This window comes from Marinifilum sp. D737, from assembly GCF_026672275.1.
GTDB lineage: Bacteria > Bacteroidota > Bacteroidia > Bacteroidales > Marinifilaceae > Marinifilum.
Map to the genome: position 1 here is coordinate 1 of NZ_JANQCD010000025.1, position 57,671 is coordinate 57,671.

Here is a 57,671-nt window from a genome sequence, read left to right on the forward strand (position 1 = left end):
GAAATTTGTTTTGTCAGCATCAATACGAACTGTTGCAGGTTCATCTACTAGAACAGATAAATCAACATGTACATCATCTGTCGAAGTAGCACAATCTTTATACTCTTCTTTAAAACTAATCTGACATCTATAATCTCCTTCGTCATCCTGTTGTGGATTCAAGAAAATTAATTCATGTGTTTTGGTTCCTGCAAGTTCACCCGAAACATCTTCTATGTCAATATAATTTCCAGCTGCATCTTTTTTAGACCAGGAATAATTATACCAACTTGTGTCTCCATTCGAAACATCGATATTTTTTTCTGTTCCCTGACAGAACTGGTACGTTTTTCCATTATTTGAATAGCTATAATTCGGTATTACTTTTGCAACAAATACAGCAGTAGCATCAACCGAAGGACCAAACGAAATACTATCGATAGCAAATGTAGACTGAACTCCAGAAGGATTTTTATTAACTAATTTAATCACTCCTATCTCATCCGTAGACTTAGGACGCCATACCGAAGTTACAGATTGCCATGCATTAGGATCGTTCATTGTAAAATTATCCTCAACAAGTTGATCATTTACAAAAACCTCTAAAGTTTGAGGATTATTATATTTTGGATCACTCACATTATAAACACTACGACCATAAACTCTTAAAATATATGTATATCCCTCAACAACATCTATGGGAATTGTTTCCAAAATTGTATCTCCAGCATTTTTAGAAATCGCCATAAACATATAATCATTATGAAGATCATTAAATTTAGGGGATTGAAATTTTGGATTTGCTTGTGTAGTTTCAAATACACGACAATATTCTCCAGGATTATTCAATTGGGCATAATCACCTTTCCCTGCATAGATATAATTTGAAATAGGTTCTTCACTAAAATCTCCATTTGTAAGCTGATCTAAAGATGGATCTCTATATGATCCAACAACATAATATGATGTTTCTTCATCTGGAACATCTACAACTATTGATCTTGTATTTGAAAAAGGTTTACTATTGATATCATTAACATACCATTCGAAGAAATCTGCAGAACCTTGTGCTGTTATTGTTATTTTTTCTTCATCAAAACTTTCACATAATACTCCTAAATCTGTTTCAACATCTACATCCAAATCGGGTATAATCTTCGAAATTGCTTTAGTAAAACCTGAATAGTAACCTGCTGCACCTACCCAATCTGATTCAACAATCCAAGCTACATTTATTGCTTTATTCGCAAAAAAGCGATAGTGCCCATTTAGATTTTCATTAAACTTATACATTTCCCACTCTTTGGAAGTTCCAATAGGTATTGCTTTAGAATGATCAAGAGTTACTGCTTGCCCTCCATTTCTTGAATATCGCACTACGGCGTTATGCTGAGTTAATATCGTTATGACTCCGTTAACATTTCTTGTATCATCTGCAAGCAAATGTGCTTTGGGCACTGTAACTTCTCGTATACCACTAGTTGACAATGGAGGTATAAAATTCATACCTACAGTCGGTCCTATTGTACTTCTACTGCCCGACAATGTTTGATATACGTAAATATCTTTATTAGAAGTAACATAAGCATAAATACCATTCTTATACGGGTCGTTTATAACATGATAATCACCTTTATCTAAAGTAGCTACTAAAATATCATTCACACGAACTTCAGTATTATCATCTGTAGCTACAACAATAGGACGTTCTGTAGTATTATTCCCCTGTCCCTTCATCAAAACATACTTCTTACCAAGTCTTTCAATTGGAACGATTTGATCAATACCCATATCTTGTCCATCCCTTGGTCCTGATGTCCATGATCCAGTATTTACAACAATTGGCTTAGTAGAATTAACAGAAGTACCATTCATTCCATTCCTTTCAAACCAGTTTAGATTATAAAATTCCCAAAAATCATGATCAACAGCAATTACATAACTCTCTCCTTTATCTAAATTAACAGATATCGTCTCATCAGATGAAATTGGTCTTAACTTAACTTGATCTCCTTCTAAAATTGTATAATACCTACAGTTTATATTACCAAAAGTTATATCAGTATTATCCTCGGTAGCCATAACAGATATAAAATGACTCCTCCTATGTGTTGAATTATTTCTATCTGTATAAACATGACCGGTATAAAACTCGGTTCCATAGGCATAAGTACCTTTAGTAGTTAATGATCCCCCTTGCGCATAAGTTGAATGACGGATATTGACAAAAAACGGGGCATCATTTGAGTAAAAACGATATCCCTGATCGGTTAATTTTTTATTCAATTCATTTACACCAATAACATTGTAAGGAAAGTCGTAGCTAGTTGGAGGCGTATAAGGTTTAGATATCGTACCTGAATTATTACCATTCGGAGTCTTAAATAAAAATTCGCCAGGCGTATCATTTGTAACACTAATTGTTTTTATAAACTTCTTACCTTGATATACTTCAACAGTAATAGCATCAGAATTGGTAGACAATATTGCTTTATGTATTCCGATATCCTGAGTACTACTTGATCCATTATAAAACGGTGGCACATAATGCTCATAATCATACTGAGCAAATCCGGACAAAGGAATTGCCAATAGCATGAAAATTGAAATTGACTTTAATACTTTTTGAAAACGAGTAAAAATCCTATCATTTCTCATATCTAAAGGTTCAAGGTTATAGTGGTTAAGTTTAAAAGATCTATTTGCAAATATCTCAAATCACATCTTTCTATTATTTCGCATTAATCAACAATGTTATTTCAGCAAGTTAGAGTTAAAGCATTCAATACACCCATTAAATTATTGCATGGACACTTTAAATTACTCCACAAATACACCTTTTAAACTGATGTAAGAGTTTATTTGTTACACATTTGTATAAATATTTAGTAAAGTTAATAAAAATTAAACAAGGGGTCAAACTTAAAAAAAAACGGTCTCTCCAAGGAGAGACCGTTAGGCCTTATAAATATTGGGCTTGTAATTATTTCATGATGGCTTCTACCTCTTCAACTGAAATAGGAATTCTTTTACCAATTAATCTATTTCCATTTTCTGTTACAAGAACATCGTCTTCTAAGCGAATGCCACCAAAATCACGATACTCATTCACTTTATCGTAATTAATGAATTCTGTATGTAAACCTTCGTTTTGGAACTTATCAATCAAAGCAGGAATAAAGTAGATGCCTGGTTCATTTGTCAAAACAAATCCTGGTTTTAATTCCTTACCCAAGCGTAAATAAGCTGTTCCGAACTGATCTATTCTTTGAACATCATCATCATAACCTACATAGTTTTCACCAAAATCTTCCATATCATGAACATCTAAACCCATCATATGTCCTAAACCATGTGGCATAAATAAAGCATGAGCACCAGCCTTTACCGCTTCATCCACATCACCTTTCATCAATCCAAGTTTTTTCAATCCAGTTGCCAAAACCTTGCAAACCTCAAGATGAATGCTTTGATAGGTAACCCCTGGACGAATCAATTCATTTCCTTTGTTGATTCCTTCCAATACGATTTCATAAATCTCTCTTTGCTTTTGGCTAAACTTGCCACCTACAGGAAATGTTCTGGTATTATCCGAAGCGTAATGAGTATCTGTTTCAGCTCCACTATCAACCAATAACAAATCACCTGTTTTTAAAAGATTTCCATGTTCATGATTGTGAAGTGTTTCACCTCTTTTAGAAACAATAGCCGGGAATGACAACAAACCTCCTGCTCGTAATGCGATCGCCTCACATTCGCCGGCAATTTCTCTTTCATAAACACCATCTTTTGCCATTTTCATAGCTGTAGTGTGAATTTCGTAACCAATTGCAGCTGCTCTTTCTAATTCTTTAATCTCGTATTCATCCTTAATTTCACGTAAAGCAACAACAGCTTTAATAAATTCCACTGAGGCATTCTCCTTAATAGCATCAAGAGGTGTTCCTAACATTTCGTGGATTAATATTTTATTCTCTGCTCGATAAACAGGTAAAAAGTGAATTTTACGACCTTCTTCCACTGCTTTTGCAACAAAAGTTTTTAATTCGGCAAATGGAGCTGTATTCTCTAAACCAAACTCTGCAGCCTGATCCACAACACTTGGCTGAGGCCCCATCCAAATGATATCATCAATATCTACATCATTACCAAAAACATAGTCTTTGTTGTTATCTATATCGAAAACACCTGCAAAACCTGGATGATCTATACCAAAAAAATATAAAAATGTACTATCCTGACGATAATGGTAAATATTACCAGCATAGTTCATTGGAGCGTCTGGATTACCAAGAACAATCGCAATTCCATCTTTCATTGATGCACGCAATTTCTCGCGTCTGTTTATATAAACTTCTTTTGGAAACATGTTAATAGTATTTAAATTTTAAGATTTTGTAAGATACAAAAATAGCTTGCTTTTAAATTCTTTTTTATGTCATTTATCAGTTTAATCCATAAAAAAAGGCCTCCAAAACGGAAGCCTTTAAATTTTGATATCAGTTTATTATAACTTTATTTCTCTATCTACGGTTTGATCTAAAGAAATTAGAGTTTCCGTTTTGGATACTCCATCAATATTTTGAAGCGTATTTATTAACACATCCATAAGGTGTTGGTTATCTCTACACAACATCTTTACCAAAAATGTATAATTACCTGTAGTAAAATGACATTCCACAATTTCTGGTATTGCCTCAATGCTATCAACAACCATTTTATATTGATGCGCATGATCTAAAATTATACCTACAAATGCACAAACTTCGTAGCCTAAAGCTCGAGGTTTCACAATAAAACGCGATCCATCAATAATGCCAGCGTCTTCAAGTTTTTTTACACGCTGATGAATTGCTGCTCCCGAAATTCCACATTCTCTGGCAATTTCCAGAAAAGGTATACGTGCGTTTTTGATCAAATAAGACAATATCTTCTGATCTACTTCATCAATTTGAATCTTCATGTTCTAACAATTAGGGTCAATCTAAATGGCTTATAATCATTATCCATTAGATGAATTCTATACAATTAACTTGCAAGCATCTTACAAATCATTACAATAATAGCAAAATTAATAATAATTTATAACCATATAAAATCTATTCACCTTTGATTACAAATTTAGAATGATTAAACTCTACATGATTTTAAATCAAGAGCATCAAAATTTGACAACAGGTAATTTCCAATAGAATGTTTAAAAACCAATTCAACTCACCAATAAAAAGTTATTTTTGCCAAAAACTAGGGTAATAAGATTGATCTTAAGATTTTAAACATGAGAAAACTAAAACCTGTAATGTTCGTTGGAACAGGATCTGATGTAGGAAAAAGTATTGTAAATACCGGATTCTGTAGAATTCTAAAACAAGATGGATACAATCCGGCTCCATACAAAGCACAAAACATGTCATTAAACTCTTATGCTACACCCGAAGGGTTTGAAATAGGAAGAGCTCAGGCGGTTCAGGCAGAAGCATGTGGCATCGATTGTCATACTGATATGAACCCCATTCTTTTAAAACCAACAAATGACAAAAGTTCTCAGGTAGTTTTAAACGGAAAGCCTGTTGGCACACAAAGTGCATATGATTATTTCATGGGAAATAATAAATCTGCTTTGTTTGAGGAGGCCAAATCTGCATTTCATCGATTAGAAAAAAGGTTCAATCCAATAGTTTTGGAAGGAGCAGGAAGTATTTCGGAATTGAACCTTAAATCCAGAGACATTACCAATATGAAAATGGCAATGGAGACTGATTCGGTTACTTACCTTATTGCTGACATTGACAAAGGTGGTGTTTTTGCCAGTGTTTACGGCAGCATTGCTCTTTTGGATGAAAATGAACGAAATCAAATCAAAGGAATTCTTATCAACAAGTTTCGTGGAGACATCAAGCTTTTTGAAGAAGGAAAAAAAATAATTGAGGACCTTACAGGCAAACCTGTAATTGGAGTCCTTCCCTACTTTAGAGATATCCATATCGAAGAAGAAGATTCTGTAAGTTTAGAAAAGAAGTTTAACAATGCACAAGAAGGAAAAATCAATTGTGCAGTTATCCTACTTCCCAGAATGGCGAACTTTACCGATTTTTCAGTGCTTGAACATGATCCCAGAGTGCATTTGTACTATACCAATAATATTCAAGAAATTGAGAATGCTGACATTGTTATTATTCCTGGAAGCAAAAACACAATTTCTGATTTACAAGAGTTAAAAAACAATGGTGTAGCCAAATCCATAATTAATGCGCGCAAAAATGGCAAAAAAGTAATTGGCATTTGCGGGGGATACCAAATGATGGGAAGTATAATCTCTGATCCTAAAGGCATCGAAGGTAATATCAAACAAATTAGTGGACTTGGATTATTGCCAATTGAAACAGTAATTACAGAAGAAAAATTAACTGAGCAATGTGAATTTGTATTTAAAAATTATACAGATATCTGTGAAGGTTATGAGATTCACATGGGACAGAGCAAATCACTAGTTCAAGGTAATAGTTTGAATAGATTATCGAACGGCAAACGAGAAGGATATATTTTAGATGATAATTGTTGGGGCTCTTACATTCACGGAATTTTAGACAATCCCATTGTTATCAATGATTTATTATCAGGTTTTGAAGCGATTTCCGATGATGAATTCAATTATAAAAAGTTCAAAGAAGAACAGTACGATAAATTAGCCGATGTAATTCGCGAGAGTGTTGACATGAAGCTATTTTACCAACATTTATCGCAAGAGTAAAATATGGAAGTAAATAACAGATATATAATTACCGGTGGCCCAGGCTCTGGTAAATCAAGTCTTTTAAACGCATTAATTGATAAAGAATATAAAGGCTTTGAAGAGATATCACGTATTGTTATTCGGGAACAACACGAAATAAATGGTGATAAACTTCCGTGGAAAAACCTTTCTGCTTTTGCTGAAATCTGTTTTGAAAGAATGAGTAAACAATTGAGAGATTGTAACTCAACAAATTATTGTTTTTACGACAGAGGTATTCCTGATATCATTGCATATGTGCGTCGCGGTGGTCTGAAAGTTCCAGAAAAATACTATGAAAAAAGCAATCAGTACAATCCAGTTGTATTTATTGCTCCACCTTGGCAAGAGATATTTATAAACGACGCCGAACGCCCTGAATCCTTTGATGATTCAATGGAAATCTATCAATTTTTAAAAGAAACCTACAATGAACTTGGCTTTCAAACTATTGAACTACCGAAAGTTTCCATTAAAGAACGAGTAAAATTTATTGAAAATCACTTATCAGCTTGCAAAGACTGAGTTACCCCTTCGATTACAGCCTTAGCCAATAACTCTCCAAACAAAACATGTTTGCCGCAATAAACAACTTCGGGACCATCTCCACAAGCAATTGCTGCTGAGTCGGTTCCTGTGCCTGTTGCTATATTATTAGAAACCCGGCTTTTAATGTTCAAATCTTGCATACACGCAGCTTTGGCTTCCGCAACCATCATCAAGCATTCGACCATAGCTGCATCCGATAAACTAGCATTAGTTAGGATTAATATATTAATGGTACCTACCTTCTCACACTCCTCATTCATGAACTTGTAATCAGCTGGATCACCAGCTCTTCTTGCATTTGAAACCCCCGCAGTTACCAATACATCAATCCAAACTCCCTGTTCTTCAATGTGAACTTTGCGAAAAGTTTTCATTATAGCAGCAGTCATCATACCAACACAAACACCCTCCCATGAATTTGTTTCAACCATCCTGGCAAGGCTTACTTGTGGCTTTTCAAATTCAGTTCTCTCACCATTAAAATTTGCATCCACCTTTGTATTCAGAAAATGCTTTGCATTTTGAAATCCTCCATTTAAAATTGCAGAACTAAGTATTTTAGTCGGCGTATCAAATTCTACATGAAGAAATTGATGGTTATGCTCTATATTGTATTTCATCCTTAATCTAATTTCAGTCGTTGCGAAAAAGCAAATTCAACCGCTTGCTCATACTTCTTTATTCCTGCCGATTTCTTAATTGCTTTGAAAACTTTTTTATCATTTTCGAAATGCGACGAAAAATACTCCCAAAATGGCTTCATTTTTTGCATGATTTGAGAATCTCCTTGCAAATACGAAGCGTACAATTTAAAAATATCATTATGGATATTTTTAAGTTGATTTCTTCTCTCATCAGAATCAGGCAAGGCAATTCCTTTTATTTTGTGTGGCAACCAATAATCTTTCAGCAAACCACGCCCTATCATTACATGTTGCAAGTTTGGAAATAAGCTTTTAATCTTATCAAAATCCTCTTTACAACAAATATCTCCATTGTACCCAAGGTAAGTTTCATACTTCTCATACAAATCATTAAACCGATTTAAGTTTACCTTGCCTTTATAAAGTTGTTTTCCGATTCTTGGATGAAGTATTACTTCTGAAACATGATAGTCTTTTAGGATGGGAAGTATTGAATCAACTTCAGAATCATCGATTAAGCCCAATCGCAACTTTACCGATAACTCTAATTTATTATGAAATGCCGTTTTTAAAATTTCTTTTACTTTATCAGGATTTGGCAACAATCCCGATCCTTTTCCTTTTTTTGTTACCATTGGATATGGACATCCCATATTCCAATTCATTTTGCTATAAGCTAATTCTGAAAAGTACGCCTCAAAAAAACTTAACTCTTCGGAACTCCCACATAAAAACTGTGGAATCAAATCAGTACACCTATCTTTGTAGGGTTCAACCTCTCTTTTATGGGCAGTCTTTAGGATACCATCATTCTGTAAAACGAGAAAAGGAGTATAGAACTCATCTATACCCCCAATATTCTTTTGATAGGCTTGTCTAAAAACCCAATCGGTATATCCTTGTAAAGGAGCGAGCGAAATTTTCATAAAACCTCTTTATCGTCCAAAACTTAATACGCCCAACAACTGTTTGCGCTGTCGATAATAGCTTAATCCCTCATCGGTTGCAATACTTTTTACAAACTCATCGATCATAGTATCGTATATCGTTCCAAATTTAAAACGCTCAGGCGGATACAAGTCTGGATTATGCATATCCTCTAATCGAGAAAGATACATACGTCCAACCATTTCATCGCTTAAATCACTTCGATACATTCCTTGTGCAATTCCCTTTTGGATATTGATCTGAATTTTATCAAAAATAAACTCCATTCTATCTTCCATATGCTTTGCATAAATTTCAGGAAAATATTGTTCAAGTTCCATTGTAATTGAAGGTGTAACATGCTCAAACTTATCATTAATCTCCTGACTAACAATAAATAAAATATCAATAGCATTCTGGCCTTCAAAGTTGTACTCAAGAAAAATTGCTTCAAAACTTTTTCTCTCATACTCCAAAATTTTCTCTACCAATTCTTCTTTAGAATCAACAAATTTTGAGATATCCTCATGTGTTACACCGAAATCCTTAATTTTTTCAAACGAAAAATCCTTTAAACCGTTCTTCAACAGAAAAGTTCTTACTTTTTCTATAACCTGTACAAACTCCTTATCCATATACTCTTATCCCTATAAATTCTTCAAAATTGCACCAACACAGTTCCTCAACTCAATATAGCCATAAAATTAAGAAAATTCGCATGGTATATCTAATACAACTTGTAAATGATTTAATTTTTCGAACAATATTTTAACAGAACTATAATGACTATCATTCCAATACAGTATAAATAAGTTCCACTTGTTATTCATCAATTAACAGCTTTTCGTTGACAAAATGAGTTTATTCGTAAAAATCAAACTTACAATATGGTTGGATTTAAAAACAAATGGTATCTTTAATGCAGAATGGATACTTTTAATACATAGGGTGATTGAAAGTTCTTTTTCATAAGTAAATTTAAGTAGTAGTTTTTGGGCGGCTAGTCACCGCCCATTTTTTTGCTCTAAAATAAGATATTTCACATTATTTCAATTACTTAATGAAATAATGAGACTTTGCATTTAATAAATTAAAAAAGCTGCAAGTAATCATCTTGCAGCTTTTTATTTATTTTTTATCCAATTCGTTTTCAATTGCTTTTTTCATGGCTTCAAACTCTTCCGGGTTAAATAGTCTTGTTAGAAAAATAATTCTTCCATCCCTATCGATAATTACATTTCGAGTCACTCCACTTTTACGGTTTGCATATTTAGCAAAAATATTAGCTCCATCATCTAAACCAATTGGATATGTAATTCCTGTTGCTTTGATTAATTTATTCGCTTTTTCAAGCGGTTCATCTCTGTCGATTCCAAACAAAGCAAAATCCTTATCCTTATGTGCCTTCCAAATATCATTTTCAATATGCGGCATCTCTTTTCGGCAAACCCCACACCAACTAGCAGTAAATTGTAGCATCACCACTTTGCCTCTATAATCTGATAATTTAATTGTAGAGCCATTTGTTAATTTCATTTCAAAATCCGGAGCCACATCTCCCACTTTTACGATATATCCTCGGCTATCTCTTTCTTGTGAAAAAGATGTAAAAACAAATACCCCCAACAAAAGTGTTAGTAAATTAATTCTCTTCATTCTATTCAAATCTAATCTATTAGTAATAGGCAGTAAACCTATTTAATTTCAACACAATTTCAAATTTTTTAACGAAATTGAACAATGTTTGGCATAGTTCATGCCAAATTGCATATGAACTAAAAAGTAAAAAAATGAAAAATATCAAATTAATTGTTTTAATAATTTTCTTATTGGCCACTGCCAACAGTTTTGCTCAGATTAGTGGAAAAACTAAAAGACAACAAAAGAAGGAAATTAAAAGACAAGAAATAGAGCAATTGGTAAGCAATCAAAAATTTACATTCATTCCACGATCGCTTACAACAAGTTCTGGTTTCACCAAAGATTTAAACTTTTCGTATGAATTGGAATTAAATCAGGATTCTACAAAAGCTTACCTTCCCTTTTGGGGTAAAGCCTATATTGCAAAAATTAATGATGAAGGAGGCATTCTATTTGAAACAACAGCGGATGATTTAGAAATAAAAAATCTGAATAAAAAAGGCTATGAGGTAAGATTTAAAGCCAAAGGAAAAGAAGATACCTATCAAATAAAAATGGAAATTTCGAAACAAGGCTATACAAGCTTATTCATTACTTCTAATAATAAAAGTCACATCTCTTACTATGGTTACATAGAAACAATTGAAGAGAAATAACTATTGCTTTTTTGAAAATAAACTAAACAGTTTATTTTTCACCTCATTCTTTTGAGAAGTTAAATACATACTTACAGCTTTACGCATCAGCTTATCTTTTACAAGAAATTTTCTTAAGAGATAAGCTGATCCGGCATATGGTAATGCAGCTATTAATATATCCAAAGCCTTTACTTTTCCTCGTAAATTATAAGTGATATACACCAATTTTGCCAAAAAATTTCCCAATAAAAAAAGAATGGGTGGTGTCAATACTTTATAATCCACAACTCCATGAAAAATTGCATATGCAATAATTCCTGGAAACAATACCGAATCTATTATTCCAGCTACAATTGCCCAACCGGCAAGAACCGAACTTACATAAAGAATACCCGAGAATCCATTGTTGGTAATGGTTTTAACCAGGTAATCCTTTTCTGAATCTTCAAAATCTTGCGACCGCCTCACATAGATACAAAAAGTACTTTTTGCACATGAACATTTTTCATCGTAGCTTAATGAACCATTCATTTTAGTTCATCCTATTTTTAAAAAATTCTCTATACAATTGAGGAAAATTGGCTCTATAAATTAGAATCATACTAAGTACTAAAGCAGCGATAGCCATTGCAAACAATTGTCCGTTATCCGAAATCCCATCAACAACTACCTCAATTCCCAAAGGTGTAAAAAGATGAAAACCTATAGCTCCTGCCATTAAGCCAGCAGTAATTAAGGATGCAATTTTCCAATAGTTAGGCAAAAAGAAAAGAACACCGGTAATCAATTCAATTGCTCCAATTCCATATCTTCCCCAAGGCTCCATCCCAATGGTCGAAAAAATATGTATAGCTTGTGGATGACCAGAAAATTTAAAATGTAAAGTCTGAATTAAAATTATAGCTGTTACGATTCGTAACAACATCTCAACGGTTCTATATTTCCTTTTCTCTTTCATGATTTACAACTTAAATTCAACCTAAAACTACAAAAACGAATGAATTCTTTAAAATATACCTGAACTACAATTGCAAGATAAAACAATCATTTTTGCCATATTGTGATTCAGATTACAATCTCAGCAATTTCACAAAACCTTCTTACAGCCCGAGAAGACTACTTACTTTTGCGAAGGGCGGCTTACTTTTCAGAAGGTAGACGTACAGACCAGAAAGAATGGCTTCTTTACTTACTTTATACAAGGACAACCTTACAGGCTCTCAGCAAAACATCCCCTTATCTAATGGCAAGTTTAAACTATCAATTTTTAATAATGGTCTAAAATGTAAGTATATTTGAATTTTAAAACTAAACCTAAAAGATGAATTTTAATAAGCTAAGAAAGGCATTTCTATTTCTGCTTACCGGAAGTGTTTTTGCATGTAGTACTCCTGAAAAAGAGCTTCAAAAAGCCGAATCGGTTATTTCTACCGAAAGAATGGTAGAATACATTAAGGAATTGGGATCTGATGAGTACCAAGGGAGAAAACCATTCTCAGAAGGAGAAACAAAATCAATAAATTACATTGCCAATCTTTATAAAAAAATGGGATTGGAACCTATAGATGGAGATTCTTATTTTCAAGAAGTTCCTTTGGTTGAGGTTACTGTTGATATAACAGAGGACATAAAATTACAATCTCCCAAAGGCAAATCAGAATTAAAATACCGAGATGATTTCGTAATATTCTCCAGAAGATTGCAAGATGATATTGAGTTAAAAAACTCTGAAATGGTTTTTGCCGGTTATGGAATTGTTGCTCCTGAATATGATTGGAATGATTACAAAAATTTGGATGTAAAAGGAAAAACTGTAGTTGTAATGGTGAATGATCCTGGATTTGGCTCTACAGACAAGAGCTTCTTTAAAGGAAACGAAATGACCTACTACGGACGCTGGACCTACAAATACGAAGAAGCTGCAAGACAAGGTGCAGCTGGATTATTAATTATTCACCAAACAAAACCTGCCGGATATCCCTGGTCTGTAGTTTTAAACTCAGCTTCGGTTCCTAAATTATATCAGCAAGCAAAAGACAATTATCAATCGCGCTGTGCTGCCGAAGGTTGGTTAACCTGGGATACCGCTGAAGCTTTATTCAACTCTTGTGGTAAAAATTTAACTGAAGAGTTGAAAAAGGCTAAAAAGTCAAACTATAAAGGTTTTGATTTCAACACCAAATTATCGATTAAATTTCACAACAAAGCTCGTTTCGACAAAACCAACAATGTGCTTGGCGTTTTAAAAGGAACCGATTTGGCAGATGAATACATTTTTTATTCTGCACATTGGGATCATTTGGGAATTGGCCCTAAAATGAATGGAGATTCAATATACAATGGCGCTGTAGACAATGGCACTTCACTTGCCTGGATGTTTGAAATAGCAGAAGCTTTTAAGGCAATGCCTCAAAAGCCAAGAAGATCTATTGTATTTTTTGCTCCTTCGGCTGAAGAATCAGGATTAAATGGATCAGGCTATTATGCCGATCATCCAATTTTCCCTTTAAAGAAAACTGTTGCCAATATCAATAATGACTTGATGTTGCCTTATGGTAAAATGAAAGATGTAATGATTACAGGTTATGGCCAATCTGAACTGGAAGACTATGTAGTTGAAGCTGCTAAAATTCAAAATCGCTATATACTTCCTGATCCAAATGCACAATCAGGAATGTATTACCGTTCAGATCACTTTAGCTTTGCGCGCGTTGGAGTTCCTTCATTATTTGTTAGAGGCAATAATGATCACTGGGACAAAGGAAAAGAATTCATGTCGGAAAAAGAACAATACTGGTTGGCAAATCACTATCACAAGCCATTTGACGAATATGAAGATTGGTGGAATTTAGAAGGAGTTGTAGATGATGCCAAACTATTGTTTAGAGTGGGCTGGAAATTGGCTAACGAAGATCATTTTCCCAATTGGAAGGAAGGTTCAGAGTTCAAAGCAATTAGAGAAAGTTACATGAGCAAGTAAAATAAAAAAAAGAATGATTTCCGAATCATTCTTTTTTTTATTTAGCAACATATGAAACTGTTTTGTAAGCTTCATTAAAATTTATAACTTTAATAGTATATACTATTAATCAAACAGCCAATGAGTCAGCCAAATACAAACAATCCAGCTGAATTACAAAAAGAGATTGAAAGATTACGTAAACAAATTGATTCTCTAAACAATATAGAATGTGATTTCTTCGGCAATTATCATCATCTTTTATCTAATGATAAAATCGTGGCTTTCTACTGGTCATTCAGCAAAAATCAAATTCATTGGTCCGATTGTGCAGAAACCGTATTTGGCTTAAAAACCACAACTTTTGGAAATACAAAAGAAAGCTTTCTGCATTGTATTAAACATGAGGATACTGCAAGCTTTGTAGACAAACTCTCCGAATGCTTCAGTAATAAATCAATAAATTGTGAATCAACCTTTAGGCTTTCCGAAAAAAACCACTCAACGGTTTGGATAAAAGCCTCTTGCAGAATTAATTACAATCTAAAAGGAGATCCAATAGAACTTAGAGGTATTTTAAAAGACATTACCCCCATAAAAGAAACCGAAGAAGAAAGACATCTTAATAACCTAAGATATCAAACATTATTTAATTACTCTCCTGTGCCTTTATGGGAAGAAGAATTCTCTGAGCTTTATCAATATCTAGATGAATTAAAACAAAATGGCATAACAAACTTTAAAGATTATTTTAATGAACATCCCGAATCTCTTGCCTTATGTTCGCAGAAAGTTAAGGTAACAGACGTAAACCTGGCAACATTAAAACTACATGATGCCGGATCAAAAGAAGAACTACTAGGAAATTTAGACAAAATTTTCACTTCAAGATCCTACGAGGTCTTTAAAGATGAAATTATTGCTCTTGCAAATGGTCAAAAAGAATTTGAAACCGAAGGTGAAATTAAAACCCTAAGTGGTGTTGCCAAGCAAATTTACCTTAAACTATCAGTAGACTATAACTCTCTGGATCGTGCAAAGGCCATGCTTGCCACAATAGATATCACCGACAGAAAAAAGGCAGATGCAGCACTTGCTGAAAGTGAAAGAAAATTCCGAACATCATTTGAAGCTTCAGATGTTGGAATGGCAATTGTAGGTGAGGACAAAAAATTCCGATCAGTAAATTCTGCATTCTGCAAAATGATGGAATCGACTCCTGAGGATCTTAAAAAAAATAATTTTATAGATATTACTCATCCGGAAGATATAGAGACGAGTAAACAACGCTATCAGCGCTGCAAACAAACCAAAGAAGCATTTACGATTGAGAAAAGATATCTTACCCATAATGGAATTTTAAAATGGGGACTAACCAGCGTTAGTCCGATTTTTGATTCCAAGAGTAAATTTCTTTATACAATAGTTCATGTCCAGGATATTACTGATCGAAAACATTCTGAAGAAGAACTTTTAAAAAGTAATAAAGAGTACGAAGTTTTAGCAGAAGAATATAAAAATCAAAACGAAGAACTAATTAAAGCAATTCAAATTGCTGAAAGAAGCGATCGTTTAAAATCGGAATTTCTACAAAACCTATCGCATGAAATTCGCACACCAATGAATGCAATACTTGGGTTTACAGATTTCCTTGAGTTGGAGAGCATTACTCCAACAAAACGAAAACAATACCTCAACATTATTAAGAACAGTGGATTCCAACTTTTAAGAATAATTGATGATATTCTGGAAATTTCGGCACTCGAAACAAAACATGTTCAATTAAACGAAAGCGAATTCAATCTTAACAATCTACTAACTGAACTATTCACTATTTTTCAGCCTCAGGCAAAAAAGCAAAATCTATCTTTATATCTGCACAAAGATTTAGTAGACGAAAACAGCTTAATCCGTTCTGATGAAGTCAAATTAAGGAAAGTCCTAGTTAACCTTATTGAAAATTCACTCAAGTATACCAACTCAGGCTCAATTGAGATTGGATACCACATTAATGAAAATATAGTAGAGTTATATGTGAAAGACACAGGTATTGGAATAGATACAACAAGACATACGCAAATATTTGAAAGGTTTTCTCAAGCTGAAGGTGAAATTAGCAACAAGCAAGGTGGTTTAGGACTGGGGCTTTCTATTGTAAAAGAAAACGTAAAGTTACTTCATGGTGAAATTAAACTAATTTCTAAAGTTAATAAAGGAAGTAAATTCATTATCGAACTGAAAAACTGTATTATTCCAAATCAAGAAAACAACACAAAACCATACAAAAAGAGTAACAATTGCAATATTTTGGTTGTTGAAGATGAAGAAATAAATTACCTATATTTTGAATCTTTAATGGAGGAAATTGCTCCTGAATGTCGTTTAGAACATGCAAAAAATGGACTTGAAGCAATCGAACTGTTCAAGCAGAAAGAGTTTAAGCTTGTTTTTATGGATATAAAGATGCCTGAAATGAATGGCTACGAAGCAAGTAAGGAAATTATAAAAATCAATCCTGAGCAGAAAATTATTGCACAAACAGCCTATTCGACAAGCGAAGATAAAATAAAAGCCAAACTGGCAGGCTGCAATGATTTTATTTCCAAGCCGATTAGTATGAAAACAATGCAGAAATTACTGGCAAAACACCTAATTTATTAAGTAAAATAATTGGCTCACTTGGTTTCTATTCAAATGAGCCAATATCTATTATCTATAGGTAAATCCTTTTAAACTAGCCAAACCTCCAAGCGAGGTTTCCTTGTAAGACAATGACAAATCCAAACCTGTTTTCATCATGGTTTCAGTTACCTGATCAAAACTAATCCTATGTCTTCCATCGGATAATAATGCGTAAGTATTGTGATTTAAAGCACGAGCTGCAGCAAATACGTTACGCTCGATACATGGAATTTGAACCAAGCCCAATACAGGATCACAAGTCAATCCCAAATGATGCTCCAAGCCCATTTCTGCTGAATACTCAATCTGGTAAATGGTTCCACCATGCAACTGAGTTGCCGCTCCCGAAGCCATTGCACAAGCTACACCAACCTCACCTTGACATCCTACTTCTGCACCAGAAATTGACGCATTGAATTTTACGATATTTCCAATTAATCCTGCCGTAGCTAAAGCTTTCAAAATATCCTTTTTCTTAAACTTGTAGAATTTTTTGTGATAATATAGAATTGCCGGCAAGACTCCACACGCTCCACATGTTGGCGCTGTTACAATAGTACCTCCTCCTGCATTCTCTTCTGATACCGCCAATGCATATGAATAAAGCATCGAACGCTTTCGCATTGGCCCACTATAGGTCTTTGCTTTTAAATGATACAAATGAGATTTACGAGGTAATTTTAAACCTCCTGGAAGTTCCCCTTCATTGTTCATACCTTTTTTAATGGCATTTCTCATGGCAGTCCAAACCTCATCCAAAAAACCCCAAATTTCTTCTCCCTCTCTTAACAAAACGTATTCCCAAAGTTGCTTTTCATTCTCTTTACACCACTCAAGAATAGCATCCATAGTAGTTAAATCGTAAATTGACTGTGAGGAATGTTCTGTTTTATCATCAACAATGGCACCGCCTCCAATACTATAAGCAGTCCATTCTTCTACAAGTTCCCCTGATTTATTAAAGGACTTTAACCTTAGTGCATTTGGATGTTTTTCCAGAAATTCTTTGGGTTTCCATATTAAATCAAGCTCTTTGCTCTTAAAAACCTCTTCGATAGCAACACCTGTAAGGTGTCCTTTCCCCGTTGCAGCAAGACTTCCAAATAGAGTTACCTCAAACTTATCATGACCAGAGTTTCTTTGCAGAAACTCTTCTGCTGCTTTTCTAGGTCCCATTGTATGGCTACTAGAAGGACCACAGCCAATTCTATATAATTCTTTAATCGATTCCATTTCTGTTGTTGTTTAGTTGCGCACAAATTTAATAAATGCAACGAAAGGAATTACAATTTTGGCAGGCATAAAAAAAGAGAAGTTCATAAATGAACTTCTCTTCTCAGTCGGGGTGGCAGGATTCGAACCTGCGACCTCCTGCTCCCAAAGCAGGCGCGATAACCGGGCTACGCTACACCCCGAAAATTCGGTATTTTTTTCAATAAATAGAGAAGTTTTTAACTCCTCAAGTTTTTCAGTCGGGGTGGCAGGATTCGAACCTGCGACCTCCTGCTCCCAAAGCAGGCGCGATAACCGGGCTACGCTACACCCCGAAAAACTGGGTACTCTTTTCGATAAAAAAAGAGAAGCTTTTAAACTCCTCTGAAAATTTTCGGTCGGGGTGGCAGGATTCGAACCTGCGACCTCCTGCTCCCAAAGCAGGCGCGATAACCGGGCTACGCTACACCCCGAAAACTTAGCGGAGAGAGGGGGATTCGAACCCCCGGTACCGATTGCTCAGTACGCCAGTTTAGCAAACTGGTGGTTTCAGCCACTCACCCACCTCTCCTGATTGCGGAAGCAAAAGTATGTAAAAATTTCTGATGTGCAAAATATTTTTTTCGCAATAATTCAAAGAATGCTCCAGCCCTGATTATAGTAAATTATAAATCAATGAGATTAGATTTTATTTTTTTTTGAAATATTTTTAAAAAAAGCCGAAAAGGAAACAATCCCTTTCGGCTTTTACTCAAAATTCAATGAATTTTATTTCTTCTTCCCTTTATCTTTAGGGTTTGCAATATTCTCTCTCATGCTTGTATCAGCTTCGATATTCTTCATACGATAGTAATCCATAATACCAAGCTGTCCATTTCTGAAAGCTTCAGCCATTGCTCTTGGTACCTCAGCTTCCGCCTCGATTACTTTAGCACGCATTTCCTGAGCCAATGCTTTATTTTCTTGTTCAGAAGCTACAGCCATTGCTCTACGTTCCTCTGCTTTTGCTTGTGCAATTTTCAAATCTGCTTCGGCCTGATCGGTTTGAAGAACTGCACCAATATTTTTACCTATATCAATATCTGCGATATCAATCGATAAAATTTCAAAAGCCGTTCCAGCATCTAGGCCTTTCTCTAATACAACTCTTGAAATAAAATCAGGATTCTCCAATACAGTTTTATGCGATTCACTGGATCCAATAGATGATACAATACCTTCACCTACACGAGCAAGAACCGTTTCCTCTCCTGCACCCCCAACCAATTGGCGAATGTTTGCACGAACAGTAACTCTTGCCTTTGCTATTAGCTGAATACCATCTTTAGAAACAGCTGTAACTGGAGGTGTATTAATTACCTTAGGAATTACACTCATTTGAACTGCTTCGTAAACATCACGACCAGCCAAATCAATAGCGGTAGCCATTTTAAAGCCAAGTTCAATATTTGCCTTAGAAGCCGACACCAATGCATGGGTAACCTGAGACACATGACCACCAGCTAAATAATGCGCTTCAAGTTCGTTTCGGTTAAGATCTAAACCAGCTTTTGTACTTTCAATCAATGCACTAACAATAACCTTTGGTGGAACCTTACGCCAACGCATAAAGATTAATTGAACCAGGGAAATTCTAACTCCTGATAACAGGGCAGAAAACCATAATGCAACTGGAATAAAGACGAAGAGAATATAAACTCCAACTCCTACAGCAGCAAATATTAAAACTATTGTACCAATTCCTTCCATTTGTATCTTTTTATATAGGTTTTACAATTACAATTTTATCCATTACGTCAATAACTACTACTTTGCTTTTTTCATCAATATAAGCACCTGTAGATTTTGCTTCGACAACTGTTTTATTAATTTTTATTTTTCCCATAGGTGCAAGTCGAGATAAACAGATTCCTTTATCACCTACATGTATTTTCTCTTCCTCTAGCTTTTCTACTTTTGAATCTATCTCTGCTTTCAGCATTATTTTATTCCATGTATTAGACTTTAAAGCCAACACCAAAGATATTCCACAGAAAATAATAGCAGCCAACACCGTTAAATGCCCAATGGTATTTCCATAATGATCATATGCCAAGTAAATCCCTCCACCAATCATTAATACACCACCTATTGCGGCCAATGTAATTCCTGGAATCACCAAAAATTCTAGTAACAAAAGAAGAACTCCTAATAGAATAAGTAATACAATAATTAAAGCTGTCATTAAATTCCAAATCTAAAATTATACAATTGTGACCTTTAATCCCTTCTTCGCCAAACCTTCTCTCATTGGTCTAATAACACTCATTTTTCCTTTTTTCACATCACACTTGCCTTTGTAATGCGTAATATATGCACACTGTTCTGCCTGTTCAGGATCATGATTGCAGATATCAACAAGTGCATCTACAACAAAATCGAAGGTGTGATAATCATCGTTATGCAAAAGCAAAGTGTTACGATTAATGATATCATCCAAAACCTCATTTTCCGCCCCCAAATATCCTTCATCGTAATTACTCATATCGTCATTTTTTATTGTCGAAGAATTTCCAATGCTTGTTGAATGGTAATTTTATCGCTTCCGGAATAAGCTACTGTAAATGCATCGCTTAATCCAGCTTCTCTAAGTTCCATTTTCAATTTACTAACTTTGCTATAAGAATCAAAGCTTCCAACCGTACAAATTGTATATCCTCTGTAATCATTGGCATATTCAATCTTATATTTCGAAAATGCTTTAAGTTTATCCTTCACATCTTGCGGAACCTCTTCCGCAAAAGCCCCCACCTGAACTTTGAATACAACTTCTCCACCATTAACCTTTACTGTCTTAGGTTTTTCAATTGGTTTTGATGTTGATTTTGCCACTACGGTAGGCTGATAATTTTGATCGGTTATTTTTATTGCCTGTGCAAGATTTGCTTTCCTACCATCCTTGTACGCAACTACAAATGCATTAGGGAACAACTGTCTGATTTCAGGAATAGCTGTTTTTGCAGAAGCAAATGTTGGATAATTTCCAACCATGTATTTATACAACTTGCCATTACCTGCCAATTCTTCCTTAACCGGATTTAAACCTTCAAAAAACTTAAGATCTCTTCTGCTTGAAAACACTCCCACTTGTAAATGATAAACATATCCTGCTATCACATTCTCCGATTTTTTTGGAAGCTCCTCCGAAGTCATTACCAAATGCTCACTCTTGTCTGATTGTGCAATAACATCCGTTTCTATAGTTCCAACAATATGCTTATTCAAATAATCCGATTCAATAGTCCTTGCCTGCATCATTTTTTGCTTGGCTTGATTTCCCAACTCGTACGATTTTTCTTCCAGGTTCGAAATCTGTTTGCTCAATCCGGCTTTTGTAGCTTCATTAGCATCTGCCAACTTTGTTCTCAAGTTTTCCGTTACACTATAAAGGCTATCCGAATTGAATTTATCATTTTTCGATTGCATGAAAATATTCTTTGCCTCATTCGATTTAAACTCCGTTAAGTAATGGTAGGTTAATTCTTCACTAATTTGAAAGTTAAAGTAAGGCAAATTAGCACTGGTAAATTTAGTTGTATACTTTATTTCAGAGGAAGCCATTTCAGCTGCAGGTTTTTCTGGCATAACATTTCCTCCTTTTTTTAGCACCGCCAATTCAGGCAGTGATTCCGCATTCATTACCACTTTTTGCTCTGGATATTCCGACATCTTAATTTTATAAATCGTCACATCCGTTTTCCCATTCTCACGGCTCGAAGCAAAGCAAGCAAACTCATCGTTTACATCCATTGCAAAAAAGAAATCATTAGAGGTTGAATTGATAGGAAAACCTAAACTCTCAGGTTCAGTCCAGGTATCGGTTATTTCGTTATATACCGATTTAAAAATATCAAATCCCCCCATACTTGCATGACCTTGAGAACAGAAGTATAATGTTCTGCCATCACCTGCCATATAAGGGTAAATTTCATCTAAACCTGTGTTCAAAGCAGTTAGTGCTTCCCATTCGCCCCAACCACCATTTTTTAAACGCTTGGCACGATACAAATCCCTGCCATTTTTCTTGTTTTTTCCATAGCTAGAGAAATATATGTATTGACCTTTATTTGCCAAACATGCCACATCCACATCTCCAGTTCCATCATATCTTGATTTGATACTCTTTGTTTTCTTTGACAATCTATCATCAAAACCATCAATTGTATAATAGCGGAAAAACTCTTGCTTATTAACTACTTTTTTATCTCGAACATCAATCACATAATATGAATTCACTAATGGCAAACCATTCTGGCACATCACGATCAATTGATCAATACCTGTAGATTTTTTCTTGTAATATTCCTGGAACTTTCTGTAGTAACGAATTGCCGAATTGAATTGATAATTCATATGAAAAGCACGCCCCAAATAATATGGGACTGATGCATTTACATTCTTGGTTGAAGCTATTTTAAGATGTTTAATTGCTTCAGAAACATTTTTATTCAGTTCCACCTGGCAAACTCCAAGGTAATAATTGTATTCCGGATCTTGAGGATATACATTCATGAGCTCCTGATACAAAGGCATTGCACTTTTGTAGTTCTCATCATCAAAAAAAGTAAAGGCTTCCTCTTCAATTTGCTGTTCGGTTTTTCCTCCGCTAAAGCTTTGGGCAAATGATATTTGGGCAATAAACAGAGCGATTAAAAGCAACGTGCTGCGTAATCTCATAGTTTTGTTCATAGAATTAATTTCTTGCTAAAAGATAATCCGAAATATTAATTATTTTATTTAAAGCCTGTCCATATCCCCTTCTCATAAACTCCCCTAAAACAAGGCCTACAATTATAAAAATATTAATATAGTAAATATTTATAACAAAGATAATATATAAAGTGTAAGTACGAAATAGCCAGAGAAAGATTGAATTAACAAAATATCAGAGCTTAATCTAAAAAAAAGATCCTTGATTTAATCCATTTCAGACACAATTTTTTTTAACTTCATGGGTTGATAACTTTAGTCGAATTAATTCGTTCGGATATTCGGATTAAGGTATATTTGTAATTCAAATTTCTGAAAAATGACACATTTAAAAGAAGGAGATAAAGCACCCGATTTCAAGGGATTAAACCAAGAAGAAAAAGAATTAAGCTTAACTGATTTTAAAGGCAAAAAACTAATTCTTTACTTCTATCCTAAAGATAATACACCTGGATGTACCGCGGAATCGTGTAATTTAAACGAAAATTACGATGCCCTTACAAATTTAGGTTTCGAAGTTGTTGGTGTTAGCCCCGACAAAATTGCATCGCATCAAAAATTCATTGCAAAACACAATTTGGCATTCAATTTAATTGCTGATACCGAAAAAGAAATTCTGGAAGCATATGGTGCCTGGGGAATGAAAAAATTATACGGAAGAGAATACATGGGAGTAATTAGAACTACTTTCGTGATTTCTGAAGAAGGTGTAATCGAAAAAATCTTTAAGAAAGTAAAGACCAAAGACCACACCAATCAGATTCTTTCTGAAATGGAATTAAAATAGCAATCAGCGAACAACTATCAGCAGTCAGCAAGAATGTAGGGGAAATTTCTCAGACTTAATGGCTGAAAGCTGAAAGCCGAGTGCTGAATGCTTTAAGGAAAAAATATTAAAAACACATATTATGAGCAAAGACATTGCAGAAATTAACAAGGAAAAGCTGAAAGCCCTTCAGTTAACCATGGAAAAAATAGACAAGACCTATGGAAAAGGTGCTATCATGAAAATGGGTGAAACAGAAATTGAAGATATTCCTTCAATTTCTTCCGGTTCACTTTCATTAAATATGGCATTGGGAGTTGGTGGATATCCTAAAGGTAGAATTATCGAAATATATGGTCCTGAATCTTCAGGTAAAACCACTTTGGCCATTCACGCAATTGCTGAATCGCAAAAAGCTGGGGGTATTTGTGCGATTATCGATGCAGAGCATGCTTTCGATCGTTTCTATGCTGAAAAATTAGGTGTAGATACTGAAAATCTATTGATCTCTCAGCCAGACAATGGTGAGCAGGCATTAGAAATTGCTGATCAATTGATCCGCTCATCGGCTATTGATTTGGTAGTTGTTGACTCGGTAGCTGCATTGACTCCAAAAGCAGAGATTGAAGGTGAAATGGGTGATTCAAAAATGGGTCTTCAGGCTCGTTTGATGTCGCAAGCATTGCGTAAGCTAACTGCGAACATCAACAAAACGAATACTACTTGTATTTTCATCAACCAGTTGCGTGAGAAGATTGGTGTAATGTTTGGTAATCCTGAAACAACAACCGGTGGTAACGCATTAAAATTCTATGCATCGGTTCGTTTGGATATTCGTAGAATTGGTCAGATTAAGGATGGCGACGAAGTAAACGGTAACCACACTCGTGTTAAGGTGATCAAGAACAAAGTTGCACCTCCATTCCGTAAGGCTGAATTCGATATCATGTACGGAGAAGGTATTTCTAAAACTGGTGAAATCATCGACTTGGGTGTTGACTACAACATCATTAAAAAGTCGGGTTCTTGGTTCTCGTATGGTGATACCAAACTAGGTCAAGGTCGCGAGGCTGTTAAAAACTTAATCAACGACAACCCAGAATTGGCTGAAGAATTGGAAAACAAGATTATTGATGCCATCAACAATCCGGCAGAATAAATTCTGATACCTATTATATAAGGAAAGGCTCTCGCAATGCGGGGGCCTTTTTTTTATGGACGAAGATTTTTACGATTGGATATGATTAGACTACACAAGCCAATCCCCTCAGAGACGCATGCCATGCATCTCTACTGTTTTATAAATTGATAATTCTTAATTGATAATTGTTCATTCTTCCTTACATTTACGGTGCTGAAAATTATACAAACAACAAATATCTACAATCATGACAAACAAGTACTTTTTGTTAGGATTGGCTTTTGTAGCAGGATTAACTTCTTGTGAGCAAAAAGCTAAAGAATCAAAAAACGATTCATCCTACAAAACTCCTGAAACCAAATTGGCTTCAGACGTTATGACTCCGGAGGTTTTATGGTCTTTCGGACGATTGGGTGGAGAAAGCATCTCGCCTGACGAAAAAACAGTTCTTTACGGAGTAACTTACTTCAACAAAGAAGAAGACAAATCGTACCGTGATTTATACACAGTGCCAGTAGCTGGTGGTGCGGCAACTCAAATTACCAACACAGCTGCCAAAGAGTGGGGCGAGCGTTGGACCAAAGATGGTAAAATTGCTTTCCTTTCTGCAGAAAGCGGAGCTGTTCAGGTATGGGAAATGAATGCCGATGGAACAGATCGCAAACAGTTAACCAATGTTGAAGGTGGAATTAACGATTTTAAATTCTCGCCAGACGAATTAAAAATTGTTTACTCGAAAGAGGTTAAGCTAAGAAAAGATGTACACGACAAGCATCCTGATTTGAAAAAAACCAACGGTAGAGTAATTACCGATGAGTTTTATCGCCATTGGGATCATTGGGTAGAAACTTACACTCACCTTTTTGTTGCCGATTTTAATCGCGCAAGCATGCTAAAAGGTGGTAAAGATATTATGGAAGGTGAACATTGGGAAGCTCCTGTGCGCCCTTGGGGTGGAATGGAACAGGTAGGCTGGACCGTTGATGGCAAAAACATTGCTTACTCTTCTCGCAAAAAATTTGGGGTAGAATATTCACTTTCTACAAACACCGATATCTATTTCTACAATGTAGAGTCGGGCGAAACCAAAAACATGACCAAAGGCATGATGGGTTACGATCAGAACATCGCATTCTCGCCTGACGGAAAGTACATGGCTTGGGAAAGCATGGAGCGCGATGGATACGAAGCCGATCAGATTCGTTTGTTCCTAATGGATCTTACCACTGGTGAGAAAAAATACATGACCAAAGGTTTCGATCAGAACGTGGGTCACCTTGCATGGACAAAAGACAGCAAGTCGATTTATTTCATTTCCGACTGGCATGCTACCGACGAGATTTACCGCATGGATATTGCCGACGGAAAGATTCACAAAATCACCGAAGGTGTTCACAACTACCAAACTGTTCATCCGCTTGGCGACAAATTGATTGCCAAGCGTGTATCGATGAGCAAGCCTGCAGAAATTTACAATGTTGATGCCAAAACTGGCGAAGCAAAAGAGATTTCATTCGTAAACAAGCACATTTTGGATCAGTTAACCCTTGCTACTGTTGAAAAACGTTGGGTAAAAACTACCGATAACAAGCAGATGTTGGTATGGGTAATCAAACCTCCACATTTCGACGAGAACAAAAAGTATCCTGCAGTTCTTTATTGCCAGGGTGGTCCGCAAGGAACAGTTTCTCAGTTCTGGAGCTACCGTTGGAATTTCCAAATGATGTCGGCTAATGGTTATGTGATTGTTGCTCCTAACCGCAGAGGCTTACCAGGTTTTGGTCAGGAATGGAACGAGCAGATTTCGGGTGATTACGGTGGACAGAATATGAAGGATTACCTATCGGCAATCGATAATGTAAAAGCTGAAAAGTATGTTGATGAAGATCGTTTGGCTTGCGTTGGTGCATCCTACGGTGGATTCTCAACTTTCTGGATGGCTGGTCACCACAACAAGCGCTTTAAGGCATTTATTGCACACGACGGAATGTTCAACCTTGAGGCTCAGTATTTGGAAACTGAAGAAATGTGGTTTGTAAACTGGGATCTTGGCGGTGCATACTGGGACAAAAAGAACAAGATTGCTCAGCGTTCATACGCGAACTCTCCACACAAATTTGTTGACAAGTGGGATACGCCAATCATGGTAATTCATGGTGAGAAAGACTACCGTATTGTAGCTTCTCAAGGCATGCAGGCATTTAATGCAGCTCGCCTAAGAGGCATTCCTGCAAAATATCTTTACTTCCCTGAAGAAAATCACTGGGTATTGGGTTGCCAAAACGGAATTTTATGGCAGCGCGAATTCGCTAGCTGGTTAGATCAATGGTTGAAAAAATAGATCTTAGAAATAAGATAACAGATAGAATCCCTGCCAATTTTGGTGGGGATTTTTTATCCTAATCTGTCAAGGGGTGACTTATTTGCATTGCGCTTATAGTCACCCCTTGATTTTTTGTATGAAATTAGGGCAGTGATTAATTTTTATTGAGAACCTCACTTGAAGTGAGAATCTCAACAGTTCTATCCTTCTATTCTCATCATTATAAAATCCGATCTAAATAGCTCCACTTATAGAAGATCAAATCTATTAGAAGGTAAATAAATATCACTCCAAACACCATTTTCCAATCTGCAATGACAAATTGATTCTCCTTTTCTCTTTTATAATTCTCGGCTTTTTGCGCCAAACCATATATTAACAACCCTAATGGAATCAACGCAAAATAAAGAAGGTACCCATAAGTTTTGCCAGACCTAAATAATTCTAACAAAACAATATTAATAGGATAAAACAACAGCATTAAGCCTGTAATCTTTTTCAAATAGAATTGTTTTTTTCCATCCATTATGGAATTTACACCAGCCCTTAAAAAAAACAGTCCCAAAATCAACTGTGAAACCAATGTTGTCATTGGAAACATTATATAGAATAACATCCCTGTGAAGTGATATGCATAAATTAAATTGATTGTATCATAAACCAAAAAACCACCTATCAAAACAAATATCCAATCAATAATTATTTCGGATGCACTTTTTCTTTTTATAATTTTCAAGAATACTTTCAAGTTCATATCGCAATAAATTACACCTCTTTCGCTTCCTCTCTCCTCTTCGCCCACATATTTCTGCGAGCTCTTATTTTCCTATTAATTTCTTTCAAATCGTTTTCTGCAATTCGTGCCAGTTTACCGTAATTATCAGGATCAAGTTTACGAAGAGTAAATAAGAAAGGAAGAATTTCCTCATTTAAGAAACGATGTACCTTTTGGGCCTGAGCCGTAGTCTGTATTCTTTCTTTTCGTTTTACTTTCTCATTCATACTTAAACTACGAGTTGTCATTAGCTGATTAAGCAAATCTCTTAAGCCAAGTAGAAACACTTTAAGACCATCTAAATTTTCTACTTCAGCTTTCAACTCACCTACCAATGTTACTTCCATTAGCTTTTGTAAACCCCATACTTTTTCTTCAATACTCAACTTGTGAGAATTAACACCAATGGCAACAATTTGCTTCCAAACTCTCTTTGCATCTTTTCTTTTAAACTCATCGGGGTGATGCAAATGCGATTTCACCAAATACTTTAAGCCCACAAACAAACTTGCAATTTGTTTATTCAACTCTCTTATGTCCCCTGTAAAAGTACCTTTTCGGGATTTCCCAAAAGAATCCCTAAGCATAATGCTTTGCTCATCTAATTCTTCAAGTCTGTTAAGAAATTGCTCTTCTGCATCTATTTCCTCTCCTTTCCAAAAGTCAACAATTGTTCTGGCAATCTCTCTTACTTCTGTTGCTTTGGCGTGAGCCAATAACTGCTGATTTTTATTCATCTTCTCTTGTAAATTATTATCAATCTTTAAGATAAAATATTTTTTACAATTAATTATCAGTTAAACGTTTTGATTTATTCATTTTTATATTTTGTTATTTACTATTCCCTTTCGAATTTTTAATTTACCCTTTGTATTATTTAGATTTCCTTATCGTTTATTTATTTTTTACAAGTATTGCCAGGCTTTTAAGCATTAAAACTCACTTTTCCTGACCAATCAGTTAAAAATCCCTAAGTTTGCAGAAAATTTTTAATCACCTATGAAGAAGTTCTTCCTATCAACCACTGTATTGGCAATATTTGCCTGCCTTTTATGGGCAACTCCCTTTACCGCAATTAAAATTGGATTGAAATACACCACTCCATTGCAATTTGCAGGTTTGCGTTTCTTTATATCAGGCTTGTTAATACTGCCTTTTATTAAAGATTTAAAGTTTAAAATTCTGGAGTCGAAAAGGCGATGGAAGTTTGTACTTTGGGTAGCATTATTGCAAACCACCTTTCTTTACGGATTGTTCTACATGGGAATTAGCTACGTACCCGGCGCATTGGGAGCCATGTTAATTGGAGCTCAACCACTTTTCGCAGCCATTATGGCCCACCTGATGTTGAGCAACGACAAAATGAGCTGGAAAAAGATTTTTGCCATCCTATTGGGGATGACAGGAGTTTGCATTATCAGTTTGGGACGATCGGATTTTGTTTTTTCTACCACCATTCCTTTGGGTGTGGGAATTCTGATTCTAAATAATATTGTAGGTAGTACGGGCAATGTAATTGTATCGCGCGATGCCAAGGATATGCCTCCACGTGTACTGGCCTCCTTCTCAATGATTATTGGAGGAATAGGATTGATTTTGGCTTCTATTCCTATCGAAAATCCTTCGTGGAATTTTAAGCTGCCTGGCGAATATTGGATTTCACTTGGCTGGCTGGCCATGGTATCGGCCTTTGCCATTACCATTTGGTTTGGATTGCTTCAGCGCCCAAACGTAAAAGTATCGAACCTAAACACCTGGAAATTTATCATTCCAATATTTGGTGCATTCCTAAGCTGGATGATTTTACCCGATGAAAATCCGGATACCGTTTCGATTATCGGGATGATGGTGATTGCCTGCAGCTTGCTTTTTGTGAATTATTTAAATCGAAAATCCATTTAATAATGCTGTAATTAAAATAAGACGTAGCAATGCTACGTCTCTGCCTGTATTTTTTATTAAGCTTATTCTTTTGACAGATTTACCAAATCCAGTTTTTGCACAAGTTTTCCTATGGTTAAACCTTGTATGATAATAGAAAACAGTGCGACTGAATACATGAGAAACACGAACAAATCGCCAAAATGATCGGTTGGTATGGACAATGCCAGAGCAATTCCCAGAGCACCTCTTAGTCCGCCCCAGGTGAGTATCAAAATCGTTTTTCTATTTACCTTTTTGTTTGAATGCTTAATTAGCTGAAACGGTACTAAAACCGCAATATATCTTGCCACCAATACAATTACAATCGTAATAATTGCCAAAGGAATATTTACAGCTTCCGGCTTTATGAGAGTAACAAAGAAGCCCAACAATACAAACAGAACCCCATTCAATATCTCATCCAAAACATCCCAGAAGGTTACCAATTGATTCAAATTCTCTTTGGAATATTCCTTGCTGTGAATCTTCTTGCCAAGATATAATCCGCCTGCAACCATAGCCAATGCAGGTGATACATGAATATTTTCAGCCAGTGCGTATCCTCCGGAAGCCATTGAGATGGTCAGCATCAAATGGGTTTTTGCATTATTTTCCGTTCGCTTTAAAATTTCAAATCCTACAAATGCAATGAGCAAACCAAAGCCTATTCCTCCCACTGCCTCGCGCAGAAATAAAAGCACTACCTCATCGATACCAACATTCTGATACCCTCGGTTAATAACCTGCAATATGACTACAAAAAGCACCATGCCAACACCATCGTTAAAAAGAGATTCTCCCTCAATATTCATTTGCAAATCCTTTCGAACGCTGTAATTTTTAAGAATACTTAGAACTGCTATGGGGTCGGTTGGAGAAATTAAGGCGCCGAATAAAAGAGAATAGATGAATGGAATATTTATGGACAGCATTTGTGCCGCAAAATAAGTTAAGGTTCCCACCAAAAAGGTAGAAATAATGGTTCCGAAAATGGCAAACACAAATACGGCCTTACGCTGCCTTTGTAACTCTTGAATGTTGATGTGCATTGCCCCGGCAAACAGCAAAAAACTCAAAATAATCTCCAGCAAAAACTCCCGAAAATGAATATCCCTCTCAAATGTTGGAATGTATTGATATAAACCAGGAGCAAATTCTTTAACAGATAAAATAATGACTGACATCATCAGGGCAAGAATCATCATACCTATTGTTGAACTAAGCTTTAAATATTTGGTATTAATCAGACTAAAAATAGCTGAAAAAACCAAAACTACGATAAACGAATCAAACATCTTGTTTAATTTAATTAGAAATTATAATTCTTTTAACTACACGAGAATTAATCCTATCATCAATAGCGCAAACACTTCAACATCACACAAATACTTACATCAAGAACACAAAAGTATCATACCACACATTCACTAAACCTTTTCTTTCAGAATCCGGGAGATATCAAAAGAAACTTACATTAGCTCACTGCTGCTACAATACGTATTAGATCATCAATCTTTTGCTTACATAATAGGAGTTGCTCCTTAAAATGAAAAGATCATATTCAATCTTCAAATTAAAAAACAGTTCATTCTGGTTTAAGGAAAATCAAGAAGGAAGTTGTAGCGTTAGGGCGCTTTTTTTCTTAAGAGTGAAGCATGACATCAGCTTAAGCATTTCTCAATTTTGTCATGACTCATTCAGTAAATTAAATTACTTGAATCTCGATTTCTAATTGGGTGGCGAAATTATAAAAAACATATCTATGAACAAAAGATATGTCCAAAAATGATTTTCCAAAACGCAATACCCCTGCCCATCTCCCCTAAGTTGAATCGATAGTTTGGTTTTTCAAATCCCCTTTTAAAAGGAGATAAAGGGAGGAATAAATAAAAAAAGACGTAGCACTGCTACGTCTCTACAATATCAATCATAAACGCTTTCGCATTTTCGTAATTCGTAAATTCCAAATTCGCAATTAATTCTATTTTCTCTTCTTCTCTCTGCGAACCAGTTTAATGCTCTCAAAGTAGTTCATCATCCTGCGCAACACATCGGCCCAAAGCGCAAAGAACAACAGTACTGTGCCCAACCATACCACTGCAAGATTGAACCAATAAGTATCGATATAGAAGTTTCCAATTCGCTTTACTGCTGAATAGAAATGTGAACGACCAAGCTTACTATCGGGCGACATAAATATTGGATCTTTCTTTTGAATCAGTTGATAATCTACCTCAATCATCTTGTTTACTTCGTTCCTGTTTAAAACCAAATCAGCTAAAGCCTGATTGTAATAGTTCTGTTTGAACTCATATACTCCATCGCGTCCCAAAGAATCAACCAATCGCGAATACTCAAAGTCTTTCTTATATCCTGATTCACTACTCATTCCAAGATAGTACAATTCAACCTGATCTAAAAAGCTCTTGGTTTGTTCCACTACATTCAAATTAAAATCTTTAAGATTTAACTGGTTTACTTCAGGGAAAACTGCCAATCCTGAATTATCAGCCAATTGCTTAATTTCATTGCGTAGCATTTTAAAGTGAGCTTGAGTTTCTGTTGTATCCTTTTCAAATTCCACACTTCGCTCACAATCCAAAAGAACCGATTCCAGTTTAGGAATCAGAAATGAACTATTAAATGAAGCATCGCTAATGCCTTTTTCATGATCGAAGAAGTGCTTTTCGAATTCGTTATCCTTAAACTGAGTAACCGCAAGTGCCTCGTAGGTCCAACGTGTAGTCATCATATCTCCCACAATTGGCACATATACTTTGTCGGTAACACCATAATGAAGATCATCAAACTTAATCATTGCTCCACCAAGCAAAAGCTGTGGAACCAATATCAGCGGAATCAAAATGTAAATGGTAATTACCGAATTTAATCCTGCAGATATATTTAAACCCACCAAATTCGAAAAACATGCAGTAGTAAACAAGACCAGCCAATAGGCAAAAGTCATTCCTTCAATTTCCAGAATGAAATTCCCAAGCAGAACAAAGGAGATAGACTGAATGGCCGATAACACAAACAAAAACATGATTTTGGATGTGAGGTAACTGATTCTACACAAGTTCAGGAACTTTTCGCGCTGCAATATTTTCTTATCCCTAATAATTTCTTCGGCACTTACCGTGAGTCCTAAAAACATAGAAACCACAACAGCCATAAACAAGAACACAGGAAAGTTTTTGTTCTCGCCAAACACATAAGCCCCATTTGCAGTGTATTTGGTAAAGTAACCAAGAATAACCGCGAGCAAAGGCGCTTCAAACAAATTGATGATCAAGTATTGTTTATTGGTCAGCTTCGACAAAACATTTCTGATCCAGAATATGGAAAATTGTTTCACCTTTCCCGGAATCTTAAAATCACTTTGTGGCAACTTCTTCTCTGCCCTTAATGGCAAATGATTTGATTCTATATTGTCCTGATATTTTTCGTACCACTTCTCAGGAGAAATCCTTCTGTCTCTTGTTGGCTTTCCTTGATCATCGATCAATTTGGTCTCAACAATTTGTAAAATCTGATCAGGATTTACATTCCCACAGGTTACACACTCACTTTCTGATGCATTTACCTGCGAATTCTGAGTCTTAAAATAAACAATGGCATCAATAGGATTCCCATTGTAAATTGGATAACCACCTTTATCCAGAATCCATAGTTTATCAAACATCTTAAAGATATCCGAGGATGGTTGATGAATATTGGCAATTACCAATTTCCCCTTTAAAGTCTGCTGCTTTAGCAGTTTCATTACCATTTCCGAATCGGTAGAGGAAAGCCCTGATGTAGGCTCATCAACCAAAAGAATAGCAGGTTCGCGCATTAACTCCAAACCAATATTCAGGCGTTTACGCTGTCCTCCACTAATGAATTTGTTTAGCGGATTTCCTACTTTCAAATCCCTGGCTTCATACAAAGCCAAATCCTGAAGCATCTTTAAAACTGTTTTCAGGATTTGAATCTCACTAAAATCTTTAAAACAAAGCTTGGCGTTATAATAAAGGTTTTGGAACACGGTCAGTTCTTCAATCAACAAATCATCCTGAGGAACAAAACCAATTAAACCTTGTATGGCAAGCTTATTTCGGTGGATATCAAAGTCGTTAACTCTAATTTCACCATTACTAAGTGTAAGATTTCCATTAAGAACATTCAACAAAGTTGATTTTCCAACTCCACTACCTCCCATTATCCCAATCAACTGTCCACTTTCTTCAGACAAGTTAAATTTCTGGATTCCGTTATTCGAATTTCTAAATTTGAACTCAATGTCCTTGGCAGAAAAAATGATTTTCTCTTGCGATTCTTCCTTCAAAAACTTCGCAGCAATATCTGAGTAGTATATCGATTGAATGTTTGGTCCTTTTATAATTGAACCATTCCCCAATTGGTAGGTTTTTTCGGAAATAATCTTGTTCCCTTCCAGGTAAAGATTCAGCTCTCCTTCATATTTAAACACCAGCAAGTTCACACTTTCGATGTACATTACGATAATTCGTCCATACAAATTTTCGCAGTACATGTGCTTGGTTTCGTTTTCACTTTTCTTGGCTTCCTTTTTCATGAACCATGACAAATTCTCCGACCATTCGGTAACTTTATTATCGATAATCAGGAATTTGCTTTTATCAAAATCATCAACCGTATCGCCCCAAACAAAGGCTAAACAATTGATGAACTCGGAACGCGGAATTTTAAAATTTTCGGCTACAATACTAATGAACTCAAACTCTCCTTCGCTTACCATTTTATCTTCGTAAACGAATTCCATCAAGCGAAGCAATACAATTAATCTTTCTTCCTGTACCAATTCCGCTTTTACCTTATTACAAACTTTATAAGCCTCTGTTAATGATAGAATATCCGCCTGGCGAGCATAAGTTATTGCCTGATACTGCATTTCACGGCGATAAAACTCGGAATAATTCTCAAACAATCGCAAGTATTCATCCTGAATATCAGAATTCACATAACGACTTAAAAAGCTTTCTACAATAATCCTTCCTTTTCCGGAAACACCTTCTTGTTTTGTATTGGCTACAATTGCAAAAAGGTGCATTAGAGCATTTAGTATCGATTCCCCCATGTACAAATATGATTTATGGTTTTTTGGCAGATCTGCACTGTTTCTAAAATTACAATTTATTTCTTTACAAAAGATTGCAATTTCAGCTTAATTGACACAAAAAAACTGCCTCCCAAATTGGAAGGCAGTTTTAATATCTTCATATGGAATATGACTACTCCACAATACCGTTTCTTAATTTTGCAACGCTAGCAATAATTTCATTCAATTGTTCCTCGGTCATTTTTCCCTCTACAACCTTGTCGTAGCTAGCTTTTAATCCTGTAAACTCTGCAATTAAAGCTGCAACATTAGGATCTTTCTTTTCTGGTTCAAGAACTTTCAATAGTTTCTCTAAAGAAGCTTTCTGATCGAAAATTACTTTTACAATTTCAGGGTTTGCGTAGGTATTTTCTGAGATGTGAGTTGCAATATACAATCCCTCGATAAAGCTACCACTTACAACCAATAGAGATAGGTTCGCTTTTCCATTCTTATTCAAAAACTCATAAGTGTCATAGAAAGAGTTAGTAATTACTTTCACCAACTGATCTTTATCATCAAGATTTTTTTCTACATCATCAACCAAAGTTTTGTTATATGCACTTGTAATCTCAAGGTTATCGATTAATGTTTTAGATGCTTTAAGGAACAACATTGTTTCTTGCTTACGATTGTAAGTACTTGCATAACTTAAATCAGCACTGTAAACACCAAGGTTAAGAGCTCTTGCTTTTTCCGTGAAATATTTATCAGCGTTATCTGTAGAATTTGATAAACCAAGAATATAGTCAGCTCCAATACGATTCAACATAGAAGTCAACTCGAAAGTAGTAGGTAAGGGATAAACAACATCTTTAACTTCACTTTCAATAGCTTTCTTCAATAATGGTTTTACTGTTTGTTCTCCACTTTTCTTTTTATCAACTGGCTTACAAGCTACAACACTTAAAGCCAAAGCAAAAAGAATAAAGGTATAACGAGAAATAGCACGTCTGTTCATAGTCTTTTAAATTTAATATTGATCGGATTCAATTTATCAAAGCCTAAATTTAACAAATAGCAGCTAATTCCTAGCATAATTGCGCATTATATTTGACTTCTTTTTTAGTTCTTACACCTAAAAATTGCGTTCTACCTAAATTCAATCCCTTTTTCACAACAAAAAAAGAGCCGATGCTGAAAATCGACTCTTTTACTTACTCAAACAGACTTGATTATAAAAAATTACACGGGATGAATCCTTTGGAAGAATCCCTGCTTGTAATTATTTCCTATTGGTATGGTACCTTTATCCATATGTACCATATTTCCCTCTATCGATTTTATTTTTGCCAAAGCCACAATATATGACTTGTGAATGCGATAAAACTTTGCAGATGGCAACAATCTTTCAATTCCTTTCAATGATTGATAAGTAACAACATGTCCTTCATTGGTAAAGATCTTAACGTAATCCCCCAAAGCTTCAACATACTGAATGGAATCCAGGTTGATATTGATTGTTTTTTTATTAGCCTTTACAAAAATATACTCCAACTCATCCTTGGTAGTTTCCTGAGGTTCGGCAAGGGCTTTCACCTTTTCTTCGGCCTTCTGTACTGCTTGTAAAAAACGCTCAAATGAGAATGGTTTTTTCAAGTAATCCAACACATTCAACTCATAGCTTTCCAATGCATATTCTGTATATGCCGTGGTAATAATAACCATTGGTGGATTTTTATAGGACTTTAAAAAGTTTATTCCACTCAATCTTGGCATATTAATATCTAAAAAAATCAGATCCACCGATTCTTGCTGAAGAACCTCCATAGCTTCAATAGCATCGCTACACTTGCCTTTTAACTCCAGACTCGAGAGTTCTGAAACATACTTTTCCAGTACTCTTTGTGCCAATGGCTCATCATCAATAATTAAACACTTCAACTTCATGCGTTTTGTTTTTTGTCAGAGTTTTAAATGTTACTCTAAGCATTTTGCTCCGATAAATCAATTTGTAAATTCACCTTAAACAAGTCATCTTGTTTCGAAATATTCAAATCATGTTTATCCGGATACAACAACTCTAATCTACGAGTAACATTCTTTATTCCAATCCCTTTTGCTTTTCGCTCCTCATCTTGCCATTTGTTATCAAATCGATTTTCAATTGACAATTCCATTTTATCCTTCTCTTCAAAGTTAAATAGAATATTTACAAATCCATTATTATTCTTGCCATATGATCCATGCTTGAATGCATTTTCAATTAATGGTTCGAACAACAAAGGCGCAATTTTATTTTGAGAAGCGCTTCCTTTTACATTTATCTTTACAGGAATGGTATCATCTAACCTGATTTTTTGCAGATCCAGGTAATTTTTAATAAAATCCAACTCTTTGTCTACAAATACATACCTATCATTACATTCATATAAAATATACCTCATCATATCAGACAATTTTAACACCAAATTTGGTGCTTTATCTGATTTATCTAAAGTAAGTGAATATAGGTTATTAAGGGTATTAAATAAAAAATGTGGATTTATTTGAGCCTTAAGAGCTTTTAATTCAGCTTCCAATTTCTCCCTCTCAATATCCTGAAAATTAGCAGTAACTTTTTGCAGAACAATTAATTCTCGTGTCATCGACAAAACAGAAGTAATACCAACATAAATTAAAGTAAATATTGCAAAGTTAACCCAAACCACAAAGGTTAACTCCTCGAAATACTGTTCTCCTTGAACAAAGCTATTTAAAGGATATACCAGCAAAAAATCTATCACAAATGCTGCAACAGATATCATTGCAAAGACTGATATAACGTAGAGAAAAAAGCGTTGTCGTTTAAATAAAAATGGGATTAAAATCAAAAGGTTTACATATACAGCTGCCGCAAAACAAAGATTAAAAACCAAAGTCATCAACACTGGCTCAATCTTTAGTATATTTTTAAAATTACTGGCTACAAACATGGTTAGCAACCAAAATACTGTAGCAACCGCCCAAAAAAGCATATGATAAATTACCCGACTACGGGATATGGTTCTTATCTTGTTCATTTATTGTCTTCGTATCGATTTTCAAAATTTAAATTAGAAAAGTTCGTCACTACATTAAAATATATTCGTTATCGACTGCAAAATCCATGACAAAAAGCCTTAATTTTCCGATATCTTTAGATTAATTCATCCTATCAATTTTGAATAGGATGGAATCGGTTGTATTTTTATAAAAAAGAAAGACTTACAAATATGTTTACAAAAGATATCTTGTTTTGGAATGTTGATACCCAAATCGACTTTATGAGTAAGAACGGAAAACTTTATGCTCAAAACGCTGAAGAAATTCAACCTACTCTTGAAGCAATTACAAAATTGGCTAATTTTAACAACATACAGGTAATAAACACAGCAGATTATCATTACCTTAATTCTGCCGAACTATCTTCAAATCCTGATTTTGTAAATACTTTTCCGGAACATTGTATGGCAAATTCATTAGGAGCAGAGTACATTTCCGAAACCAAGCCTGATGAAAGCTGTCCCGAAATTCTTTGGAATAAAATTTACAATGAAAAGGAATTAAGCGAAGCTGCTAAACACAGAAACATCATCATAAGAAAAGATGCTTTTGATGTATTTGAAGGAAACCCAAACACATACAGTTTACTAAAACAAATCAATCCAACCACTGTTTTTGTATATGGCGTTACCACAAATGTGTGCGTTGATTGCGCAGTTGTTGGACTTGCAGAAAGAGGACTTAAAGTTTATGTAATTGAGGATGCCATCAAAGAACTTCCGAACATCCCACTTCCTTTTGAAAAATGGGATGAACTTGGCATTACACGCATTTCGTACGATAAGCTTGTTGAATATCTTTCTTAAGCGTTAAACAACTCTTTTACCTTGGCAATTTTTTCATCAAGTGGCATGTAACCATCCAACCAATGAATGTTGCTGCCACTTCGTTCCATTTTTCGGAACCAGGTCATCTGGCGCTTGGCAAATTGGTGAATTGCTATTTCTAATCCCGAGAACATTTCATCGTATGTAATTTGCCCTGTTACATACTGGGTAAGAAACTTATACTCCAGGCCATAGTAAATTAAATCTTCTGCAGATACACCAGATTTTAACAAAGCTTCAACCTCTTCCACCATTCCTGATTTTAGACGCTCTTTTAATCTTAGGCTAATTCTATCGCGTCTGCTTTCTCTATCGAATTTTATTCCAATCAACAATGGATTCATTTCTGGATATTCCATGTCAATTTGAGGGTTTGCAGCATAGTATCTTTCAATTTCAATGGCTCTGATTGCTCTTTTCTTTGTTTCTAAATCGCTGTTATTGTGTAAATCTTTGTACGATCGAAGCATTACCTCAAGCTCTTCAAGCGATTTACTTTCCAACTCATCTCTAAAAGATTGATCTTTAGGAACTGCTATTAATTTATAACCTTTCAGAACTGCTTCAAGGTACATTCCTGTACCACCACATACAACCGGCAGTCTTTTCCTGGATGAAATATCCTCGAATGCTTTAACGAAATCTTGTTGAAATTCAAACACATTGTATTTGTATCCTGCATCGGCGATATCAATTAAATGATATGGTATTTCAACTCCATCCACAACATACTCCTCAATATCCTTTCCTGTACCCAAATCCATACCACGATAAATCTGACGAGAATCAGCACTAATAATTTCACCATTGAAATCTTTAGCCAAATTAACCGCCAAACTTGTCTTGCCCGTTGCAGTTGCACCTAAAACTACCAATAAATTGTAACGCATCTTCATTAAATTTTAATCGAAATAACAATCCGATTTTTCATGTGTTTAAATTTTCTTTTAGTTATCACATGAAACTCACCAAGAATTAAATAATTATTTAATAATGGACGTTTCATTCTCAGGATAATGCCTATCTTAAATAGGTCGAAAATTTAGAATTCGGCAACAAAATTACTTTAAGTTTTTTGATTTCACTAACCAGACAATCAATATGACAATTCTTGCAACCTACAAACATACTTTTCGATTGTTAATTTCTCCCGAAAAGGAATGGATTTCAATTCTAGATCATGTAAATATCAAAAGCTCGAAACTTCTGTTTATACTGATTATTCCTTTAGCATTAATCATGTCTGCATGTAACTTTTTAGGCTTTGTTATTTTCGAAAAAGATTCAACAGATCATATTGATATGTTTTTGTTTTCTTCCATAACTACATTTGTTCTATCAATTGCATCTATCTACATCTCTTCCATAGTAGTTAGACCTTTTGCTGTTCTTCCTACAAAAAAGGAAAGGTTCGAAAGAGCATATATTTTAGTTGCATTTTCCTATACTCCAGGCTTCATTTTTAATTCTATTGCATTCCTGTTCCCTATCATTAACTACCTCACTATTTTCGGATTATACAGCTTCTATATTTTATACAAAGGAATTACCCCAATTTTAAATGTTCCCGACAGAAGAAGATCTGGTTATTTTACATTTATTCTAATCGGTCTACTTTCCATTTATGCAGTGTTGGGTGCGCTATTTATAGGTACAGCTAACTTTTTAGGCTTTTAAATCGTAGTCTAAATCAATTCTAAAAAATCATAATTTCTTCACTTTTTTAAAAACTTGTTTAATTTTGACAGTATCAAACAAGACGATTCAAAAATGGAATACAATTCAAAAGGTGTTTTAAATTCGCTCTTTCGAACACGTAACCTACTACTTACACCCAAAAGAGAATGGGAAAGAATTGCTCCGGAAAACTCAACAACTAAAGAGTTATTTCGAAACTTCTCCTTTCCTGTGATTGCTCTATGCGCAATTATTGCCGCAGGAGGCTCCTATATTCATACAAAGGATGTTTTAATTGCTGGCTCAAAATTATTTGTTGATTTTTTAGCACTTAATTTAGGATTATACTGTGCAGCTAAACTGATTATTTTACTTGCACCAAATTTCCAGCTCCAAATCGATGAAGTTGTGATTTTTAAGCTCGTAATTTACAGTGCTTCAACATTCTGTATTTTTCACGGATTAGCACAGCTATTTACCCCATTTTCATTCTTAAACCAGATATGTCTACTGTTGGAACTATACTTCATTAGAATATTGTGGCTGGGAATAAGTTCAATTTTACCAATAGCCAGCAATAAGCGCCCAGGCTTTACTGTTATGGCAAGTCTATTGATTCTTGTTCTTCCTTTAATATTTGAAAGGATGTTTTCAATTCTCTTCAGGCTTCCATTAACAATTTAAATACTAAATTTGCATGGAATTTAAGATATAAGGATGCAGAATATTAACATCAGAAATAAAAGAGCCAGTTTCGAATACGAATTCATTGAGAAATTTGTAGCCGGAATTCAACTTTTTGGAACCGAAATCAAATCAATTCGTGCTGGAAAAGCCAGTTTGGTTGATTCATACTGCTATTTTACTCGCAACGAATTGTATGTTGTAGGAATGCACATTTCGGAGTACAAATTTGGCTCCTACTACAATCACGAAGAAAAACGAGAAAGAAAACTCCTTCTCAACCGAAAAGAATTAAATAAGCTGGACAGAAAAACAAAAGAGTCGGGCCTTACCATAGTTCCAGTTCGCCTTTTTATTAACGAAAGAGGTTTTGCAAAGATGGAAATTGCACTTTGCAGAGGTAAGAAACACTACGACAAACGCGAAAGCTTAAAACAAAAAGATCACAAACGTGAGATAGATCGCATGATGAAGAGATAGTTAGCTATTTTTTCGATTTTTTCTCAAAAAAATCTCACTCATACCTTACAAACGAAAGATATTTTCTTCTATATTTGCAGCCCGTTTCTCAAGATTCGGGCTTTTCTATTTACCTTAGCTTATTAACACGAAATTAACAAGTCATCAACATTGTTGACAATTTGTTAATAAACTTCACATACCCTAATTTTACTAGCATACAGTTGTTAATAACTAAAAAATCCTGTCTCTGCCGAATGGGATATTAACAGCAAAAACAGGACTGATATAAACAGGTGAAAAAGTTATTAACAATTTAATAGTCGAATGTACTTCCTCCTAAAAACTCTCTCATCAGAGATGTTGGTGGAATCTCTTCCTCTGAAATTGGTAAAAAGTAACTAAAGAACTTCAAAAGTCGGTTTGCTTCGGAATACTCGGGCTGATTTGGCTGCACTTCTTTTAGAATTGGCTCTGCAAATCTTTTTAAAACACCCAATTCATAAGGTAATGCCGAATTGAACATCACATCCGCCTCTTCCTGAAAAGGAAATATATTTCGCATTTCGCCTCTTCGAACACTTGGCCACCTGCTAATAGTTTCCGACGCACTATAATTTCGATACTTGTAATCACGAACAATTCTTCTTATTAGTCGATTATCAGTAGAAGGAATCCTGTTGTGACCATCGATTGAAATTGAGGTAAGGGCAGAAGTGTAGATTCTATACTTTGACTCGTCAGCAATTAATGGAGTAAGTCCTGGATTCAGGGCATGAATCCCCTCAACTACCAGCACTTGTTTATCATTTATCTTTAACTTCTCTCCATCGTAATACCTTTGCCCTGTTTCAAAGGAGAATTTTGGCAATTCAATCTCTTTTCCTGCCATCAAATCCACCAAGTTTTGATTGAACAACTGAACATCTAAAGCTTCAAGAACCTCAAAATCATAATCACCATTTTCATCCCTTGGCGTAAGTTCCCTATTCACAAAATAATTATCCATCGAAAGATTCACAGGACTTAAGCCAGCTACTTTCAACTGTATAGCCAATCGTTTTCCAAATGTTGTTTTCCCCGATGATGATGGCCCGGATATCAAAATCAACTTAATTCTTTTCCTATACTTTCTAATTTTATCAGCAATCTGAGAAATTTTCTTTTCATGTAAAGCCTCAGAAATTTTAATCATTTCAGAAATGTTATTCTCAGCCACATATCGATTCAAATCACCAACATTCGAAATATTCAATACTTTTCCCCACCGCTTGTATTCACTAAATACTTTCAGCATTTTCTCTTGATCAATTCGCTCTTCAACAACCGATGGCTCATCTCTTTTAGGACTCACCAAAAGCATTCCACGATAAAAATGTTGCAAATCAAAAACTTTTAACACACCTGTAGAAGGTGCAAGATATCCATAGAAATAATCAGCGCAATCAGTCAAATGATACACTGAGGTATACAAATTTCCTCTTGTTTGAAGCAATCCTGTTTTCTCTTTCAGGCCTTGATTTTCAAAAATCTCAATCGCTTTTTCCGTTTCGATTTCCTCACGTATAAATGGCATATCGGCAGCTATGATTTCTTTCATTCTGCTCTTTATTTTATCAATATCTGCAGGAGTCAATACGATATTTTTATCTGTCAATCTACAATACAAACCATTCGAAATAGAATGCTCCAACCTAAAACCTGTTCCCGGGTACAGATCCCTTACCGCTTTGTACAAAACAAAACACAAAGAGCGTATGTACATTCTTCTTCCTGCAGGATGTGCAAGATCAATAAAGCGAATATTTTTAGGTTTGTATATTTCGTAGGTAAGTTCTTTCACCTTATTATTTACCATTGCACCCAATACCGGACCATTCAATTTTATATTAATATCTGATAAAATGGTTTGCAGGTCGGTTCCAACGGCATAAGATCTTTTTTCATCAAGATCTTCGAAGTAGATATCTATTAATTTCCCCATGAGCTGTAGATTTAATGGCTATCCTATACATTCAGGACAGTTGTATAAAGATAATAATTATGCTATATCAGTCTTCTTCGAAAATCTTAAATTTTCTTAATCATGAAAAATTAGGGTAAAAAAAATCCCCTTGCGGGGATTTGATATATTTTATTGTAGTTCTTCTTTTAGAAATCTAGCCGTAAATGATTCCTTACATTCGGCCAATTCTTCCGGCGTTCCTTCAAAGAGTATCTCACCTCCATTTCGACCACCTTCTTTTCCGATATCAATAACATGATCGGCAACTTTGATCACATCCATATTGTGCTCAATTACAATCACGGTATTGCCTTTATCAACCAATCTATTTAAAACGTCCAACAACACCCTGATATCCTCAAAGTGCAGACCCGTTGTTGGCTCATCCAGAATATACATGGTCTTTCCGGTATCTCTTTTGGCCAATTCCGTTGCCAGTTTTACACGTTGCGATTCACCACCCGACAAAGTTGTTGATGGCTGCCCAAGGGTTACGTATCCTAAGCCGACATCCTGCAAAACTTTCAATTTTATTAGAATTGCAGGTATATTTTCAAAGAAATCTACAGCCTGGTTAATGGTCATGTCAAGCACATCGCCAATTGATTTTCCCTTGTAACGCACCTCAAGAGTTTCTCGATTGTATCGCTTTCCATTACACTCATCGCAATGCACATACACATCTGGCAAGAAATTCATTTCAATAGAACGAACTCCAGCTCCCTGGCAGGTTTCACATCTTCCTCCTTTTACATTGAAAGAAAATCTACCCGCTTTGTAACCTCTAATTTGCGATTCAGGCAATTTCTCATACAACTTTCTAATATCACCAAAAACATTGGTGTAGGTAGCTGGATTCGAACGAGGAGTTTTGCCCAATGGAGCTTGGTTTACTTCCACTACCTTATCGATATTCTTAATTCCATCCAAATCTTCGTAAGGAAGAGGATCTTTAACTGATCGGTAAAAATGTTGCGACAAAATAGGCTGCAAAGTACCATTAATCAAACTCGACTTTCCACTTCCCGAAACTCCAGTTACACAAATGAACTTTCCAAGCGGAAAACTAACATCAACATTCTTTAGGTTATTACCGGTACAACCTCTTAAATCGACACTCTTCCCTTTTCCTTTTCTTCGCTCTGTTGGCACTTCAATTTTTCTATCGCCATTCAGGTATTGAGCTGTTAAACTATCTCCCTTTTCAATATCATCAGGATTACCCGCAACAACAATTTCACCTCCATGCTTTCCTGCAAAAGGTCCCATGTCCACCACATAATCGGCAGATTTTATCATGTCCTTATCATGCTCAACAACAATTACCGAATTTCCAGAATCTCTTAATTGCTGTAAAGATTGAATCAATCTTTCATTATCACGCTGATGCAGGCCAATACTTGGTTCATCCAAAATGTACAACACATTAACCAGTTGCGAACCAATTTGCGTTGCCAAACGAATCCGTTGCGATTCTCCACCTGAAAGAGTTACAGAACTCCTATTTAATGAAAGATATTCAAGTCCTACATCCAAAAGAAATCCCAAACGAGATCTGATTTCTTTTAAAACTTCAATGGCAATCTTTTTCTGTTTATCGCTTAAGTGCTCCTCCAAATCCTGAAACCACTCACCCAATAAACCAAGATCCATTTCAGCTAGTTCAGCAATATTTTTATCATGAATTCTAAAATGCAATGCTTCTTTCTTCAATCGCTTTCCATCACAAGTGGAACAAACATCTGTTTTCACAAACTGTTCAGCCCATTTCTTCGCTTTCTTTGAAGTTCCATTGCTTTCCTGGTTTGTGATATACTTTATCACACCATCAAAACTCAAAAAGTAATTTGACGATGTCCCCAATGGCGTATTTTCAAGTTTGAATGTTTCGCTGGAACCATCCAAAATTATACTTAGAGCTTCCTCGGGAATTTCTTCAATTGGGGTATTCATATCAAAACCATACTTTCGCCCAATGGCCTCCATCTGCCAAAAAATCAAACTGTTTTTGTATTTGCCCAAGGGCACAATCCCACCTTCACGAATGCTTAAGGCCTGATCTGGAATAATTTTCTCTAAATCAATTGCATTTACACGGCCAAGCCCTTTACATTTTGGGCAAGCCCCATGAGGAGAGTTAAAAGAAAAACTGTGAGGTGCTGGAGTATTGTATGATATCCCGGTAGATGGACACATCAAAAGACGACTGTAATATTTTACCTCATCGCTATCCTTATCCAGAATCATGGTAATCCCCTTACCATGTTTCATAGCTGTTTGCACAGATTCTTTTAGGCGCTTATCTCCAACTTCTTCAACAACCAGTTTGTCAACTAGTATTTCGATATCGTGATTTTTATAACGATCGACCTTAAAACCATGCAACAATTCAACAATTTCTCCATCTACCCTGGCATACAAGAATCCTTTTCTGCGAATTTGCTCGAACAGTTCTTTATAATGTCCTTTACGCCCTTTTACAACAGGTGCAAGAATGTAAATTCTCTTCTCGCTAAATTTTTCGTGAATCAAGTTGATGATTTGCTCATCGGTATACTTCACCATTTTCTCACCTGTTTCATACGAATAGGCAACACCGGCTCTTGCATACAACAATCGAAGAAAGTCATACAGCTCAGTTATGGTTCCTACCGTAGAGCGTGGATTTTTGTTGGTTGTTTTCTGCTCAATAGAAATTACCGGACTTAAGCCTGTAATCTTATCCACATCGGGACGTTCCATCCCGCCAAGAAATTGTCTGGCATAAGCAGAAAATGTTTCGATATATCTACGCTGACCTTCGGCATAAATTGTATCGAATGCCAATGATGATTTTCCACTACCACTTAATCCGGTAATCACCGAAAGTTGGTTACGAGGAATACTTACATCAATATTTTTAAGGTTATGAACTCGTGCTCCAAACACATCAACACTTCCTGTTTCGAGCTGTTCTACACCGTTTATTTCTTTATTCTTTTTGGAACTCAAATCTAAATCTCCTTTTGCAAATCCAACAATCTATTTCTCTGACACTGAACCATCAGGCTTTTTATAATCAGAAAATGCAAAATTAATATATCCTTTGGCAGGAAGCGTAATTTCGTACTCTTTTTTGTATTTATTTGTAAGGTATGCTCTTCGTAACCATGGATTAAAGTACTTTAAAACCTTATAGTTTACTCCATTTTCCTTAGCAAACACCGCAAAATCCTTTACAGGAGTTTTAATTTTAATTTTTCGGGTTGGAATTTCCGGATACAAATCAGACTCACGATATTTAAAACCATAAGCCGAAGGGTTCTCCATAATCATTTTAATGGCCAAAATTCTAAAGACATATCGACCTGTTTCCTCTCCTAATAACAAATCATAGTAATCACCTGCATCTTGCAACTTTAATTGCTTATCAACAAATCTTCTACCAGCATTATACGAAGCAGCCACCAAGGTCCAGGTTCCGTATTTTTTATACGAATCCTTAAGGTATTTACAAGCCGCAAGAGTTGCTTTTTCAATATTGTATCGTTCATCAACTTCTGATGATACTTCCAAACCATAATCTTTTGCCGTACCACTCATAAACTGCCAAACCCCAACAGCCCCGGCTGGCGATTTAATTGTTGGTACAAATCCACTCTCGATTAAAGCCAAATATTTAAAATCTTCTGGTACTCCCTGATCTTTTAAAATGGGTTCGATAATTGGAAAATAACGATTGGCTCGTTTTAAGAACAATAAAGTTTGAGATTGCCAATAGGTATTCACCAATAATTCCCTATCAAGCGATTCCTTTACATCCCACCTGTTTATTGGAACGATTTCATCGCCAAAAGTTAATTTGTCGGGTGTTTTTAATGCATATACATTATAGCGACTCATGTATTCGCTATTTTCAGGATCTTTGCCTCTGTCGCTTACGGTTGAGTAATTAAACAACTGGGCAGTAAGATAAACTGTACCCGAAACAACAATTAATGCTAAAATATTTTTTAAAGGTCGATATATATTCACGGTTGTTGATTTTTAAGATTGTCAAATGTAAAATATTCTACTCGATTAAGTGAAGAAATGTTTTCTTTTAACAAATCTTTACACCAATAAATTTGAACTGTTCATCAAGTTGAAATTTAATTTTTTCTAAACATTTCAAAATTTGCTCTTTACATACTCATCAGAAGGTTGTAACTTGAAACAACAAAATGAAAGATGTTTCGTTGATTAAATAATGTCGGGTTATTTATTCAATATCAACCCAGCATCAACATTTTAAGACCTAACCAGTCTCCCAATTTTTAATCGTATGAAAAACCGTGTACTGTCTATATTGCTATTCGGTGTATACCTATTGTATGCATGTGACAGTGAGACTACTGAAATTTTTCCCACGCAAATCATTCAAGATTCCCGAGTTTCAGATTCTATTTTTGAAATTTTATTAGATGATGCAAAGCTGATATGCATGGACTTTTATACCAACCAGGAAATGGAGGAGTTATCGGAAATAGAATTAAAAGAATATCATTTTGCGCCAATTTTAGCGGCACTTCAAATCGTTTATCTTGATTCAATTTCAACAGCATCCTCGGATATCAGAAAATTCAATGTACATGCATTATGTCCTAAAAAATTACACAAAACAAGTATCACAATAGACACCACTAATGAGAATTTCAATTCCTGGAAAACTTATGGTTTCACACATAATTTAAAGTTGGATTGGTTAATTGATGAATATGATTTGCAATTGGATTCAATCAGAGAAGATCAGTACTTGGTTCATACCAAAACTGGAATCAATCAGGAATCCTTGGCCAGAGAATTGGTAAAATTTCCATTTATCAAGAAAGCGAAAGCTGCCAATTGCATTGGCGATGGCTCTCAAATTGAAATTATTTATTTTAACCCCGATTTTATTCAGTTGATCTACAGCTACGGCTGGGGCGATTGTCCATCGGGTTGTATCAATCGTCATTATTGGGAATTGGGCATTTATGGATCAGGTTTAATTGAATTGCTTTCAGAGTCGGGTAAAGAACTTCCATAAAGTAAATCTGCCTGAAATAAGAATTATTTCAATTCCCTTCTTCTATAAAATCATTCATTCTTCCTACTTACACATTCCTTTTAACTCCTTTCGGTTGAAAGAAGCTATTAATTTTCTTAAGCTAAGCTTCACCATTAGACCTTCCTGATTCATGGGTAAACAAAAAGAGTTGCAATACTTAATTTACACAATTAAACATTACAACTCTTCTATATCGTTCAGTTCTTATAAGTGGAGTATTTTTACTCGAACTCAGGTCACTAGCTTATTCGACACTTACAATCTCTCGAAATAAGTTTTGAATTTTTCGTGAGGAACAGAAACACAAATTCTTGCAAACCGAGATGCATATTCTTTCTTATCCCTCGTAAAGTAACTTAATGACACACTCCCAATTCGTGCCTCAAGAAGTTCCTCTTCCGATTTGTTAACAATCACGAATATTCCAATAGGTTCAGAATCCTTATAAAAATCTTTTGCCAACAAGCCTTTGCTTTCCAAAAATTCTATATTCTTCTTTATTCCTTCGCAAGTGCGCTCCTTAAAGCTTTTCATTACAGTCTGTCCTTTATCAGAGCTTAACAATTTGGCTACCATTAATTGAGAGAAAGCATTTATCCCATTTGTTGCATACATTAGGCGAATTCCCAATTCATTCACAAACTCTTTGTTTGTGCTATGCACAAAACCCAATCGTTGTCCACTTAAGCCTACCGATTTGCTAAAACTTTCAACAATAATTACATTTTTCAACTGGCTTAATTTCTGGAAAAATAAGTCTTCTTCTCCACAAAAAATTCTTCTGTACGGACAATCAATAATCACAATTGCACCATGATCACTTAACGCTTTGGCGGTTTTATAAATATTTTCATCAGCCTGCTTGTTTCCAATAGGGTTATTGGGGTCGCAGATGATTACTGCACTGTTTTTATAAGAATCTAAATTTTGATTTACACTATTAAAATCGACATAGGTTTCAGACTCCATTCCTCGAACTGTCATTACCTGAACATATGACCCCCAATAGTAATCAGGCAAACACACCTTATCCACATGTATGGTCTGGAATACCAGATCAAGTGCTGACATTCCTCCTCCGGTTATGGCAATATTATCAAGCGAGGACTGATTGTCAAAGTAATGCTGATTAATGGCTTTCCTCAACTCAGATCTTCCCTGCGATGGAGGGTAAACCTGCATTTCGTTCGAATTAAAATCTAATTCGTCAACCACGGAGTTTAAATCGATATTACAAACCGAATTTACTCCCCGGTTTAATAGCAAAAAATCATTCCCCGTTTCTTGACTCATTTTTCTGATTCGTTCGCCAATTCCAACAATCGCCGAATATTTAGCTCCACTCTTTCTGATCTTCATGTCTTAAAAGTTTTCTACGAATTAAATCAACCCAAACATTATTCGCAAATTTTAAAAGCTGCTTTAAAGACTCTATAAAATTTTATACTTTAACTCTTCCTAAAAATCAATAATAATGAAATACAATTTTGATAAAATTATAGATCGTAAAAATACCAACTCGGTAAAATACGATAAGCTTGAACAATATTTTGGAAAAGATGATTTGCTTCCTTTTTGGGTAGCCGATACCGATTTCAATGTTCCGGACTGCATCTCAGATTCCATAATAAAAAGAGCTGAACATGCAATTTACGGATATTCATTTCGAGGTAAAGATTGTATTTTAAGTGTACAAAACTGGCTTAAAAACCGTCACGCTTGGGAAGTAAAAGAAGAATGGATTTCTTCCAGTCCCGGAGTAGTTACTGCTCTATCCTTGTTGTTAATGAGTCTTACCGAAAAGCGAGATAAAATTGCTGTTCAACCACCGGTATATCATCCGTTTTTTCATGTGATAAATGATACCGAACGCAGTTTGGTTCACAATCCGTTGATTAGAACAGAAGATTCTTACCAAATGGATTTTGAACATTTGGAACAACTTGCCAAAGATGGTTTAAAAGCCATAATCATTAGCAATCCTCATAATCCGGTAGGAAGAGTGTGGACAAAAGATGAGCTACTTCGACTAGGAGAAATCGCAAAAAAATATGATTTTCTTATTATCTCCGATGAAATTCATCAGGACTTAATTTACAAGAATCACAAACACATAGCTCTAGCTTCTTTATCGCAGGATTTGGCCCAAAGAACAATTACCTGCATTGCTCCTTCGAAAACTTTTAATGTAGCTGGTTTAGCAAGTTCGGTTATTATTATTCCTAACCAGGAATTGAAAAAAACATACGAAAAACTACTATGTGCCATGCATTTGGATTCTGGTAATTTGTTTGGTCATATTGCCATGCAAGCAGGATATGAACATGGAGCAGATTGGTTAGATCAACTTATGGAGTATTTACAATCTAATGTAGATTACGTTCGAGAATTTCTTGAAGAAAATATTCCAGAAATTAAATTGGTTACACCTGAAGCAACTTATTTGTTATGGTTAGATTGTAGAGATCTGAATATTAGTTCGGAAAAATTAAATCAGATTCTGATTAATGAAGCTGGTTTAGCTTTAAATAAGGGGACTACTTTTGGTAAAGAAGGAAATGGCTATATGAGATTAAATATAGGCTGTCCAAAATCTATGTTAACAAAAGGTTTAAGCATTTTACAACAAACCGTAAATCAATTAAAAAAACTTTAATTAGCAGGGTTACCTTTTCTGTTTTTGAGGAATAAATATATAAACGATTAAACAGGATCGAAAATCACCCTAATGATTATCAATTGAAGTTGATTTTCTGCAAAAACAATAACAGTCTGTTATACACACAAGGCCCTCGGTATTACTACTCCCGGGGGTTTATTTTTTAATTACCCCTTCATTTTTTGGTTGCTTTGATTTTTAATTTCCAGTACATTCGCATTCAAAACACACTCACTATGCACTGGAAAAAACCTTGGTTTCAATTTACAATTCTTATTCTTTTGGCTTTTGTATGGGGAAGTTCATTTATACTAATGAAAATAGGCTTAAAAAGTTTTAGCAGCGAGCAAGCTGCCGGAATTCGAATGTTATTGGCTTCACTTGTGCTGCTTCCTTATTCAATTAAGAACTTAAAGTTTCTACAGAGAAAAGATTTACCAAGTTTACTTGTGGCTGGATTTATAGGTAGTTTCATTCCAGCCTTTTTATTTACCAAGGCACAAACTCAAATTGATAGTGCCTTGGCTGGAATGCTAAATTCACTAACACCGCTTTTTACACTTTTGGTTGGAATTCTGTTTTTTAAAACCAAATTTAAATGGCTGCAAACTATTGGTTTGATAGTAGGCTTAGTTGGAGCATTGGGTTTGATCACATCAGGAAAAGAATTAAACTTTGGAAATATAAACAGTTACGCCTTACTTATTGTATTGGCTACAACATTTTATGGTATCAATATCAATACAATTAAGGCCAAACTTTCACATTTATCGGGAGTTCAAATTACATCACTTTCATTCTTTTTTACAGGACCTGCAGCTTTAATATATCTTTTAACTACTGATTTTCAACCCGTTTTTGCCGTTTCGAATTGGCCACTTCATTTTCTTGCTTTGGCGGCATTGGGAATAATAGGTACCGCATTGGCCATGTTATTAATGAATAGCTTAATCAGACATATTTCTGCAGTATATGCCTCGTCAGTTACGTATATCATTCCCATATTTGCAATTTTCTGGGGAGTGGTAGATGGAGAAAATATTACACTTCTACATCTTGCTTGTATGTCCGGAATTTTATTGGGGGTTTACCTGATCAACAAAAAGTAATTAGTAAAAGTTTAGGCGAAGCGTAAATCGAACTTTTGAATCTGCAGGAACATTGTTGGATTCTGAAGGAATCCATTTTTCTCCAGTATTTATAAGCTCTTTAATCTTCTCAGATAACTCAAGGCTCGTATCACCTTTAATCATAATATCACTTACAATTCCTGAACTGCGAACCATAAATGACACTTTAATTTTATATTTTCCAGTTAAATCATCTTTAAATTCTGATTGTAACGCAGCAATTAACTTTTTCTTGTATTCCGATGTATTTCTCGATTGAGAGGGCTGAGCACTATTCCAGGATTTAATAGGCTTATCCATTTCTACTTCTGTCACTGATCCTGTTGCAAAAGCCTTTTTCTTTTCAGATCCATAGGCTGTAACAACAACTTCATTCATCTCTACAGCATCCTGCTCCAAAACAACGAGCAATGAATCTGCAATGTCTACTTGTTTGGTTTCAAAACCAACAAAAGAAGCTGTCAGTTTATAGTTGGAATTGGTATCCGCAAGGCTCATCGCAAACTTCCCATCCAAATCAGTAAATGTTCCTTTATTGGTTCCATTTACTACAATCATTACTCCAGGCATCGGAGTTTTTTCCTTATCAACTACAAGGCCTGAAATTTTTCTTGCATTTTCATCATTACCAATTGTTGCAAACCCTCTGATTCTAACTCCTGAATCCATTTTGTTAGCAGCTACATCAGCTACTCTGCCGGATAATGCTTTTTCAACTTTTCTACTAATAGTTTTTGAGAGTTGATTTTCTTCAACTTTTATGGCTTTCAAAATTGGTTCACTCTTTCCAATCTCCTCATCTTTTATTTCCTCAGCAAATTGTAATTCTTCATCGGCATTTTGAACTTCCTTATCGGCAACATCAATTACTTTCTCTTCTACGAGCTCAACTTTTTCTAACTTTTCTATTTTCTGATCTTTCTTAACTTTAAGACTATCTTCTTCTGTTATCGGGATATTTTCATACTTCTTTTTGGGTGTAACTTGCTCAATATCCTGACCAACAAATTCATTTACGCTTGGGGTCTGGTTAATGTAATACAAAACAAAACTTAAACCCATAATAATTGCAAAACTGGCAGCATAAGGCAACCACATCAGCCTCTTCTTTTGTTTCGATTTTACCCGGTTTGATAAAGCAAGCTTCAATTCTTCCAAATCATGCTCAATTTCCAATGAACTTAGTTTCGACAAGCCATCATAAGCATCACTTTCAAATTCATCCATCATTACAGATTTTTCAAAAGCATGCTTTTCCTTTCCGGTCATTCTATTACCGAAATAGGCCAAAAAACGTTCATATGTCAATCTCAACTTAAACTTCATTTTGTTTGGCAAATTCTTCCATGCAAATCTTCAAGTTCCTTTTCCCGTTTTGTATATAACTTTTCACTTTTTTAACCGGATACTCCAATTCATCTGAAATCTCTTGATAACATTGTTCTTCATAGTAAAACAACAAAATACACTTTTGCTGCTCTTCCTTTAACCTTTCAATACATCTTTTCAGATTGTATTCCAAATTCAAATCCGGTGCCTCATCAATAGGATGCAAATAAGAAGTAGATTCCACAAAATTCGATTGTAAAAATTTGTCTGTCTGATTTTTCTGAGATTTTTGTTTTCTCAATTGCATCAGGCAATAGTTCTTACACACCACATACAACCACGGTTTAAAGTTCTTTATCTCAAATTTAGGGATTTCTGATATCAAGTGCTCAAAAATGGCATTTACTGCATCCTTTGCTTTTTCTCTGTCATGCAGATATTTTACACACACACCATAAACCAAGTGCATATATCGGGAATAAAGCGCACCCAATTCTTCCAAATCACCAGAATCAATATATGATTCCAACAACTCTTGATCAGAAAGTTTATCAGGATTTCTTTTAGTCCGAAACATTAAATTTTCTGGATTTAATATCAGGTTTAATTCTTATGCTAGTTAAAAATTTCAGAAAAAAGATGAAAATTTTTTATGGAATTTATTCTCGCCTTGCATCCTAATGACAAAGACGAACAAAAATCATTAATAAACAGAATTATGAGAGCGATAACATTATTATTAGGATTGCTAGGAATACTAATTTCTACATCTCTTTCAGCAAAAACCATAAATGGTGTTGTTACAGATGAATCAAATCTTGCAATACCTGGAGTAAGTATTGTAATTAAAGGTACAACCAATGGAACTTCAACCAATATTGATGGAAAGTATACAATTGAAGTGAACAAAGGTGATATTTTAATTTATTCTTTTGTGGGTATGATAACTCAGGAAATTGAAATAAAAGATCAATCTGTTATAAATGTTATTATGCAAGCAGAACAAATTGGCGTTGATGAAGTAATTGTTGTTGGGTATGGAAAAAAGACAAAGAAAAGCTTCTCTGGCAGTGTGGCTGGTATTCGAATTCGAGGCAAAAGTTCAAGAAGAGGTAAAAGAAATGCAATGGCCTTCTGTAATTATGAAATGATGCCAGATATGAACTACAATACCGAAGGGTACTCGACAATCAATGAAAACAACTACAAAAATGCAGTGGAAACTCCTGTATCAACATTCTCTATTGATGTTGATGCTGCTTCTTATAGCAATGTTCGTAGGTTTTTAAGCAATGGAGAAAAACCTCCAATTGATGCCGTACGAATTGAGGAAATGATAAATTACTTCAATTACAATTACGAGCAACCAAATGGCGAACATCCTTTTGCCATTCATCACGAAATTGCTAAATGTCCGTGGAATAAGGAAAATCTTTTGTTACACATTGGACTGCAAGGAAAAAAAATTGAAACAGAAAACCTTCCAGCATCAAATCTGGTGTTTTTGCTAGATGTATCCGGATCGATGAATTCACAAAATAAACTGCCATTACTAAAGAAAGCTTTTAAACTCTTGGTTAATCAATTGCGCCCGGAAGATAAAGTTGCCATTGTAGTTTATGCCGGTAGTTCCGGTTTGGTTTTACCATCCACCAATGGAACCGAAAAAGAAGAAATCTTAAATGCTTTAAATAAATTAAATGCAGGAGGATCAACTGCGGGAGCCTCTGGTTTAAAATTAGCCTACAAAACTGCTCGTGAAAATTTTATCGATGGTGGAAACAACAGAATCATACTTGCTACCGATGGCGATTTTAATGTTGGAATTTCGAGTAATGCCGAAATGGAAAGACTAATCGAGAAAGAGCGCAATAATGGTGTATTCATTTCTGTATTGGGATTTGGCATGGGCAATTACAAAGACGATAAAATGGAAATTATTGCTGACAAAGGAAATGGCAATTACTCCTATATTGACAACATATTGGAAGCTAAAAAAGTTTTGGTAAACGAATTTGGAGGAACTCTTCACACCATTGCAAAAGATGTAAAAATTCAGATTGAGTTTAACCCGGCAATTGTAGAAGAGTACCGATTGATTGGATACGAAAACAGAATGTTGAACAAGGAAGATTTTGATGATGACAAGAAGGATGCTGGCGAACTTGGTTCGGGACACAATGTAACTGCACTTTACGAGATTAAACTGGCAAACAAGAAAAAGAAGGATCAGAATCTGAAATATCAGGATACAAAATTAAATGCCAAAGCTCTTTCTAAAGATGAAATTGCAAGTGTAAAATTCAGATACAAAAATCCCAAAGGAAGAAAAAGTATCTTAATTACCGAAGAAATTCCTATGAATGTATGCTCCGAACAGGATCTTTCGGAGAACTTCAAGTTCTCTGCCGCAGTTGCTGGTTTTGGCTTATTGCTTCGCGAATCGAAACACAAAGGAAAATGCAATTACAAAATGTTAATTGATTTGGCTCAAAATTCAAAAGGCCAAGACAAGGAAGGATACAGAAGTGAATTTATTCGATTGATGAAACTTGCCAAACATTTATAACAATGAGTATTATTTGTACATTTGCGGCTAAGAATTTTAAAGAAAAAAACGATGTTCCTGAAAAAATTAGATCAACACTTACTAGATGCATTAGAAGAATTTGGTTTTGAAACACCTACCAAAGTTCAAAAACAGAGTATTTCAAAAATAAAGAGTGGTGTTGATTTAATGATTCGTGGCGATGAAAAAAGCGGAAGGTCATCAACTATCGTTATCAGCGTAATTCAGCAACTAAAAAATGAATTTGAAGATGTTCCAAGAGCTTTAATTATAGTGTCGAGCAGAGAGAAATCGATCGAAATGAAAGAGCTTTTCCAGGAATTGGGACAAAATACTGATTTAAGAGTTTTTTGTGAAGGTGATGCTGGAAACCTGCACGATTTAAGAGATAAAATCTATGCTGGTTCGGATGTGGTAATTGCAACAGCCAAAAAATTGAATGAGCTGTATTCTTTTAGTGGAATTAATCTGAACAATTTAAAAATGTTCATTATTGATGATGGCGAACTAATTATGAGAGATCAGATTTTATCGGAAATCAACAGGTTAGCTCCCTACATTCCAAAATCGCAAAGAATTGTTTTCTGTGAAAGATTCACGGTTCAAATGGATAAATTTATGGATGAGAACATGAACTTTCCAACAATATTAGATATCAAAAGTGAATAAAATACAAAAGCCTCCAAGTTTTGGAGGCTTCCTTATTCCCAATAAATTAGAATTACTTTAAGTAAGCTTTTAACATCCAGTTAATTTTCTCCAAATACGAAATGTAAGCTGGTAATATATCCAAAGTTCCCTCATCATCATTCTCATTTGCTTCTGCAATTACACTTCTAACTTTTTCAATCAACACTTCGTGTGAATCAACAACTTCCTGAACCATTTCCTCTCCACTTGTATTAGAGTTTGCCTCCTGAATGGTTGAAATAGCTACATAATCAGAATAGTTGCCTAATGGGTGACCATCCAGGGTTAAGATACGCTCAGCAATTTCATCAACTTTGTCACTTGCATCGGTATACAACTCTTCAAATTTTGCATGCAATTCGAAGAAAGCACGTCCTCTTACATTCCAGTGAAAATTTCTTAGGTTTTGATAATACAACTGATAATTCGCCAATAAAATTTGCAATTGCTCTACTTCTCTTTCGTTTGCTGTTAACTCAACTTTTACTTGATTCTCTTTTAAATTTTTCATGATTCTTATTTTTTAATTATTGATTTGTCATTTTCTTTGATACAAATATCGATAACTGGAAATAAGAGAATCTTATAAGTCTATAAATTTAACTTATCGATTGCCATTTTATATTATGGCACCATGATTACAATAATGATGAATTCTATAAATATTTTTGCTTATCTGAACAAAAAATTTTGTTTAATTAACATGATTTTAAAAACTATTTTTTAGTTTAGAAGCTCTTTATTAAAA

The 57,671-nt window shown here is 35.1% G+C and carries 47 protein-coding genes and 4 tRNA genes; 18 read left to right on the top strand and 33 right to left on the bottom strand.

Annotated features, from left to right (window positions below; translation table 11 throughout):
- The 3 genes from NQ163_RS14475 to NQ163_RS14485 all read right to left on the bottom strand — a co-directional run.
- Window positions 1–2,637 (bottom strand): IgGFc-binding protein (locus tag NQ163_RS14475; protein ID WP_268191033.1); only part of this gene is annotated, 2,637 nt, incomplete at its 3' end.
- Between the two features lie 325 nt (window positions 2,638–2,962).
- On the bottom strand, window positions 2,963–4,348 hold the full coding sequence (locus tag NQ163_RS14480; protein WP_268191034.1) for an aminopeptidase P family protein: 1,386 nt from the start codon (window positions 4,346–4,348) through the stop codon (window positions 2,963–2,965).
- A gap of 138 nt (window positions 4,349–4,486) precedes the next feature.
- Window positions 4,487–4,942 carry an Lrp/AsnC ligand binding domain-containing protein gene (locus NQ163_RS14485; RefSeq protein WP_110363071.1) on the bottom strand — a complete coding sequence of 152 codons (456 nt, stop codon included), beginning with the start codon at window positions 4,940–4,942 and terminating at the stop codon, window positions 4,487–4,489.
- Between the two features lie 315 nt (window positions 4,943–5,257).
- Between NQ163_RS14485 and NQ163_RS14490 the strand changes: the two genes are divergently transcribed.
- Complete coding sequence (locus NQ163_RS14490; protein ID WP_268191036.1) at window positions 5,258–6,730, top strand: cobyric acid synthase; 1,473 nt, start codon at window positions 5,258–5,260, stop codon at window positions 6,728–6,730.
- Between the two features lie 3 nt (window positions 6,731–6,733).
- Window positions 6,734–7,276, top strand: coding sequence for an AAA family ATPase (locus NQ163_RS14495; protein ID WP_268191037.1), 543 nt, complete (start codon window positions 6,734–6,736; stop codon window positions 7,274–7,276).
- Here the strand turns inward: NQ163_RS14495 and NQ163_RS14500 are convergent.
- The 4 genes from NQ163_RS14500 to NQ163_RS14515 form a co-directional block, all read right to left on the bottom strand.
- The gene (locus NQ163_RS14500; protein WP_268191039.1) at window positions 7,252–7,920 is read right to left on the bottom strand and encodes an adenosylcobinamide amidohydrolase; all 669 of its coding nucleotides are present in this window, start codon (window positions 7,918–7,920) and stop codon (window positions 7,252–7,254) included. The genes NQ163_RS14495 and NQ163_RS14500 overlap by 25 nt on opposite strands.
- 2 nt (window positions 7,921–7,922) lie before the next feature.
- Window positions 7,923–8,870 carry a tRNA-dihydrouridine synthase family protein gene (locus NQ163_RS14505; protein WP_268191040.1) on the bottom strand — a complete coding sequence of 316 codons (948 nt, stop codon included), beginning with the start codon at window positions 8,868–8,870 and terminating at the stop codon, window positions 7,923–7,925.
- 9 nt (window positions 8,871–8,879) lie between these two features.
- The gene (locus tag NQ163_RS14510) at window positions 8,880–9,506 is read right to left on the bottom strand and encodes a hypothetical protein (RefSeq protein WP_268191041.1); all 627 of its coding nucleotides are present in this window, start codon (window positions 9,504–9,506) and stop codon (window positions 8,880–8,882) included.
- A gap of 493 nt (window positions 9,507–9,999) precedes the next feature.
- On the bottom strand, window positions 10,000–10,527 hold the full coding sequence (locus NQ163_RS14515; RefSeq protein ID WP_268191042.1) for a TlpA family protein disulfide reductase: 528 nt from the start codon (window positions 10,525–10,527) through the stop codon (window positions 10,000–10,002).
- 134 nt (window positions 10,528–10,661) lie between these two features.
- Here NQ163_RS14515 and NQ163_RS14520 point away from each other — a divergent pair, with 134 nt between their 5' ends.
- Window positions 10,662–11,168: a DUF4251 domain-containing protein gene (locus NQ163_RS14520; protein ID WP_268191043.1), complete on the top strand. Its 507-nt coding sequence runs from the start codon at window positions 10,662–10,664 to the stop codon at window positions 11,166–11,168.
- Here the strand turns inward: NQ163_RS14520 and NQ163_RS14525 are convergent, their stop codons facing one another.
- Both NQ163_RS14525 and NQ163_RS14530 read right to left on the bottom strand, forming a co-directional pair.
- The gene (locus NQ163_RS14525) at window positions 11,169–11,681 is read right to left on the bottom strand and encodes a hypothetical protein (RefSeq protein WP_268191044.1); all 513 of its coding nucleotides are present in this window, start codon (window positions 11,679–11,681) and stop codon (window positions 11,169–11,171) included.
- A 1-nt stretch (window position 11,682) separates the two neighbouring features.
- The gene (locus NQ163_RS14530; RefSeq protein WP_268191045.1) at window positions 11,683–12,108 is read right to left on the bottom strand and encodes a DoxX family membrane protein; all 426 of its coding nucleotides are present in this window, start codon (window positions 12,106–12,108) and stop codon (window positions 11,683–11,685) included.
- Between the two features lie 363 nt (window positions 12,109–12,471).
- Here NQ163_RS14530 and NQ163_RS14535 point away from each other — a divergent pair, with 363 nt between their 5' ends.
- Entirely contained in the window at window positions 12,472–14,130 is a 1,659-nt protein-coding gene (locus NQ163_RS14535; RefSeq protein WP_268191046.1) for a M28 family metallopeptidase, read from the top strand.
- Between the two features lie 120 nt (window positions 14,131–14,250).
- Window positions 14,251–16,770: a hybrid sensor histidine kinase/response regulator gene (locus tag NQ163_RS14540; protein ID WP_268191047.1), complete on the top strand. Its 2,520-nt coding sequence runs from the start codon at window positions 14,251–14,253 to the stop codon at window positions 16,768–16,770.
- Window positions 16,771–16,818: 48 nt separating this feature from the next.
- Here the strand turns inward: NQ163_RS14540 and NQ163_RS14545 are convergent, their stop codons facing one another.
- The 9 genes from NQ163_RS14545 to NQ163_RS14585 all read right to left on the bottom strand — a co-directional run bounded on the left by NQ163_RS14545 (window position 16,819) and on the right by NQ163_RS14585 (window position 22,719).
- Entirely contained in the window at window positions 16,819–18,024 is a 1,206-nt protein-coding gene (locus NQ163_RS14545) for an L-serine ammonia-lyase (protein WP_268191049.1), read from the bottom strand.
- A gap of 107 nt (window positions 18,025–18,131) precedes the next feature.
- A tRNA-Pro gene (locus tag NQ163_RS14550) sits at window positions 18,132–18,206 on the bottom strand.
- Between the two features lie 57 nt (window positions 18,207–18,263).
- Window positions 18,264–18,338, bottom strand: a tRNA-Pro gene (locus tag NQ163_RS14555).
- Window positions 18,339–18,401: 63 nt separating this feature from the next.
- Window positions 18,402–18,476: transfer RNA gene (locus tag NQ163_RS14560), tRNA-Pro, on the bottom strand.
- A gap of 9 nt (window positions 18,477–18,485) precedes the next feature.
- Window positions 18,486–18,574 (bottom strand) — tRNA-Ser (locus NQ163_RS14565).
- Between the two features lie 197 nt (window positions 18,575–18,771).
- The gene (floA, locus tag NQ163_RS14570; protein ID WP_268191050.1) at window positions 18,772–19,752 is read right to left on the bottom strand and encodes a flotillin-like protein FloA; all 981 of its coding nucleotides are present in this window, start codon (window positions 19,750–19,752) and stop codon (window positions 18,772–18,774) included.
- A 10-nt stretch (window positions 19,753–19,762) separates the two neighbouring features.
- A complete protein-coding gene (locus NQ163_RS14575; protein ID WP_268191052.1) occupies window positions 19,763–20,227 on the bottom strand; it encodes an NfeD family protein in 465 nt (154 codons plus the stop codon).
- Between the two features lie 18 nt (window positions 20,228–20,245).
- Window positions 20,246–20,527 (bottom strand): ATP-dependent Clp protease adaptor ClpS, encoded by a 282-nt coding sequence (locus NQ163_RS14580; RefSeq protein ID WP_268191053.1) that lies wholly within the window; start codon window positions 20,525–20,527, stop codon window positions 20,246–20,248.
- 11 nt (window positions 20,528–20,538) lie between these two features.
- The gene (locus NQ163_RS14585; protein ID WP_268191054.1) at window positions 20,539–22,719 is read right to left on the bottom strand and encodes an SPOR domain-containing protein; all 2,181 of its coding nucleotides are present in this window, start codon (window positions 22,717–22,719) and stop codon (window positions 20,539–20,541) included.
- A 352-nt stretch (window positions 22,720–23,071) separates the two neighbouring features.
- Between NQ163_RS14585 and bcp the strand changes: the two genes are divergently transcribed.
- The 3 genes from bcp (at window position 23,072) to NQ163_RS14600 (ending at window position 27,000) form a co-directional block, all read left to right on the top strand.
- Window positions 23,072–23,539: a thioredoxin-dependent thiol peroxidase gene (bcp, locus tag NQ163_RS14590; protein WP_268191055.1), complete on the top strand. Its 468-nt coding sequence runs from the start codon at window positions 23,072–23,074 to the stop codon at window positions 23,537–23,539.
- A gap of 121 nt (window positions 23,540–23,660) precedes the next feature.
- On the top strand, window positions 23,661–24,677 hold the full coding sequence (recA, locus tag NQ163_RS14595; protein WP_268191056.1) for a recombinase RecA: 1,017 nt from the start codon (window positions 23,661–23,663) through the stop codon (window positions 24,675–24,677).
- Window positions 24,678–24,906: 229 nt separating this feature from the next.
- Complete coding sequence (locus tag NQ163_RS14600) at window positions 24,907–27,000, top strand: S9 family peptidase (protein WP_268191057.1); 2,094 nt, start codon at window positions 24,907–24,909, stop codon at window positions 26,998–27,000.
- Between the two features lie 202 nt (window positions 27,001–27,202).
- Here the strand turns inward: NQ163_RS14600 and NQ163_RS14605 are convergent, their stop codons facing one another.
- Both NQ163_RS14605 and NQ163_RS14610 read right to left on the bottom strand, forming a co-directional pair.
- Window positions 27,203–27,718, bottom strand: coding sequence for a hypothetical protein (locus tag NQ163_RS14605; protein WP_268191058.1), 516 nt, complete (start codon window positions 27,716–27,718; stop codon window positions 27,203–27,205).
- A 29-nt stretch (window positions 27,719–27,747) separates the two neighbouring features.
- Window positions 27,748–28,494 (bottom strand): hypothetical protein, encoded by a 747-nt coding sequence (locus NQ163_RS14610; protein ID WP_268191059.1) that lies wholly within the window; start codon window positions 28,492–28,494, stop codon window positions 27,748–27,750.
- Between the two features lie 262 nt (window positions 28,495–28,756).
- On the opposite strand from NQ163_RS14610, the gene NQ163_RS14615 reads away from it, so the two are divergent.
- Complete coding sequence (locus NQ163_RS14615; protein ID WP_268191060.1) at window positions 28,757–29,659, top strand: DMT family transporter; 903 nt, start codon at window positions 28,757–28,759, stop codon at window positions 29,657–29,659.
- A gap of 62 nt (window positions 29,660–29,721) precedes the next feature.
- On the opposite strand, the gene NQ163_RS14620 is transcribed toward NQ163_RS14615, so the two are convergent.
- The 5 genes from NQ163_RS14620 to NQ163_RS14640 all read right to left on the bottom strand — a co-directional run bounded on the left by NQ163_RS14620 (window position 29,722) and on the right by NQ163_RS14640 (window position 37,804).
- Complete coding sequence (locus NQ163_RS14620) at window positions 29,722–30,975, bottom strand: cation:proton antiporter (RefSeq protein ID WP_268191061.1); 1,254 nt, start codon at window positions 30,973–30,975, stop codon at window positions 29,722–29,724.
- 686 nt (window positions 30,976–31,661) lie between these two features.
- A complete protein-coding gene (locus NQ163_RS14625) occupies window positions 31,662–34,781 on the bottom strand; it encodes an ATP-binding cassette domain-containing protein (RefSeq protein ID WP_268191062.1) in 3,120 nt (1,039 codons plus the stop codon).
- Window positions 34,782–34,935: 154 nt separating this feature from the next.
- The gene (locus NQ163_RS14630) at window positions 34,936–35,763 is read right to left on the bottom strand and encodes a hypothetical protein (protein ID WP_268191063.1); all 828 of its coding nucleotides are present in this window, start codon (window positions 35,761–35,763) and stop codon (window positions 34,936–34,938) included.
- A gap of 224 nt (window positions 35,764–35,987) precedes the next feature.
- Window positions 35,988–36,692, bottom strand: coding sequence for a LytR/AlgR family response regulator transcription factor (locus tag NQ163_RS14635; protein WP_268191064.1), 705 nt, complete (start codon window positions 36,690–36,692; stop codon window positions 35,988–35,990).
- Window positions 36,693–36,727: 35 nt separating this feature from the next.
- Window positions 36,728–37,804 (bottom strand): sensor histidine kinase, encoded by a 1,077-nt coding sequence (locus tag NQ163_RS14640; protein ID WP_268191065.1) that lies wholly within the window; start codon window positions 37,802–37,804, stop codon window positions 36,728–36,730.
- A gap of 192 nt (window positions 37,805–37,996) precedes the next feature.
- On the opposite strand from NQ163_RS14640, the gene NQ163_RS14645 reads away from it, so the two are divergent.
- The gene (locus NQ163_RS14645; RefSeq protein ID WP_268191066.1) at window positions 37,997–38,632 is read left to right on the top strand and encodes a cysteine hydrolase family protein; all 636 of its coding nucleotides are present in this window, start codon (window positions 37,997–37,999) and stop codon (window positions 38,630–38,632) included.
- Here NQ163_RS14645 and miaA read toward each other — a convergent pair.
- Window positions 38,629–39,543, bottom strand: a complete 915-nt coding sequence (gene miaA / locus NQ163_RS14650) for a tRNA (adenosine(37)-N6)-dimethylallyltransferase MiaA (protein WP_268191067.1) — start codon at window positions 39,541–39,543, stop codon at window positions 38,629–38,631. The two genes, NQ163_RS14645 and miaA, sit on opposite strands and share 4 nt — an antisense overlap.
- Before the next feature lie 211 nt (window positions 39,544–39,754).
- Between miaA and NQ163_RS14655 the strand changes: the two genes are divergently transcribed.
- The 3 genes from NQ163_RS14655 (at window position 39,755) to smpB (ending at window position 41,494) form a co-directional block, all read left to right on the top strand.
- On the top strand, window positions 39,755–40,330 hold the full coding sequence (locus NQ163_RS14655) for a Yip1 family protein (protein WP_120240680.1): 576 nt from the start codon (window positions 39,755–39,757) through the stop codon (window positions 40,328–40,330).
- 93 nt (window positions 40,331–40,423) lie between these two features.
- Window positions 40,424–41,014, top strand: a complete 591-nt coding sequence (locus NQ163_RS14660; RefSeq protein WP_120240681.1) for a hypothetical protein — start codon at window positions 40,424–40,426, stop codon at window positions 41,012–41,014.
- 33 nt (window positions 41,015–41,047) lie between these two features.
- The gene (smpB, locus tag NQ163_RS14665) at window positions 41,048–41,494 is read left to right on the top strand and encodes an SsrA-binding protein (RefSeq protein ID WP_110363129.1); all 447 of its coding nucleotides are present in this window, start codon (window positions 41,048–41,050) and stop codon (window positions 41,492–41,494) included.
- 295 nt (window positions 41,495–41,789) lie between these two features.
- On the opposite strand, the gene NQ163_RS14670 is transcribed toward smpB, so the two are convergent.
- From NQ163_RS14670 to NQ163_RS14680, 3 genes are all read right to left on the bottom strand, one after another.
- Window positions 41,790–43,457, bottom strand: a complete 1,668-nt coding sequence (locus tag NQ163_RS14670) for a nucleoside kinase (RefSeq protein WP_268191068.1) — start codon at window positions 43,455–43,457, stop codon at window positions 41,790–41,792.
- A 150-nt stretch (window positions 43,458–43,607) separates the two neighbouring features.
- The gene (gene uvrA, locus NQ163_RS14675) at window positions 43,608–46,469 is read right to left on the bottom strand and encodes an excinuclease ABC subunit UvrA (RefSeq protein ID WP_268191069.1); all 2,862 of its coding nucleotides are present in this window, start codon (window positions 46,467–46,469) and stop codon (window positions 43,608–43,610) included.
- Between the two features lie 30 nt (window positions 46,470–46,499).
- Window positions 46,500–47,492: a lytic transglycosylase domain-containing protein gene (locus NQ163_RS14680; RefSeq protein ID WP_268191070.1), complete on the bottom strand. Its 993-nt coding sequence runs from the start codon at window positions 47,490–47,492 to the stop codon at window positions 46,500–46,502.
- A 289-nt stretch (window positions 47,493–47,781) separates the two neighbouring features.
- On the opposite strand from NQ163_RS14680, the gene NQ163_RS14685 reads away from it, so the two are divergent.
- The gene (locus tag NQ163_RS14685; RefSeq protein WP_268191071.1) at window positions 47,782–48,525 is read left to right on the top strand and encodes a hypothetical protein; all 744 of its coding nucleotides are present in this window, start codon (window positions 47,782–47,784) and stop codon (window positions 48,523–48,525) included.
- A gap of 276 nt (window positions 48,526–48,801) precedes the next feature.
- Here the strand turns inward: NQ163_RS14685 and NQ163_RS14690 are convergent, their stop codons facing one another.
- Window positions 48,802–49,905 (bottom strand): pyridoxal phosphate-dependent aminotransferase, encoded by a 1,104-nt coding sequence (locus NQ163_RS14690; protein WP_268191072.1) that lies wholly within the window; start codon window positions 49,903–49,905, stop codon window positions 48,802–48,804.
- A 115-nt stretch (window positions 49,906–50,020) separates the two neighbouring features.
- On the opposite strand from NQ163_RS14690, the gene NQ163_RS14695 reads away from it, so the two are divergent.
- Both NQ163_RS14695 and NQ163_RS14700 read left to right on the top strand, forming a co-directional pair.
- Window positions 50,021–51,202: a MalY/PatB family protein gene (locus NQ163_RS14695; RefSeq protein ID WP_268191073.1), complete on the top strand. Its 1,182-nt coding sequence runs from the start codon at window positions 50,021–50,023 to the stop codon at window positions 51,200–51,202.
- Between the two features lie 239 nt (window positions 51,203–51,441).
- Window positions 51,442–52,314, top strand: coding sequence for a DMT family transporter (locus NQ163_RS14700; RefSeq protein WP_268191074.1), 873 nt, complete (start codon window positions 51,442–51,444; stop codon window positions 52,312–52,314).
- Here the strand turns inward: NQ163_RS14700 and NQ163_RS14705 are convergent, their stop codons facing one another.
- Together NQ163_RS14705 and NQ163_RS14710 are read right to left on the bottom strand one after the other, a co-directional pair.
- Window positions 52,315–53,661 carry a carboxypeptidase-like regulatory domain-containing protein gene (locus tag NQ163_RS14705; RefSeq protein ID WP_268191075.1) on the bottom strand — a complete coding sequence of 449 codons (1,347 nt, stop codon included), beginning with the start codon at window positions 53,659–53,661 and terminating at the stop codon, window positions 52,315–52,317. It lies immediately after the preceding gene.
- Window positions 53,651–54,241 (bottom strand): RNA polymerase sigma factor, encoded by a 591-nt coding sequence (locus tag NQ163_RS14710; protein WP_268191077.1) that lies wholly within the window; start codon window positions 54,239–54,241, stop codon window positions 53,651–53,653. The genes NQ163_RS14705 and NQ163_RS14710 overlap by 11 nt, the downstream gene beginning before the upstream one ends.
- Window positions 54,242–54,316: 75 nt before the next feature.
- Between NQ163_RS14710 and NQ163_RS14715 the strand changes: the two genes are divergently transcribed.
- Both NQ163_RS14715 and NQ163_RS14720 read left to right on the top strand, forming a co-directional pair.
- On the top strand, window positions 54,317–56,233 hold the full coding sequence (locus tag NQ163_RS14715) for a vWA domain-containing protein (RefSeq protein WP_268191078.1): 1,917 nt from the start codon (window positions 54,317–54,319) through the stop codon (window positions 56,231–56,233).
- 51 nt (window positions 56,234–56,284) lie between these two features.
- Window positions 56,285–56,902, top strand: a complete 618-nt coding sequence (locus NQ163_RS14720) for a DEAD/DEAH box helicase (protein WP_268191079.1) — start codon at window positions 56,285–56,287, stop codon at window positions 56,900–56,902.
- Window positions 56,903–56,954: 52 nt separating this feature from the next.
- Here the strand turns inward: NQ163_RS14720 and NQ163_RS14725 are convergent, their stop codons facing one another.
- Complete coding sequence (locus NQ163_RS14725) at window positions 56,955–57,434, bottom strand: Dps family protein (RefSeq protein WP_268191080.1); 480 nt, start codon at window positions 57,432–57,434, stop codon at window positions 56,955–56,957.
- Window positions 57,435–57,671 lie beyond the last annotated feature (237 nt).

Bases quoted from the DNA above. Each gene is read 5' to 3' on its own strand.
- NQ163_RS14480 (WP_268191034.1), bottom strand. From the start codon at position 4,348: ATGTTTCCAAAAGAAGTTTATATAAACAGACGCGAGAAATTGCGTGCA.
- NQ163_RS14485 (WP_110363071.1), bottom strand. From the start codon at position 4,942: ATGAAGATTCAAATTGATGAAGTAGATCAGAAGATATTGTCTTATTTG.
- NQ163_RS14490 (WP_268191036.1), top strand. From the start codon at position 5,258: ATGAGAAAACTAAAACCTGTAATGTTCGTTGGAACAGGATCTGATGTA.
- NQ163_RS14495 (WP_268191037.1), top strand. From the start codon at position 6,734: ATGGAAGTAAATAACAGATATATAATTACCGGTGGCCCAGGCTCTGGT.
- NQ163_RS14500 (WP_268191039.1), bottom strand. From the start codon at position 7,920: ATGAAATACAATATAGAGCATAACCATCAATTTCTTCATGTAGAATTT.
- NQ163_RS14505 (WP_268191040.1), bottom strand. From the start codon at position 8,870: ATGAAAATTTCGCTCGCTCCTTTACAAGGATATACCGATTGGGTTTTT.
- NQ163_RS14510 (WP_268191041.1), bottom strand. From the start codon at position 9,506: ATGGATAAGGAGTTTGTACAGGTTATAGAAAAAGTAAGAACTTTTCTG.
- NQ163_RS14515 (WP_268191042.1), bottom strand. From the start codon at position 10,527: ATGAAGAGAATTAATTTACTAACACTTTTGTTGGGGGTATTTGTTTTT.
- NQ163_RS14520 (WP_268191043.1), top strand. From the start codon at position 10,662: ATGAAAAATATCAAATTAATTGTTTTAATAATTTTCTTATTGGCCACT.
- NQ163_RS14525 (WP_268191044.1), bottom strand. From the start codon at position 11,681: ATGAATGGTTCATTAAGCTACGATGAAAAATGTTCATGTGCAAAAAGT.
- NQ163_RS14530 (WP_268191045.1), bottom strand. From the start codon at position 12,108: ATGAAAGAGAAAAGGAAATATAGAACCGTTGAGATGTTGTTACGAATC.
- NQ163_RS14535 (WP_268191046.1), top strand. From the start codon at position 12,472: ATGAATTTTAATAAGCTAAGAAAGGCATTTCTATTTCTGCTTACCGGA.
- NQ163_RS14540 (WP_268191047.1), top strand. From the start codon at position 14,251: ATGAGTCAGCCAAATACAAACAATCCAGCTGAATTACAAAAAGAGATT.
- NQ163_RS14545 (WP_268191049.1), bottom strand. From the start codon at position 18,024: ATGGAATCGATTAAAGAATTATATAGAATTGGCTGTGGTCCTTCTAGT.
- floA (WP_268191050.1), bottom strand. From the start codon at position 19,752: ATGGAAGGAATTGGTACAATAGTTTTAATATTTGCTGCTGTAGGAGTT.
- NQ163_RS14575 (WP_268191052.1), bottom strand. From the start codon at position 20,227: ATGACAGCTTTAATTATTGTATTACTTATTCTATTAGGAGTTCTTCTT.
- NQ163_RS14580 (WP_268191053.1), bottom strand. From the start codon at position 20,527: ATGAGTAATTACGATGAAGGATATTTGGGGGCGGAAAATGAGGTTTTG.
- NQ163_RS14585 (WP_268191054.1), bottom strand. From the start codon at position 22,719: ATGAGATTACGCAGCACGTTGCTTTTAATCGCTCTGTTTATTGCCCAA.
- bcp (WP_268191055.1), top strand. From the start codon at position 23,072: ATGACACATTTAAAAGAAGGAGATAAAGCACCCGATTTCAAGGGATTA.
- recA (WP_268191056.1), top strand. From the start codon at position 23,661: ATGAGCAAAGACATTGCAGAAATTAACAAGGAAAAGCTGAAAGCCCTT.
- NQ163_RS14600 (WP_268191057.1), top strand. From the start codon at position 24,907: ATGACAAACAAGTACTTTTTGTTAGGATTGGCTTTTGTAGCAGGATTA.
- NQ163_RS14610 (WP_268191059.1), bottom strand. From the start codon at position 28,494: ATGAATAAAAATCAGCAGTTATTGGCTCACGCCAAAGCAACAGAAGTA.
- NQ163_RS14615 (WP_268191060.1), top strand. From the start codon at position 28,757: ATGAAGAAGTTCTTCCTATCAACCACTGTATTGGCAATATTTGCCTGC.
- NQ163_RS14620 (WP_268191061.1), bottom strand. From the start codon at position 30,975: ATGTTTGATTCGTTTATCGTAGTTTTGGTTTTTTCAGCTATTTTTAGT.
- NQ163_RS14625 (WP_268191062.1), bottom strand. From the start codon at position 34,781: ATGGGGGAATCGATACTAAATGCTCTAATGCACCTTTTTGCAATTGTA.
- NQ163_RS14630 (WP_268191063.1), bottom strand. From the start codon at position 35,763: ATGAACAGACGTGCTATTTCTCGTTATACCTTTATTCTTTTTGCTTTG.
- NQ163_RS14635 (WP_268191064.1), bottom strand. From the start codon at position 36,692: ATGAAGTTGAAGTGTTTAATTATTGATGATGAGCCATTGGCACAAAGA.
- NQ163_RS14640 (WP_268191065.1), bottom strand. From the start codon at position 37,804: ATGAACAAGATAAGAACCATATCCCGTAGTCGGGTAATTTATCATATG.
- NQ163_RS14645 (WP_268191066.1), top strand. From the start codon at position 37,997: ATGTTTACAAAAGATATCTTGTTTTGGAATGTTGATACCCAAATCGAC.
- miaA (WP_268191067.1), bottom strand. From the start codon at position 39,543: ATGCGTTACAATTTATTGGTAGTTTTAGGTGCAACTGCAACGGGCAAG.
- NQ163_RS14655 (WP_120240680.1), top strand. From the start codon at position 39,755: ATGACAATTCTTGCAACCTACAAACATACTTTTCGATTGTTAATTTCT.
- NQ163_RS14660 (WP_120240681.1), top strand. From the start codon at position 40,424: ATGGAATACAATTCAAAAGGTGTTTTAAATTCGCTCTTTCGAACACGT.
- smpB (WP_110363129.1), top strand. From the start codon at position 41,048: ATGCAGAATATTAACATCAGAAATAAAAGAGCCAGTTTCGAATACGAA.
- NQ163_RS14670 (WP_268191068.1), bottom strand. From the start codon at position 43,457: ATGGGGAAATTAATAGATATCTACTTCGAAGATCTTGATGAAAAAAGA.
- NQ163_RS14685 (WP_268191071.1), top strand. From the start codon at position 47,782: ATGAAAAACCGTGTACTGTCTATATTGCTATTCGGTGTATACCTATTG.
- NQ163_RS14690 (WP_268191072.1), bottom strand. From the start codon at position 49,905: ATGAAGATCAGAAAGAGTGGAGCTAAATATTCGGCGATTGTTGGAATT.
- NQ163_RS14695 (WP_268191073.1), top strand. From the start codon at position 50,021: ATGAAATACAATTTTGATAAAATTATAGATCGTAAAAATACCAACTCG.
- NQ163_RS14700 (WP_268191074.1), top strand. From the start codon at position 51,442: ATGCACTGGAAAAAACCTTGGTTTCAATTTACAATTCTTATTCTTTTG.
- NQ163_RS14705 (WP_268191075.1), bottom strand. From the start codon at position 53,661: ATGAAGTTTAAGTTGAGATTGACATATGAACGTTTTTTGGCCTATTTC.
- NQ163_RS14710 (WP_268191077.1), bottom strand. From the start codon at position 54,241: ATGTTTCGGACTAAAAGAAATCCTGATAAACTTTCTGATCAAGAGTTG.
- NQ163_RS14715 (WP_268191078.1), top strand. From the start codon at position 54,317: ATGGAATTTATTCTCGCCTTGCATCCTAATGACAAAGACGAACAAAAA.
- NQ163_RS14720 (WP_268191079.1), top strand. From the start codon at position 56,285: ATGTTCCTGAAAAAATTAGATCAACACTTACTAGATGCATTAGAAGAA.
- NQ163_RS14725 (WP_268191080.1), bottom strand. From the start codon at position 57,434: ATGAAAAATTTAAAAGAGAATCAAGTAAAAGTTGAGTTAACAGCAAAC.